The organism is Streptomyces sp. G5(2025), from assembly GCF_049542075.1.
In the GTDB taxonomy this organism is placed as follows: domain Bacteria; phylum Actinomycetota; class Actinomycetes; order Streptomycetales; family Streptomycetaceae; genus Streptomyces.
Genome location: NZ_JBMUZT010000006.1, coordinates 57,672 through 115,342, shown reverse-complemented (window position 1 = coordinate 115,342; position 57,671 = coordinate 57,672). Strand labels below are relative to the sequence as shown.

At 70.4% G+C, this 57,671-nt stretch carries 44 protein-coding genes (2 of these 44 cut by a window edge); 27 read left to right on the top strand and 17 right to left on the bottom strand.

The genetic code is table 11. From position 1 onward, the window contains the following. Positions 1-226, top strand: the 3' portion of a protein-coding gene (locus ACOBQB_RS11175; RefSeq protein ID WP_423591046.1) for an MFS transporter. 1,361 nt of this gene lie to the left of the window's left edge; 226 of the gene's 1,587 nt are visible here — the last part of the coding sequence; its start codon lies off the left edge, out of view; the stop codon is at positions 224-226. A 13-nt stretch (positions 227-239) separates the two neighbouring features. Here the strand turns inward: ACOBQB_RS11175 and ACOBQB_RS11170 are convergent, their stop codons facing one another. The 4 genes from ACOBQB_RS11170 to ACOBQB_RS11155 all read right to left on the bottom strand — a co-directional run bounded on the left by ACOBQB_RS11170 (position 240) and on the right by ACOBQB_RS11155 (position 4,794). Further along, positions 240-1,844: an RICIN domain-containing protein gene (locus ACOBQB_RS11170; protein ID WP_423591045.1), complete on the bottom strand. Its 1,605-nt coding sequence runs from the start codon at positions 1,842-1,844 to the stop codon at positions 240-242. 141 nt (positions 1,845-1,985) lie between these two features. Then, positions 1,986-2,759: a polysaccharide deacetylase family protein gene (locus ACOBQB_RS11165; protein ID WP_423591043.1), complete on the bottom strand. Its 774-nt coding sequence runs from the start codon at positions 2,757-2,759 to the stop codon at positions 1,986-1,988. Between the two features lie 391 nt (positions 2,760-3,150). Beyond that, entirely contained in the window at positions 3,151-3,753 is a 603-nt protein-coding gene (thpR, locus tag ACOBQB_RS11160; protein ID WP_423591041.1) for an RNA 2',3'-cyclic phosphodiesterase, read from the bottom strand. Positions 3,754-3,813: 60 nt separating this feature from the next. Further along, positions 3,814-4,794 (bottom strand): TIGR03557 family F420-dependent LLM class oxidoreductase, encoded by a 981-nt coding sequence (locus tag ACOBQB_RS11155; RefSeq protein WP_423591040.1) that lies wholly within the window; start codon positions 4,792-4,794, stop codon positions 3,814-3,816. Positions 4,795-4,938: 144 nt separating this feature from the next. Here ACOBQB_RS11155 and ACOBQB_RS11150 point away from each other — a divergent pair, with 144 nt between their 5' ends. Then, positions 4,939-6,054 (top strand): YncE family protein, encoded by a 1,116-nt coding sequence (locus ACOBQB_RS11150; protein ID WP_423591038.1) that lies wholly within the window; start codon positions 4,939-4,941, stop codon positions 6,052-6,054. Further along, complete coding sequence (locus tag ACOBQB_RS11145; RefSeq protein ID WP_423591036.1) at positions 6,023-6,235, top strand: hypothetical protein; 213 nt, start codon at positions 6,023-6,025, stop codon at positions 6,233-6,235. The genes ACOBQB_RS11150 and ACOBQB_RS11145 overlap by 32 nt, the downstream gene beginning before the upstream one ends. 48 nt (positions 6,236-6,283) lie before the next feature. Here ACOBQB_RS11145 and ACOBQB_RS11140 read toward each other — a convergent pair whose 3' ends face one another. Further along, on the bottom strand, positions 6,284-7,000 hold the full coding sequence (locus ACOBQB_RS11140; protein WP_423591035.1) for an NAD(P)H oxidoreductase: 717 nt from the start codon (positions 6,998-7,000) through the stop codon (positions 6,284-6,286). Positions 7,001-7,279: 279 nt separating this feature from the next. Between ACOBQB_RS11140 and ACOBQB_RS11135 the strand changes: the two genes are divergently transcribed. The 3 genes from ACOBQB_RS11135 (at position 7,280) to ACOBQB_RS11125 (ending at position 10,710) form a co-directional block, all read left to right on the top strand. Next, a complete protein-coding gene (locus tag ACOBQB_RS11135) occupies positions 7,280-7,483 on the top strand; it encodes a hypothetical protein (RefSeq protein ID WP_423591033.1) in 204 nt (67 codons plus the stop codon). A gap of 310 nt (positions 7,484-7,793) precedes the next feature. Next, on the top strand, positions 7,794-8,891 hold the full coding sequence (locus tag ACOBQB_RS11130; RefSeq protein ID WP_423591032.1) for a hypothetical protein: 1,098 nt from the start codon (positions 7,794-7,796) through the stop codon (positions 8,889-8,891). A gap of 334 nt (positions 8,892-9,225) precedes the next feature. Continuing rightward, entirely contained in the window at positions 9,226-10,710 is a 1,485-nt protein-coding gene (locus tag ACOBQB_RS11125; RefSeq protein WP_423591030.1) for a DUF4157 domain-containing protein, read from the top strand. 203 nt (positions 10,711-10,913) lie between these two features. Here the strand turns inward: ACOBQB_RS11125 and ACOBQB_RS11120 are convergent, their stop codons facing one another. The 3 genes from ACOBQB_RS11120 to ACOBQB_RS11110 form a co-directional block, all read right to left on the bottom strand. Then, positions 10,914-12,995, bottom strand: coding sequence for an ABC transporter ATP-binding protein (locus ACOBQB_RS11120; protein WP_423591028.1), 2,082 nt, complete (start codon positions 12,993-12,995; stop codon positions 10,914-10,916). A 499-nt stretch (positions 12,996-13,494) separates the two neighbouring features. After that, positions 13,495-13,746 carry a hypothetical protein gene (locus tag ACOBQB_RS11115; protein ID WP_423591027.1) on the bottom strand — a complete coding sequence of 84 codons (252 nt, stop codon included), beginning with the start codon at positions 13,744-13,746 and terminating at the stop codon, positions 13,495-13,497. 69 nt (positions 13,747-13,815) lie between these two features. Next, on the bottom strand, positions 13,816-14,604 hold the full coding sequence (locus ACOBQB_RS11110; protein ID WP_423591026.1) for a DeoR/GlpR family DNA-binding transcription regulator: 789 nt from the start codon (positions 14,602-14,604) through the stop codon (positions 13,816-13,818). A 345-nt stretch (positions 14,605-14,949) separates the two neighbouring features. Here ACOBQB_RS11110 and ACOBQB_RS11105 point away from each other — a divergent pair, with 345 nt between their 5' ends. The 6 genes from ACOBQB_RS11105 (at position 14,950) to ACOBQB_RS11080 (ending at position 22,143) form a co-directional block, all read left to right on the top strand. After that, entirely contained in the window at positions 14,950-16,302 is a 1,353-nt protein-coding gene (locus tag ACOBQB_RS11105; protein ID WP_423591024.1) for an MFS transporter, read from the top strand. A 4-nt stretch (positions 16,303-16,306) separates the two neighbouring features. Then, entirely contained in the window at positions 16,307-17,893 is a 1,587-nt protein-coding gene (locus tag ACOBQB_RS11100; protein ID WP_423591022.1) for an FGGY family carbohydrate kinase, read from the top strand. Beyond that, on the top strand, positions 17,886-19,418 hold the full coding sequence (locus tag ACOBQB_RS11095) for an FGGY-family carbohydrate kinase (protein WP_423591020.1): 1,533 nt from the start codon (positions 17,886-17,888) through the stop codon (positions 19,416-19,418). The genes ACOBQB_RS11100 and ACOBQB_RS11095 overlap by 8 nt, the downstream gene beginning before the upstream one ends. After that, entirely contained in the window at positions 19,418-20,047 is a 630-nt protein-coding gene (locus ACOBQB_RS11090; protein WP_423591018.1) for a histidine phosphatase family protein, read from the top strand. The genes ACOBQB_RS11095 and ACOBQB_RS11090 overlap by 1 nt, the downstream gene beginning before the upstream one ends. A gap of 134 nt (positions 20,048-20,181) precedes the next feature. After that, positions 20,182-21,231 carry a 2-hydroxyacid dehydrogenase gene (locus ACOBQB_RS11085; protein WP_423591017.1) on the top strand — a complete coding sequence of 350 codons (1,050 nt, stop codon included), beginning with the start codon at positions 20,182-20,184 and terminating at the stop codon, positions 21,229-21,231. Positions 21,232-21,534: 303 nt separating this feature from the next. Continuing rightward, positions 21,535-22,143: an RDD family protein gene (locus tag ACOBQB_RS11080; protein ID WP_423591015.1), complete on the top strand. Its 609-nt coding sequence runs from the start codon at positions 21,535-21,537 to the stop codon at positions 22,141-22,143. Positions 22,144-22,594: 451 nt separating this feature from the next. Here ACOBQB_RS11080 and ACOBQB_RS11075 read toward each other — a convergent pair whose 3' ends face one another. Next, positions 22,595-22,777: a hypothetical protein gene (locus ACOBQB_RS11075; RefSeq protein WP_423591014.1), complete on the bottom strand. Its 183-nt coding sequence runs from the start codon at positions 22,775-22,777 to the stop codon at positions 22,595-22,597. Between the two features lie 1,969 nt (positions 22,778-24,746). Next, positions 24,747-26,144 carry an MFS transporter gene (locus ACOBQB_RS11070; protein WP_423591013.1) on the bottom strand — a complete coding sequence of 466 codons (1,398 nt, stop codon included), beginning with the start codon at positions 26,142-26,144 and terminating at the stop codon, positions 24,747-24,749. 153 nt (positions 26,145-26,297) lie between these two features. Between ACOBQB_RS11070 and ACOBQB_RS11065 the strand changes: the two genes are divergently transcribed. From ACOBQB_RS11065 to ACOBQB_RS11005, 13 genes are all read left to right on the top strand, one after another. Then, positions 26,298-27,188, top strand: a complete 891-nt coding sequence (locus tag ACOBQB_RS11065) for a helix-turn-helix transcriptional regulator (RefSeq protein ID WP_423591011.1) — start codon at positions 26,298-26,300, stop codon at positions 27,186-27,188. Positions 27,189-27,588: 400 nt separating this feature from the next. Further along, positions 27,589-28,692 (top strand): 3-deoxy-7-phosphoheptulonate synthase, encoded by a 1,104-nt coding sequence (locus tag ACOBQB_RS11060; protein ID WP_423591010.1) that lies wholly within the window; start codon positions 27,589-27,591, stop codon positions 28,690-28,692. A 53-nt stretch (positions 28,693-28,745) separates the two neighbouring features. Then, positions 28,746-30,113, top strand: a complete 1,368-nt coding sequence (locus ACOBQB_RS11055) for an aldehyde dehydrogenase family protein (RefSeq protein WP_423591009.1) — start codon at positions 28,746-28,748, stop codon at positions 30,111-30,113. A gap of 47 nt (positions 30,114-30,160) precedes the next feature. Further along, positions 30,161-31,486 (top strand): phenylacetate--CoA ligase family protein, encoded by a 1,326-nt coding sequence (locus tag ACOBQB_RS11050; RefSeq protein ID WP_423591008.1) that lies wholly within the window; start codon positions 30,161-30,163, stop codon positions 31,484-31,486. Continuing rightward, the gene (locus tag ACOBQB_RS11045; protein WP_423591006.1) at positions 31,483-33,210 is read left to right on the top strand and encodes a prenyltransferase/squalene oxidase repeat-containing protein; all 1,728 of its coding nucleotides are present in this window, start codon (positions 31,483-31,485) and stop codon (positions 33,208-33,210) included. The genes ACOBQB_RS11050 and ACOBQB_RS11045 overlap by 4 nt, the downstream gene beginning before the upstream one ends. An 80-nt stretch (positions 33,211-33,290) precedes the next feature. Then, entirely contained in the window at positions 33,291-33,737 is a 447-nt protein-coding gene (locus ACOBQB_RS11040) for a hypothetical protein (RefSeq protein ID WP_055527510.1), read from the top strand. After that, on the top strand, positions 33,724-33,999 hold the full coding sequence (locus tag ACOBQB_RS11035; RefSeq protein ID WP_423591003.1) for an acyl carrier protein: 276 nt from the start codon (positions 33,724-33,726) through the stop codon (positions 33,997-33,999). The genes ACOBQB_RS11040 and ACOBQB_RS11035 overlap by 14 nt, the downstream gene beginning before the upstream one ends. Then, complete coding sequence (locus ACOBQB_RS11030) at positions 33,996-34,733, top strand: hypothetical protein (protein ID WP_423591002.1); 738 nt, start codon at positions 33,996-33,998, stop codon at positions 34,731-34,733. The genes ACOBQB_RS11035 and ACOBQB_RS11030 overlap by 4 nt, the downstream gene beginning before the upstream one ends. A 20-nt stretch (positions 34,734-34,753) precedes the next feature. After that, on the top strand, positions 34,754-35,014 hold the full coding sequence (locus ACOBQB_RS11025; RefSeq protein ID WP_423591000.1) for a hypothetical protein: 261 nt from the start codon (positions 34,754-34,756) through the stop codon (positions 35,012-35,014). A gap of 52 nt (positions 35,015-35,066) precedes the next feature. Beyond that, entirely contained in the window at positions 35,067-35,831 is a 765-nt protein-coding gene (locus tag ACOBQB_RS11020; protein ID WP_423590998.1) for an SDR family NAD(P)-dependent oxidoreductase, read from the top strand. Positions 35,832-35,900: 69 nt separating this feature from the next. Further along, positions 35,901-36,953 (top strand): phenazine antibiotic biosynthesis protein, encoded by a 1,053-nt coding sequence (locus ACOBQB_RS11015; protein WP_423590996.1) that lies wholly within the window; start codon positions 35,901-35,903, stop codon positions 36,951-36,953. A 3-nt stretch (positions 36,954-36,956) separates the two neighbouring features. Further along, positions 36,957-38,612, top strand: coding sequence for an aromatic amino acid lyase (locus ACOBQB_RS11010; protein WP_423590995.1), 1,656 nt, complete (start codon positions 36,957-36,959; stop codon positions 38,610-38,612). An 80-nt stretch (positions 38,613-38,692) separates the two neighbouring features. Continuing rightward, entirely contained in the window at positions 38,693-39,166 is a 474-nt protein-coding gene (locus ACOBQB_RS11005) for an allene oxide cyclase barrel-like domain-containing protein (RefSeq protein ID WP_423590993.1), read from the top strand. A 93-nt stretch (positions 39,167-39,259) separates the two neighbouring features. Here the strand turns inward: ACOBQB_RS11005 and ACOBQB_RS11000 are convergent, their stop codons facing one another. The 4 genes from ACOBQB_RS11000 to hppD all read right to left on the bottom strand — a co-directional run bounded on the left by ACOBQB_RS11000 (position 39,260) and on the right by hppD (position 48,469). Further along, a complete protein-coding gene (locus ACOBQB_RS11000) occupies positions 39,260-43,375 on the bottom strand; it encodes an amino acid adenylation domain-containing protein (RefSeq protein ID WP_423590991.1) in 4,116 nt (1,371 codons plus the stop codon). 65 nt (positions 43,376-43,440) lie between these two features. Further along, positions 43,441-44,913 carry an FAD/NAD(P)-binding protein gene (locus ACOBQB_RS10995; protein ID WP_423590989.1) on the bottom strand — a complete coding sequence of 491 codons (1,473 nt, stop codon included), beginning with the start codon at positions 44,911-44,913 and terminating at the stop codon, positions 43,441-43,443. Further along, positions 44,895-46,274, bottom strand: a complete 1,380-nt coding sequence (locus ACOBQB_RS10990; RefSeq protein WP_423590987.1) for a PLP-dependent aminotransferase family protein — start codon at positions 46,272-46,274, stop codon at positions 44,895-44,897. Before ACOBQB_RS10990 ends, ACOBQB_RS10995 begins: the two co-directional genes overlap by 19 nt. Beyond that, a complete protein-coding gene (gene hppD, locus ACOBQB_RS10985) occupies positions 46,271-48,469 on the bottom strand; it encodes a 4-hydroxyphenylpyruvate dioxygenase (protein ID WP_423590985.1) in 2,199 nt (732 codons plus the stop codon). Before hppD ends, ACOBQB_RS10990 begins: the two co-directional genes overlap by 4 nt. A 384-nt stretch (positions 48,470-48,853) precedes the next feature. On the opposite strand from hppD, the gene ACOBQB_RS10980 reads away from it, so the two are divergent. After that, positions 48,854-49,900, top strand: coding sequence for an NAD(P)-dependent alcohol dehydrogenase (locus ACOBQB_RS10980; RefSeq protein WP_423590983.1), 1,047 nt, complete (start codon positions 48,854-48,856; stop codon positions 49,898-49,900). Between the two features lie 81 nt (positions 49,901-49,981). Here the strand turns inward: ACOBQB_RS10980 and ACOBQB_RS10975 are convergent, their stop codons facing one another. Continuing rightward, positions 49,982-50,605, bottom strand: coding sequence for a TetR/AcrR family transcriptional regulator (locus tag ACOBQB_RS10975; protein WP_423590982.1), 624 nt, complete (start codon positions 50,603-50,605; stop codon positions 49,982-49,984). Between the two features lie 150 nt (positions 50,606-50,755). Then, complete coding sequence (locus ACOBQB_RS10970; RefSeq protein WP_423590980.1) at positions 50,756-54,808, bottom strand: type I polyketide synthase; 4,053 nt, start codon at positions 54,806-54,808, stop codon at positions 50,756-50,758. A 274-nt stretch (positions 54,809-55,082) separates the two neighbouring features. On the opposite strand from ACOBQB_RS10970, the gene ACOBQB_RS10965 reads away from it, so the two are divergent. Beyond that, positions 55,083-56,111, top strand: coding sequence for a hypothetical protein (locus ACOBQB_RS10965; RefSeq protein ID WP_423590978.1), 1,029 nt, complete (start codon positions 55,083-55,085; stop codon positions 56,109-56,111). Between the two features lie 108 nt (positions 56,112-56,219). Here the strand turns inward: ACOBQB_RS10965 and ACOBQB_RS10960 are convergent, their stop codons facing one another. Next, positions 56,220-57,671: the 3' portion of an FAD-dependent monooxygenase gene (locus ACOBQB_RS10960; RefSeq protein ID WP_423590976.1), read on the bottom strand. 147 nt of this gene lie beyond the right edge of the window; 1,452 of the gene's 1,599 nt are visible here — the last part of the coding sequence; the start codon falls outside the window, past its right edge; the stop codon is at positions 56,220-56,222.

The window sequence follows — 57,671 nt, the reverse complement described above, 5'->3', positions numbered from 1 at the left end:
CGTCGCCACCGAGGTACACCGGCCCGCTCTCGCGCGCGCTGCCGATGACGCGTTTGTCCAGGCCATGCACGTCGGCGCGGTGTGGGTCATGCTCATCGCGCTCCTGGGAGCAGCAGTGCTGGTGATCGCGGTGCGTCCTGGCGGCGAGCCCAAGGGGCCCGTACCGGAAGCGGACCACGAAGAAGGAGGCAGCCGCCCCATGGTCGAGCGGCCGCCGCGTCGATGATCCGGGCGTCGGTTCAGGCCAGCCGCACGCGGTCTCCCCACCAGTTGCCCGGCGGTCGCTGCCACGAGGTGAGCGGTCCGGCGAGTCTGCCGTCCGCGGTGCCGGACAGGGTGAGCAACGTGGCCGCCCCGTCCGGTCTGCCCTTGAACAGCGCGATGTCCCGGCGGCCGTCCGTGTCGTAGTCGCCGGAGACGATGTGGCTGTGGGAGAACGCCCAGGTGCCGGGCGGGGCGCTCCAGGGCACGGTGGGCACCTGGAAGCCGCCGTCGGTGGTGGTCGCGAAGCGGAACAGGGAGACCGCCCCGTCGTCGTAGCCGTACATCGCGATCAACTCGTCGCCGCCGTCGCCGTCGTAGTCCCCGGCGGTCAGCTTCACGTGGCTTCCCCACCAGTTTCCCGGCGGTCGCTGCCAGGACTTGAGCGGTGCGCCGAGCCCGCCGTCCGCCGCGCCGGTGAGGGTGAGCAGTTCGGCGGCGCCGTCCGCGGTGCCCTTGAACAGGACCACGTCCTGGCGTCCATCCGCGTCGAAGTCACCCGTGGTGAGCCGGCTCTGGGCGAAGTTCCAGGTACCGTCAGGTGCCTTCCACGGGGTGGTGGGAACCTGGAAGGCACCCTCGGCAGTAGTGGGGAAGCGGAACAGGGCGGCGCTGCCGTCGTGGTAGCCGTACAGGGCCATGACCTCGTCGCGGCCGTCACCGTCGTAGTCACCCGCGGTCAACTGCACGGCTGCGCCCCACCAGCTGCCGGGCGGTCGCTCCCACGACTTGAACGGGGCGGCGTACCCGCCGCCCGCGGTACCGAGCATCGTCAACAGCGCGATCGAGGAGTCACCTTGCCCGCGCAGCAGAGCCACGTCGCGGCGGCCGTCGCCGTTGAAGTCTCCCGCGGTGACATGGCTCAGGGGAAAGTCCCACGTACTGGCGGGGGAGTGCCACGCCACGTCGGGGATCTCGAACCCGCCCGCGTCGTTCGCGGGGAAGCGGAACAGCGAGGCCGCCGCGTCGTCGTATCCGTACAGGGCGAAGAGATCGTCGCGCCGGATGTCGTTGCCGGCGCGGTCCGGCCGTTGCTGGAACGCGATCCCCTTCTGGTTCGCGCACGTCGACAGCACGATGGGCGCGCCCCGGCGCTCGGAGGAGTTCTCCACTTCGAGGCAGCGCATCGGCGTGGTCGCTCTGGAGAGAATCCACGCGAACTCCGCACGGCTGTCGAGTACGAAGTCGATCCCCGGTGAGCCGGCACAGCCCCACTGCTCGACACGCGGCGCCGACGTGCCGCCCGCGGGTGTGTCCGTGCGCACCGCCAGGCACTTGCCGCTGTGCGCGTTCACGATGTTGACCGCGGCGGAGGAGGCGGCCGAGGGCCGGAGCAACCAGCGCGCGCCGGGCTGGCCGTCACAGTCCCACTGCCGGATCCTCGCCCCGTCGGCGCTGGAGGAGTTCTCCACCTCCATGCACCTGCCGCTGTGCACGTTGAGGAGATTGACCGGTGTGTCGGCCCCCGACACCGCGGCCGTCGCGCTCCCCGGCGGGGTCAGCAGAGCGGCCGTGACGGACAGCGCGGTGACAAGGAGCCACGCCAGCGGCCATCGACGTGTACGGACACTGCCACCGCGCATGCGGACCACCCCTGGGCGTCGGACGAACCGGGCCGGATCCTCGCAGCTCGCCCTGACGGCCCGCTGACACGTATGGGTTCGGCGGGGCGCGGTCCCGGACTGAACGCGGCAACTCGCCGGGACCGGCGCCGGGTTCGCGGCTCAGCGCACCGGGAAGCCGAAGGAATAGCCCTGCTCCTTGAGCCGGGGGAGGAGCCGGTGCAGGGCCTCGACGGTCTGCGTGCGGTCGCCGCCCGCGTCGTGGAAGAGGAGCGTCGGACCGTTGGGCAGCTCCCGCTCGACGGTGGCGACGATGGCGTCCGTACCCGGACGCTCGAAGTCCTTGGTGTCCACGTTCCAGCCCAGCGGCCGCATGCCACGGGAAGCGGCGAGCTCGCGGCTGTGAGGAGTGAAGGCCCCACCGGGCGCCCGGTAGTACATCGGCCGAACGCCGCCGGACGCCTTGGTGATCATGCGTTCGGCGTCGAGTATCTGCTGCGACTGATAGGCCTCGGTGTCCTTGTCCATGGCGGTGTTGTGCGACACCGAGTGGTCGCACAGCCGGTGCCCGGCCGCGACCACCTTCTTCACCAGATCCGGGTGGGCCTGCGCCTGCGTCCCCACCATGCAGAACGTCGCCTTCACTCCGTACTCCCGCAGCAGGTCGAGCACCCTCGGGGTCCATACGGGGTCGGGGCCGTCGTCGATAGTGATGTTGACGCCCCGCTTCCCCTCCTCCGAGGCGTGCGCGATGGCCGCCGAGACCGGCTTGACGGCACTGCCCGGCTCGGCCGGCGCGGTCGCCTTCGGCGCCGAGTCCCCCGCGGAACCGGCCTGCGCGGTCCACACCGAGGCACCGGTGGCGAGCACCGTCACCCCGAGCGCCGCCCCGACCACCTTGCCGTACCAGCTCCGCCCGCCACCGTGCCGTGCCATGTCCGCCCCTTTCGCGCATTCCCTCGCTGCTCCCCGGTCACCTCGCGACCACCTGGCAGGACGGGGCGAGAAGGCCGCGGGATCCGTCCGTTACCGATCACGGACAATTCCGGGAGAGTTCGCGGACAATCCGACCTTGTGGGAGCGCGTGGGGGCGGTCGGGAGCGGGTGAGGGCGGGGTGTTAGTGGGTTCGTAGGTGAGGGGCACCCGGTGGCCGGCCAGGTGGTCCGCGCAGGCCGGCATCATCGTCCACTACACGTGGGTGGTCTTCCCGCCCTCGTACGGGGCCGTCGACGGGAAGCTGACGGCGAGTGTCCGGGTGGCCTGCGTTCGGCAGCACCGCCCGCCTCATCGACCGCCGGTGAGGCCTCGGGCTCGGGCGACCGCGTGCTATCGGCCAGAACGCCGCCCGGAACCGTCGCCGAACCGCCAGGCGTCGACATCGCGGTAGTGGATGGGGCCAGGGCCGCGGCCGAAGTTGCTGGCGACCAGGTGCAGGCGTTCGGCCTGCCACGGGCGGCCGGTGAACCCGGCGAGCCCCTCGGCCGCCCGCACCGCACACGACGGCGTGTCCCTGCGGGCCCGCGCCAACGTCAGATGCGGACGCAACTCCCGCTCCACGAACCCGACCCCGCACTCTTTCACCACGGCACGCACGTCGGCGGCCAGCAGACGCAACCCGTCGAGGTCACCGTCGATCCCGCTCCACAGCACACGCTCGTCGAAGTGCCCACCACCGCTCAGCGACAGGGTGAGGGGACGGCGCGCCGCCGCGAGGTCCGCGAGCGGCGGGCACAGCAACGGCACGACCGCCCTGGGGACCTCGCCCAGGAACGCCAGGGTGATGTGCCAGTCCTCGACCCGGTTCCACCGCATCCGCGGATGGTCGTCCCAGGCGGGCCCGAGCTCCCGCGCCAGTTCCTGCTTCGCCTCGTCCGGTGGGGCCAGGGCGATGAACACACGAACGGTCGCGGGCTGAATCTGTTCGTTCACAAAAGACTTCGTACCGCATCCATGTGACGCGCCGACCGGCGCCCCCGCGACCCACGCGCCTCAGCCCTGCGCGCCGTTCGCCTTCAGCTGCCGCATGGGGCCATCGAGCGCACGCTGGTAGAAGTCGATGAAGCCCTCGGGATCAGGCCCCGCGTTCTGCATGACCAGCCTGTCGAAGCCCGCGTCGACGAACTTCTGCGCGACCTCCAGATACCGGGCGGGATCATCGCCGCAGGCGAACTTCTCCAGGATGTCCTCCTCCCGCACGGTCGTGGTCGCGGCGTCGAAGTTGACCGGGTTGGGCAGCTCGCTCATGACCTTCCAGCCGGTCACCGCCCAACGGGACGTGTCCAGCGCCGCCCTCGCCGCGGTGTGCTCATCGGGCGCCCAGGCCATCGGCACCTCCGCGTAGCGCGGGCCGCTGCCCCCGGCGTCCCGGTAGTGCCGGACGATCTCCGGCTTGTCCTCCGTGGCGAACAGGCCGTCGCCCAGCTCCGCGGCGATCCGTGCGGACACCTTGCCGCTGGCGGCCACCGCGATCAGCGGCAGCTCCTCCGGCAGGTCGAACACCCGAGCGTCCTCCAGCCGCAGGTGTGTGCCCTCGTAGGACCGGTACCCGCCGCTCCACAACAGCCGGATGATCTCCAGCGCCTCCCTGAACATCTCGTGCCGCACACGCACCGAGTCCGGGAACTCCTGGCCGACCACGTGTTCGTTCAGCCGCTCGCCCGAGCCGACACCGAGAACGAACCGGCCCTCCGACACCAGGGCGAGCGTCGCGGCCGCCTGAGCGATGACCGCCGGGTGGTAGCGCATGGTCGGGCACGTCACCCCGGTCGCCAAACCGATCCGGGAGGTCTTGGCCGCGATGGTGCCCAGCACCGTCCACGCGAAGGGCGAATGACCCTGGTTGTCGAGCCAGGGATGGTAATGGTCGCTGATCTCGACGAAGTCGAAGCCCGCCTCCTCGGCGAGAACCGCCTGCCTCACGAGCTCCGCCGGGCCGAACGCCTCGGCGGCCAGCTTGTAACCGATCTCCACGCTGCTCCTCACTCATCTCCCGATGGCACCGGCCCCGCCCTCCCTATTCTTTTCACTCGGCCTGCTCCACCGCACCCCGAGGCAAGAGACGTGGGGGCTGTGGCGGTGACGGCGAACTGTCGAGAGACCGGGGTGTGGGCTGTGGTGACGCGTCGAACGGTGATCAAAGCGGCAGGTGCGGGAACCCTGACCACTGGCGGCCTGCCCACGCCCGCGGCGCCCGCCGCGCCCGTCCCGGGTGCCGCGGGTGCCTCCCGGGCGACACAGACCGACGTCCTGGTCGTGGTGGAGAAAAGCGGCCACGCGGTCAGCTTCTACGACACGACGTCGGGGCAGCGCCTGCGGACCGTCCCCCTGCCCGACCACCCGCACGAGATGGTCGTCGACTCGCGCCGACGGTTCGCCTATGTGGGGCACTACGGCGTACGCATGTCCTCCACCGTCGGCGAGGGCGGCGCCGCGGTCTTCGTCATCGACCTGGCCGAGCGCTCCCTGGCCCGGACCATCGACACCCGGCCGTTCAACCGCATCCACGGCATGGGCATCGACCGACACGACCGCCTGTACGCCCTGAGCGAGGAGAAGGCGGTACTGCTCGGTTTCGACGACCCGGCCACCGACCGGGCACCGACCAGAGCGGTGCCCACGCACGGCGTGAAGACCCACCTGTGCACACTCAGCCGCGACGGCGAACGCGCCTACGTCACCGGACTCCTGTCACACACCGTCAGCCTCGTCCGCCCCCACGACGCCTCCGCCCCGCCGCTCCTGGCCACCCCCGGCCAACTGCCCGAGAGCAGCTGCCTGAGCCAGGACGAGAAGACACTGTTCGTCGGAGCCCGCAAGAGTTCCTCGCTGGTGGCCCTCGACGCCCGCACCCTGAAGATCCGGCGGTGCCGCGAGGTGGGCGGAGACCCCTTGCGCGTCTACACCCTCGACGACGAACGGCTGTTGGTGACGGACATCGCCACCGCCACTTGCACCGTATGGAGCACCGACCTGCGCCGCATCCGCTCCCTGAAACTCGACGGAACCCCGGCCGCCGTCTGCCTGCACCCCACCCGCCCCCTGGCCTACGTCTCCCTGCTGGGCGCCAACCGGATCGCCCTCGTCGACCTGGACCGGCTCAAGCTCCTCGGAGGCTTCGCCACGGGCCTGGAACCCGACTCCTCCATACTCCTGCCGGCCACCACCGCCTGGAACCATGTCCAGTCGCGCTCGACCGATCATGTCCGTAGCGCTGGTGGGTCCGGGAGGTGAGGTCCCGGGGTGCCAGCTCGCCCGCGAGCACGCGGCGTGCGAGCGCTCGGGCGGCGGCTTCTTGGCCGGCGGTACCGGCGAACGGGTGGAAGACGAGGCCGAGTTCACCGAGTGCTTCGGGGAGCAGGTCGTGCACGTCATAGTCCGCCTCGGCGCGTGTGCGGGCGGCCAGGACGCGTAGGGCGGGGCTGTCGAGTCCGGCGGCCACAGGCCGCGGTTCCCCTGGCGGTCAGGCTGCCACAAGTCCCTCGGCGACGAACCTCTCCACGAACTCGCCCGCACGCCGGTCGAGATCCGCGTAGTGCGCCTCTCGCTCAGCACCCGTGACCGCCGCGCCGACCAGGAGGTTGCCTTCCGCGTCGACGCGCTGCGGGCGCTCCTCCGCGTCGGTGAGCAGGCCGACGGTGGACCGGGAGAAGCCGCAGTAATAGGCGATGCCTTCGCTCAGATTGGTTTCGAGGACGGTGTGCATCCCCTCCACGATGGGATCGTCGGCAGTGGCGCCGGCGAGGCCCAGCCACAGCATGCGCTTGCCGGCGAGGCGGGGCTTGCTGCGGCCGTAGGCAAACCCGTAGTTCCATACGCGGTCGATCCAGCCCTTGAGGATGGCGGGCACGCTCTGCCAGTACACCGGGAAGACGGCGACGACGACATCCGCGTCGAGGACGCGCCGCATATGGGCCTGCGCTTCGTCCGAATACGCCTTCTCCCTGTTGCCCCAGTCCGGCTGGTCCGCCGTGTTCATCCGTGGGTCGAATCCCTCGGCGTGCAGGTCGAGCAGGTCGACGCGGTACCCAGCGGCTTCGAGCCGGGCAGCGGTACGGCGGGCCGTGTGCGCGGTGAGGGAATCGGTGCGGTGGTGTGCGACGACCACGAGGGCTGTCCTGGCAAGGCTGTCGTGCTGGGTCACGGTGTCTCCCGGCTGGTCTCGGTCGATTCGATGCATCCAGTACAGGCGCGGCGACGTGGACGATCCATGGGAGAAACGCTCCGGAGCATAGGAGATCGTCTACGAGGCACTTGTCCGGCCCGCTGCCCGCTCGCATACTGCGAGCCGCGCAGTTCCACGAATTCGTCGGTCAGCTCCTGGACTGGCAGCAAGGCGACATCTCCTACGTCCCCGCCCTTCCCACCCAGCTCGTGGCCTGCCTCACCGTGGACCGAAACGCTGGTCGACCTGGTCGCCGACCCCGACGCGCCCGCTCAGCCGGCTCCGGGAACACCGATGCCCGAGATCGCCGGACCCCGCCGGGAGACCATGGCCGAGGCGGCCGGACTCCTCGGCGCCCGTCGAGGCATCAAGGTCGTCGAGGTCGACGGCTCCGGCATGCCCGACGCCGAGACCGCGGCGGCCGACGGGCCCCTGCCCGGCCAGCGCGCCAAGCTCGCCGGCCCCACCTTCCAGGAATGGCTCGACAGCCAGTCCTGAGACGGTCGAGCGGGACACCTCCCTCCGGCGATGCCCAGGGCCTCGGCCCTCAGGCCGCGCTGGGGCCGGAGAGCTCGCTCGCCGCACACGTCGCTCTCGGCGCGGCTGTGTGCGCGATGGAGACGACACTCGTCCTGCGGGCCTTCGCGCTCCCCGTGGAAGCGCGACCACACCCGCCTGAACCTGCCGGCAGCCGTGACAGTTGCGTGGGCAGGTGGTGCGGCCGCGCTGTGTGATGATGCACCGATGACGGACCGGGCCCGTGGAGGGACCGGGTGAGCGGGTGCATGAGAAGGGGCGGGGACGCGGCGTGGGCAAGGGTGGGTCCATATCGGATGAGGAGTGGGCGCGCTTTCTTGAGGAGGCCGAGGCCGGAACTGAGGGCGCACCCAAGGAACCCTCTGCGCGAGCCCGGTCGGTGGCGCGGCGGCTGAGGGACACACCCGGTCGGCCGGAGGGGTGGCGGACGTACCGACCGGCCCAGCGGCGACGGGGCAAGGGCTGGTACGCGGCCGGTCTGCTGGTCGCGGTCGGACTCCTGGTGGTGGCGTTGGACCCGGGGATGGTGACGGGGTGGTTCGGTGGGGGCGGTGGTGGCGGGGGCGCACCGCTCGCCGCGGAGTCGGAGCGTCCGAAGCAGGCGCCGGCGACACCGGCGGCCCAACGGCCCACGGTGGAGGAGCCGTTCAGAGGATCACCTGCCGCGCGGTGGGGTGACGGGGCGGCCGGGATCCACCTGCCTGCCGCGCGAGCGACCGGCTGGATGAGCCGGACGCGGGTCGAGCACGCCCTTGACCGGTCCCGGGACTTTCTGGCCGCGTCCAGTCTGGATCCGGGGGTGTTGCGCGGGGAGCGGCCCGGCAAGGCGATCGCGTCGCTCAATCCGCACCAGGAGGATGTCCAGGGCTACGTGGCTTCCGCGTTCCGCGAACCCGGCCGGAAGAACGATCCTCTGCTGCTGTTCAGCCGTTTCCAGAAGTCGAAGGTGCGGCTGGCGGGAGATGTGGTCAAGACGCGCGGCCGGGTCACATTTCGGGAAGGCAAGCGCGGGGCGGTCGAGGTGACCGCCGACGTCACCTTCGTCTACCCCGTCGTACGCGCTGAAGCGGACAGCACGGAAGTCGCGCGTACCATCGTGCGCCGCGAGATAGTGATGAGCTGGGACGACCCGGCGAAGGTGACCATCGAGCCGGGGACGTTCTCCCTCGCCTCTTACAGAGTCGACTACACCAACGGCGGCTGCGGCACCGTCACCGGATACTTCGCCCCCGAGTTCGGCCCCGAGCGCGCTGCCCCCGGCCCGGGCAAGGGCCCTGAGGTCGATCCGTACGACCGGAGCACGCCGATGGACGCGCGCATGCGGGAGGCGGCCGCCGAAGCGGGGTGCGCAACCGCCACACGTTCGTAAGCGGCGCGCGGTTCGAATCCAAAGGCCGAGACGACGGCGTACCGGCGCGGCTGAAGTCCTGGCAGATCTTCCGCAGGGTGCCCGTGCCGGCAGGCTGTACTGCCGGACAGTGGTGCATGCCCGCATTGCTGCGCATCCGGCCCTTCCCTGGCGCCTTCGGGAGCGGTGTCGTGGGTGTCTCCTGGCACCTGTCGAGTGGAAGGCCGTACGCGCAATGCCCCATGAGCAAGGTCGAGCGCCCGAGAACGACAAGGCCCGTTGGCAGGCCGCTCGCCAAGCACCACGGTCCGCGACGGAGCCACCGCACCTCCAGCGCACCGCGGGGAACATGGCCATGGTGCAGATGCTCCGCCATGCGGGCCACCGATGGGCGCAGCCGGCCCCGCACCAGCACGGTCCGTCCTGCGGTCACCAGGCCGCCGCGGTGTCACCCGCGCCGGGCACACCGGCGGTGCAGCGGTCGGCTGTTCACGATGTGCTGCACGCGCCGGGCCGCCCCTTGGACGAGAACACCCGTACCGATATGGAGGAGCGGCTGGGGGCGGACTTCTCCGATGTCCGCATTCACGACGACACGTCGGCGAAGGCGTCGGCGGCCAGGCTCGGAGCCCGCGCCTACACCTCGGGCAGCCACGTCGTCATCGGCGAGGGCGGCGGAGACAGGCATACGCTCGCCCACGAACTCACCCACGTCATCCAGCAGCGCCAGGGCCCCGTCTCGGGCACCGACCATGGGGACGGGCTCAAGGTGTCCAACCCCTCCGATCGCTACGAACGCGAGGCCGAGGCCAACGCGACCCGGGTCTTGAGCGGTCCGCCGCGCCGGGCCGAAGCGGGCCCCGAGGAGACACCCGCACGTACCACTGGCGGAACTGAAATCCAGCGGCAGATTGTCCATCAGACTGAGTCGAATCCCCAAGACCCTGACTCAGCACATTTCTGGATCTTTGCCAAAGCTGTGGATGACGCAGTCCTGGAGGCGTACAACTATGTACTCGGAGCTCCTATGCTCGGAAACTACGCCACTAGCCCTAACGGTCATATCCAGAATTGGCTGAAGGTTTGGCCCCAGTTCCTGGCCGGGGGAATCCCGGGAGGGATCAGCAAGGAATTCGGTTACGTTGTCGAGACTCTGGCGGATCATTTTCTCAAGCAGAAGAGCAACAGTGGCGCCCCCGCCGGGTATTCGCCGCAAACCCAGGTGCCGGTCGGAGGCACCCGCCCTGACTACCTCCTGATACGAGCAAGCGACATGGGCTACGCCGGGGCTGTCGACATCACAGCGAGCAGCAGCGCCGGGCACATCCTCGCCAAGGATGGATGGGGTAACAAATTCGCCAGATTCTGTGAGTCTGTCTACCCCTCGCTGGATGCCCAGGCGGTGCAAACGATGAGGGTCAATAACGGCAACATCGGTGCGATAAGTCAGCAGCAGATGATTGCCGCGCAGGCGCAGGCAGCCGCGAATCAACAGCTGGCGAACCACATCCTCGCCAACATGAAGAATCACTTCGAGAGGTCGATGGACCAGGTGAACGTCATGACCGGCGGGAAGCTCACCCGCGGTAAAGATCCGCTTCTTGTGGGGCCGTACCGCCAAGAGGCAGTGATGCTGTGGATGCGGGATCAGTTCTCGGTGGCAGACCCCCGCATCGCCGCATCGCTGGTCCAGAAACTCGGGTACAGCCCCGCAACGTTCGGTCTTGAGGCCTACTCGGCGAGCGATTCCGTCGCCGATGCCTTCCTGAACCTCAAGGGTGTGCCATGGCAGGCCTCGCAGGATGCGGCCATGGCACAAGCAGCCACCGGAGGCGGATGAGCGGTTTTGGCGTTGCCTCCCCGGGGTGAGGACGGCTCGGACTCGGTCCGGCTCTCGCATGGTGAGAGCCGGAGCCAGCCCCATCGGGCATGCGGCGCCATCCGCCGAATAGGGTCGAAGAGGTCCATGTCCAGGTCCAGATCCATGACCGGGGGCGCGGTCATCCCGGCTGTACGAACGTTCCGAAGCAGCAGCAGGGACGGTCACGGTCGTGTTCCGTGCTGTTCGTCGTCCAGGTCGGAAGTGACCTGATAGGACAGCAACTCGCGGAACAGGCCCGGCTGTTCGGCCAGTTCCTCATACGTGCCCTCCTGGACGACCCTGCCGTCGTCGAGGACCACGATCCGGTCGGCCACACGCACATTGGTGATGCGGTGGGTCACCAGCAGCACCACGCGATCGCGTGCCAGGTCCCGCAGCCGTTGGAAGATCCGGAACTCGGCGCGGGGATCGAGGTTCGCGGTCGGCTCGTCGAGGACCAGGAGCCCGGCTTCGCGGAAGAACGCTCTCGCGAGGGCGATACGCTGCCATTGGCCTCCGCTCAGCTCCTCCCCGTTGAGCCACTCGCGGGCGAGGAGGGTGTCCAGGCCGGCGCGGAGCTTGTCGACGACCTCATCGGCGTCGGCGGCCTCACACGCCTCTCGCACCGCCGCGTCGCCGCGGGCCGTCGGCTGTCCCTGGGTCACGTTCTCGCGCACGCTCAGCGGCCAGTGCGCGTAATCCTGAGGCACCAGAGCCACTTGTTGCCACAGCCCCTGCGGGTCGGCCTCGCTGGTGGGAACGCGGTCCCACAGCACCTGCCCGCTCGTGGGCAGGTAGAGGCCGCTGACCAGCTTCGACAGTGTCGACTTTCCCGAGCCGTTGAAGCCGACGAGGGCCGTGACCTCCCCGCGGCGCAGGGTGAGGGAGACGTGGGACAGCGCGTCCTGGCCCTTCCCGGCATAGCGGTGGGTGACCGACCTGATCTCGATCTGATTCGGTGGCTTCGGCCGGTGCGTGCCCCGGCGCATGCGGAAACCGCCGGCCTTGTCCAAGAAGCCGCTCCAGTCGTCCATGTACAGGCCCGTACGCACAGCGCGGGCGCCGACGGCGACCAGCCCGCGCACCGCCTGGCCCACCGTCTGCAAAGCGAAGACAGCCGTCCCTGCGTGCCCCACGCTGATGCGACCGCCTGCCAGCAGCCACACCACCGCCGCCCACACGACGGCCGACCCCAGCCCGCCGCACAACGCGCCGACCAAGGACATGCGGGCGCCCTTGTCAGCGGCGGCCCGGTCCTCGTGGTTGATCCGTGCGACCGTTTGCCGGTACCGGCCGGACAGGAAACCCGCCATGGTTCCGGCTCGGATCTGGTCGGCGGCGTCCTTGGTGTAGATGTGCCAACGCAACACCGACAGCATCCGGTTGTCGCCGTTGCTGCGCAGGTTCGCCAGGTACCGCACCCGGGCGGCGCTGACCTGGGCAAGGGCCTGCGGCAGGCTGGCTGCCACCAGGAGGGGGAGGAGTACCCAACTCACTCCGGCGAGCACGACGGCTCCAGCGAGGAAGGACGCCGCCGAGGCGATCAGGTCCTGACCCTCGTCGATCAGATCCCCGGTGACTTGAGCGCCGCGGTCGGCGGCCTCACGGTCACGGTTGAAGTCAGGCTCGTCGTAGGCGGACAGCTCCACCTCCGCGCAGGCGGTGAGCAGCATCTGCTCGGCTTCACGGGACATGAGGGGCCCCAGCCGGGAGGAGAGCCAGCTGACGGTGATGCCCAAGAGTGCCCGCGCTCCGGCCGCGGTGGCCAGCAGGGCCACGGACGGCCATGCCTGTAGGAGCCGGTGGTAGACGTCACCGCTGGTCAACAGCGCGGTCAGGGTACCGGCGATGGCGACCAGGCCCAAGGCCTGCATCACGCCGGCTGCCGCCTGGCACAGCAGGAGGCCGACGGTCGCACGTCGGTCGACCCGCCAGGCGAGAGCCAGAGACCGGCGCACCAACTGCGGCAGGCGCCGGGCCATGTCACGCATCCTGATCGAACGGCCGGCCGCTTCGCGGCTCCCGGTCAGGTCGACGTACCGCAGCTGCGACTCAGGAGCGGCCGACTCCGAGAGCGAGTCCTTCTCCGATACGGAGTCCTTTTCCGATACGGAGTCCTTTTCCGATACGGCGCCCGACCCGGCTTCGTGGAGGCCGTCAGGTCCCTCTTGCAATACGACGGTCTTGGCCGAAGGCGGGGCAGGAGGAGGGGTGGTGCGCGGCCCCGGAACGCTGGCGGCTGACGCATCGGTGGGCTCGCTCATGCTGCCCACCTCGTATCCGGTCGTGCTGAGCGGCGGGCGCCGACGGCGTCAATCTGTCGCTCGCCGAGGGGGAGGGGGCCCGAGGTAGGCCGCCGCTGTTCGAATCCTGGAGGTTGCCGCACGGGGGTGAGTACGGAAATCATGTCGTCCTCCATCTGGGCGCATGAGGGGTACTGGTGCTCCAAGAACGCCCCCGTTCGGGGCTCCGTAACGGTCTTCTCGGGGGCAGATCGTGGACAGATGTTCTATTGGCGGACGAGGCCGCTCCGGCTACGCCCTGAAGGGAAAGAGGTGCACTCGAACGTTGCACATCACCCGTTCGTGGTCTTGCTCTCTACTCCAGGAGGCACGGCTGAGTCGGCAGCGGCGTCCGACGTCGGCTCGTCGGCCGTCTTGCTCCGCCCCCACTGCCGCTCCCGTTCAAGGCCGGATGGGGGCCGATGTCAGGCCCGCGCGCCGCGCCCAGGCGTGGGGGAACTCCGCGCCGCCGTTGCTGTGTTCACCCATGAGCCGGGCCGGGCCGGTCCATGGGTCGCCGTACACCGTCGGCCACAGCTCGCCATCGCCGGTGAGGTAGGTAGCCGGCTTCGGCGGCGATGGCCTCGTCGACCGGGTTCCCACAGCTGCCGTAGCCGTAGGACGCCAGAAACGACGCCAGCTCGACGTGGGCCGACGGCTCCCGTACGGAACAACCGCCACCGGCGGGCGCGCCGATCGCGTCGGTGGCGTCATCGGTAGGGACCGCACGCACGTGCCGCACATCGACGTCCTGCCGAACGCCTCCCCCTCAGGCGACGACGGTCGCACCGCCGACGCAGACTCAGGCGCGCGGCACCACCCGTACGTCCGTCCCTCCCCGGCGGATCGCCCCCACCTCCTCGGCCGCGAGTCCGTCGTCCACCACCAGCAGGTCGAAGTCCGACAGTGGAGCCAGCGCGTACAGGCCGTCCCGGGCGAACTTGGTGTGGTCGGCGAGCAGCACCCGGCGAGTGGCCGCGGCCATCATGGCGCGCTTGACCTGCACCGTCTCGGGAGACGTGTGGTAGCAACGGCCACGCGTCACGGCCGTCGTGGACATGAACAGCACGTCCGCGCGGAACGCCTCGACGCTGTCGGCGGTGTGCAGGCCCATGAAGGCGTCGTAGGCGGGGAAGTAGCTGCCGCCGAGGGCGATCAGAGAGATGCCGGGCTCCTTCGCGAGTGCTGTGATCGCGGGCAGCGAGTTGGTGATCACCGTCAGGGGGGTGCGCTCGGTGAGCAGCCGCGTCAGATGCAGGCAGGTCGTGCTGTCGTCGAGCAGCACCGTCTGCCCCGGCACCAGTTCGCGCGCGGCGGCGCGCGCGAGGTGTTGTTTCGTCTGCGCCATCGTCGCCATGCGTTCGGCGACGCTGCCGTGGAACTGGGCGGACGGCAGACCCGTCGCCCCGCCCCGTACTTTGCGCAGCCAGCCCTGTGACTGGAGGAAGTCGAGGTCGCGGTGGATCGTCATCAGGCTGACCTTGAACTCTCCGGCGAGGTCCGCGGCGCGCACGAAGCCGTTCGCGACCACTGATTCGCGGATACGTGTGCGCCGCGCCTCGCGCACGTCAGCCCGGTCCGTCGTCGCCATGCTGTTTCCCCCGCCTTCCGGGAACGTCCCGCTTTCCGGGCTTTCCCCGTACTCCGAACTCTTCCCGGCCTTCTTCGCGGCCTGCCATGCCATGTGAAATCCCCGAGTGATGATCCCATGGATTTCACACCGCGGCTGTACGGCGGCCGGGGCGTCGCGCAGCTGAGGGGCGGGGCGCCCCCGTCGTCCTCACACGGTGACAGGCCCTTCCCACGGGAGATGTCCGGACGCGATTGACGTCAGATTTCGGCCAACTGTTAGCTCGGACCTGCCCGCACTCACCACCGCCACCACCGCCATCACCGCCATCACCGCCATCGCCGCCGTCGCCGCAGGGGGAGCCTCATGACGAACACCCCGAGTTCCGTCTTCACACGACTGGGCATACCGCCCGCCCTCTCCTGGGGCTATCTGGGGCTCCTGATCTTCATGACCGGCGTCGGCGTCGAGGCCGGCTACCTCTCGCCCTACCTGGAGAGCCTCGGCGTCCCCGCCTCCGGCGTCGCGATGATCTTCACCGTGTACGGCATCACCGGCGCCGTCGCCGCCTGGTTCGCCGGAGCACTCTCCGACCTGTGGGGACCGCGCCGCGTCATGTGGCTCGGCCTGGCCGCCTTCGTCCTCACGCACGTCTTCTTCCTGACGGTGGCGATCCCCGGCAAGGCGTACCCGCTGCTGCTCCTGGGCTACGGACTGCGCGGCCTCGCCTTCCCGCTCTTCGCCTACGCCTTCCTGGTATGGATCGCGGCGGTCGCGCCCCCGCGGCAGATGGGCAGCGCCATGGGCTGGTTCTGGTCGGCCTTCTCGGCCGGACTGCCCACGCTGGGCTCGCTCACCGCCAGTGTGCTGCTCCCGCACATCGGTGAACTGGGCACCCTGTGGGCGGCGCTCGGCGTGGTCGTCGCGGGCGGGCTCGTGCCGCTGCTCCTGGTCCGCGAGCGCACCGGCTCCGCGCGTCTCGCACCGCCGGGGGAGAGCCCCCTGGCCGGGCTCGTCGGCAGCCTCACGATTCTCTGCCGTGAGCCGCGGGTGGGTGCGGGCGCGGCGGTGCGGATGCTCAACACCGCCTCGCAGTTCGGCTTCCTGGTGATGCTCCCGACCTGGTTCGTCAAGGAGGTCGGCCTGAGCGACGCGCAGTGGCTGCGGCTGCTCGCCCTCATGTTCGCCACCAACATCGTCACGAACCTTCTCTTCGGGATCGTCGGCGACAAGGCCGGCTGGCGCGCCACCGTCGCCTGGTTCGGCGGCGTCGGCTGCACCCTGTCCACCCTCGCCCTGTACTACGTTCCGTCCGCAGTCGGCGGGCAGTACGCCCTGTGTGTGCTGGTCGCCGTTCTGTACGGTGCGACCCTGTCCGGGTACGTGCCGCTCTCCGCACTGATGACCGCCATCGCCCCCACCCACAAGGGGCAGGCCATGGCCGCCCTGAACCTCGGCGCGGGGGCCTCCACCTTCGTGGGCCCGCTCGTCGTCAGCCTCTTCCTCGGGCCGCTCGGGGTCGGCGGCGTGGTGTGGATCTTCGCCGGGTTCCACGCGGTCAGCGCGCTGCTCACGCTCACCCTGCGAACCACCGCCCCGGACACGGCACCTACCCCTGGCGCAGACTCCGCGGTACCACACCCGCACTCGCACCCGCACCCAGAGCCACCCGCCGGCACCCGGAACCACATCGGCGCACCCGTCACGAAGGGACCGTGAATCCATGTCGGTACTCGCCATCGACGTCGGCACCACGATGATCAAGTCGGTCGTCTTCGACGACCAGGGCAACGAGCTGGCCGTCTCACGGCTGGCCACCGAGGTGCACCGCCGCCACCCCGGCTGGGCCGAGCAGGACATGGACACCGTGTGGAACACGGTCGTCTACACCGTTCGCAACGTCCTGTCCGACATCAGCGACCCCGTCTGGCTGGTGACGTTCACCGCGCAGGGCGACGGCGCCTGGCTCGTCGACGCTGCCGGGCGGCCCACCGGACCGGCGATCCTGTGGTCCGACGGGCGCGCGGGCGACATCCTCACCGGCTGGCAACGCGAGGGACTGCTCGAAGAGGCGTTCCGCCGCAACGGCTCCCTCACGTGCAGCGGCATGCCCAACGCCCTCTTCAGCTGGCTCGCCGCCCACGACCCCGGGCGCCTGGACCGCTCGGCGGCCTCGCTGACCGCCGCCGGCTGGCTGTTCCTGCGCCTGACCGGGGTGACCGCCACGGACGAGTCCGACGCGTCGGCGCCCTTCCTCGACCACGCCACCGGTGACTACGACCCCGAGATCGTCGCCCTGTTCGGCCTCACCCCCTACGCCCGCCTGCTGCCCAAGGTCCTCGGCGAGCGGGAGCGCATCCGTGAGATCACCTCTGAGGCGGCGGGCCAACTGGGCCTGCCCGTCGGGCTCCCCGTCGTCATGGCGCCGTACGACATCGCCTCCACCGCCCGCGGCGCCGGCGTCGTCAACCCGGGCCAGGCGTGCGGCATCCTCGGCACCACGCTCTGCACGGAGATCGTCCGCAAGGACATCGACACGAGCGGCGAGCCGTCCGGCATCAACATCGCCTACCGGGGCCGCGAACGCGTCCTGCGCGCCTTCCCCACCCTCAACGGAGCCGAGGTCCTCACCTGGGCCTCCGGCACTCTTGGTCTCCAAGGTCCGCCGGAGCTGGCCGAGTTGGCGTTCTCCGGTGAACCGGGGGCACGCGGCCTGATGTTCCTGCCGTATCTCTCCCCGGCGGGCGAGCGGGCCCCCTTCCTCGACCCGCACGCGCGCGGAGCCTTCTGGGGACTCGGCCTGGAGCACACCCGCGCCGACATCGCCCGCGCCGTCTTCGACGGCCTCTCGCTCGTCCTGCGCGACTCGCTCATCGCCTCGCGCACGACCGTCACGGAGCTGCGGCTGTGCGGTGGCGGCGCCAACAGCGCCGACTGGTGCGCGCTCATCGCCGATGCCACCGGCGTCCCGACGGCCCGCTCCCAGGACACCGAACTGGGCGCCAAGGGAGCCTTCCTCACCGGCCTCGTGCTCAGCGGCGCCGAATCCAGCATGCACAGCGCGGCGGCCAAGTACGTACGCATGCACAACAGTTGGCAACCGGACCCGGAGCGCTCCGCGCACTACGCACAGCTCTACGAATCGTTCCTCACATGGCGGACCCTCGCACGCGAGGCGGGCTGGCAGGCCGCCGCCCCTCCGTACGGCCCGCGTGCGGCACACCACCATCCCCGTGCGGCGCGCCAGGGCCCCCACGCAGCACAGCAAAGCCCCCGCACGGCACACCCCGAAGGAGCGCACCGTGCCTGATCACCTGCCCCCGGACGCCGTCTGGCTCGGCCTCGACCTCGGCACCCAGAGCGCCCGCTGCGTCGCCGTCGACTCCACCGGCGCGGTGCTCGCCGCAGCGTCCCGGCCGCTCACCGGCCGCCGCGAGGGCAGCCGCCACGAGCAGGACCCCGAGCAGTGGTGGAACGCGCTCGCCGACGCCTGCCGCGAGGCCCTGTCCGGCATCGACGCCGACCGGATCCGCGGGCTCGCGATCGACGGCACCTCCGGCACGATCCTCCTCGCCGACGCGTCGGGAGCGCCGCTCACCCCCGGCCTGATGTACGACGACGGACGCGCCGCCGAGCAGGCCGCGCGCGTCAACGAGGCGGGCGCGAACCTCTGGCGCACGCTCGGCTACCGCTCCATGCAGCCCTCCTGGGCCCTGCCCAAGCTGCTGTGGCTCCTGGACCACGAACCCGCAGCGGCCGGCCCGGGAGTCCGGCTGCTCCACCAGCCCGACCTGATCACCTGGCGGCTCGCCGGGCACCAGGTCCCGAGCGACACCAGCCACGCCCTCAAGACCGGCTATCACCTCACCGAGGAGTGCTGGCCGCAGCGAGAGCTCGCCGAACTCGCCATACCGTCAAGCCTGTTGCCGGACGTCGTACGCCCCGGAAGCGTGCTCGGCGCGGTCTGCGCGGCGGCCGCCGCCGCGACCGGCATCCCCGAGGGCACCGCCATCGTCGCGGGCATGACCGACGGCTGCGCGGCGCAGATCGGCGCGGGCGCCCTCACCCCGGGCGCCTGGAACTCCGTACTCGGCACCACCCTCGTCTTCAAGGGCATGAGCAGCCATCTCGTGCGCGACCCGGGCGGGGTCGTCTACTGCCACCGAGGCCCCGGCGACAGTTGGCTGCCGGGCGGCGCCTCCAGCAGCGGCGCGGGCGTCATCGCGCGCGAGTTCCCGGGCGCCGACCTCGACGAACTCACCGCCCAGGCAAGCGAGTCGACCTCGGACGCGGTGGCCTACCCGCTGGTGTCCACCGGTGGTGAACGCTTCCCCTTCCGCGCCCCGGACGCCCAGCCGTTCCTCCTCGGCGAGCCCGCCGACGAAGCCGAACGCTTCCACGCCCACCTCCTCGGCGTCGCCTGCCTGGAACGGCTCTGCTTCGACTACCTCGACCTGATCGGCGCCCCCGTCGACGGCCCGCTCACCTTCACCGGCGGCGGCGCCCGCAACCGCTACTGGAACAGGCTGCGCGCAGAAGTCCTCGGCCGCCCCGTCCACGTCCCCGAACAGGCCGAAGGCGCCCTCGGCATGGCGGTCCTCGCCGCCACATCCACCGGAATCGGCGTGCGGGACGCCGCGGCCGCCATGGTCCGCGTCGGCGAGGAGATCGTCCCCGACCCGGCGCGCACCGCCCGCTGGATGCCCGTCCACCTCGCCTTCGTCGACGCGCTCACCGAGCGGGGCTGGCTGGATGCAGCCGTCGCCGCGCACACCAGAAAGCGATCCCGCGCACACACGACCGGCACCCCCAGCCGCCGAGAAAGGGCAGATTAGTGACCGACTTCATCCTCGTACGCCACGGGGAAACCACCTGGCACGACGAGAACCGCTACGCCGGACGCACCGATGTGCCCCTCACCCCGCGCGGCGCCCAGCAGGCCGCCGCGCTCGGCGCGTGGGCCGCACGACAGCGCAGCCGGATCGACGCCGTGGCCAGCTCCCCGCTGAGCCGCGCCAGGCTCACCGCCGCGCCCGCCGCCGAGGCCCTCGGCCTGGTGCCGCGTATCGACGAACGGCTCCTGGAAGTCGACTTCGGACGCGGCGAAGGGCTGACGCGCGACGAGATGCGCGAGCGGTTCCCCGAGGAACTGGCCGCGTTCCTCCGCGACCCGGTCGCCCACCACCTGCCCGGCGGCGAGGACCCCCGCGCGGCCGTCGCGCGGGCCGGTGCGGCGCTCACCGACCTCGCCGAGGAGTTCCCCGACGGCCTCGTCCTGGTGGTCGCGCACTCCACCCTCGTACGCCTCCTGCTCTGCCACCAGTTGGGCATTCCGCTCGCCGACTACCGGCGCGTCTTCCCCGTGCTCCACAACGGCGCCCTGACGGAACTGCGGCTGCGCGACGGCCAGATGTCACTGCTGCGCCTCAACGCGCCGACGACCCACACCCACGTATCCGCATAAACCCGATCCACCGATCCACCGATCCACCGACCCACCGATCGACCAACCCGTCGGCTCACCGGCTCACCGACCGACCCACCAAACCCACCGACTGACCGATCCCGCCACGAAAGACCTCAGGAAAGAAGCCCCACATGAGCACCACCGTCCTCGCCGCGGGTGACCACTTCGTCCTCCCTCGCCTGCTCGCCGACGAAGTCCGCGCGGCCACCGCCGGCACCACCGACGTCATCGTGCGCGAACTGACACTGCCCTGGCCGCACACACCCTTCGGCCCCGTCGGCGAGGTCCACGAGGCGTCCGGCACCGAGGACGAACTGATCGAAGCCCTCCAGGGAGCCGAGGTCTGCGTCACACAAATGGCACCGCTCACCGAACGAGTCCTCGCCAACTGCCCCGATCTGAGACTGATGTGTGTCAGCCGGGGCGGCCCGGTCAACGCCAACCTCAAGGCGGCCACACGGCACGGCGTGGCCGTCTGCCACGCCCCCGGCCGTAACGCCGTCGCCACCGCCGAGCACACCCTCACCCTGCTCCTGGCCGCCGCGCGCGGCGTCGGCGACACCCACACCGACCTGCGACGGGGCGTATGGCGCGGCGACTACTACGACTACGACAACTGCGGCATCGAGATCGACGGCGCCACCGTCGGCCTCATCGGCTACGGCGCCATCGGCAGCCGCGTCGCCAAGGTCCTGGTGGCGATGGGAGCCCATGTCCTGGTCCACGACCCCTACGTGGCACCGGAGTCGCTCACCGGCGTCGCCGAACACGTGTCCCTCGGGGAACTGCTCACCCGCTCCCGCATCGTCTCCCTCCACGCGCGCGTGACCGAGGAGACCACGGGCCTGATCGGCGCGCCGCAGATCGCCCGGATGCCGCGCGGCTCCGTCCTCGTCAACTGCGCCCGCGGCGCCCTTCTCGACTACGACGCCGTGTGCGACGCCCTGGATTCCGGGCACCTCTCCGGCGCCGCCTTCGACGTCTACCCCCAAGAGCCCGTCCCCGCAGACTCGCGTCTCCTGAACTCACCCGGCATCGTCATGACGCCGCACATCGCGGGCGCCAGCCAGGAGGTCGCGCACAAGGCGGCCCGCATCGTGGCCGGCGAGGTCGCCCGCTTCCTGCGCGGCGAGCCGCTCGCCCACTGCGCGAACCCGGAGGTGTTCACGGCCCGGACGTGAACACCGGACGTCGATCACTCCGACGTACGGCACGAAGCTGAACCAACGAATTCACGAGGGCGAACGCGGCCCTGCGATGGTCGGCCGGCGCCCCGCCCGTTGCGGGTCCCGCGGGCCTGGACGACCTTCATCGTGATCGACACCGCCTTCCAGCTGCACGGAGGGCGGAGCACCGAAGGGCTGCCGCTTCAGAACGGTCCCGCCTCGCTCACCGACGGGGGTGGTCGGAATGCCAGAGGTGGGCCTTCGTAGTCTGTGTGATCATCAGACTACGTCCCGGCATGGGGCTGAGGAGTGCCCGAAGTGAGTTACCCCGACCCGCAGAGCCCTTACGCGGCGTCACACGTACCGCCCAGTTACCCGCCACCGCAGATGGCGGGGTCCCCGTACCCGCCGTTCCCGGCTCCGGTCTCGTCGTACGCTCCGCAGTACCCGCCGTACGCGGGGTGGTGGCAGCGGGCAGGAGCGTTCCTTTTGGACTGCCTGATCAACTTCGGCCCGCTGTGGCTGCTGATAGGTGTCGCCGACGCGGTCGACCGGCCACAGTCCGGCGACAGTGGTGAGACGGCCGCGTTCATCCTGGGCTGGGTGGCCTTCGCAGTCATGCTCGTCGTGTGTGTCGTGCAGTTGATACGCGAGGGCCGGACCGGGCAGACGGTGGGCAAGAAAGCCCTCGGCATCCAAGTACTCCGCGTCTACGACGGCCTGGCGCCCGGCATCGGCCTGGCCCTCGCCCGCCGCATCTGCCAGCTCCTCAACTACCCGGCGTTCGGGCTGGGCTGGCTGTGGGCGAGCTGGGACACCAAGCAGCAGACGTTCGCCGACAAGCTCACCAGCGTTGTCGTGGTCCGTGCGGACACTGGACCTCCAGCACAGCCTGCCACAGGTGACTACCGTCAGGCCGCCCGGTAGCGGTGCGCGCCCACCCCACCCCCCGTCCCTGCGCCCACGACCAACCCGGCCTGCGCGCACGGGCGCAGAAGCCCGTCGGCCCTGTCCCGCATATGGGTCACCGCGCGGCGGACCGGGGGTAGGCACGCGCGCTGCGGCTCGCCGAGGGCAGGACGGACGCGCAGTTGCTCCGCCCCACTGCCGGGCCCCGTACACGAAGCGCGCCTTCTTCCGCGCGGCACCCGGGCGAACTGCCGACGCCGAGCGCCTGGCCCGAGGCCGTGGACAGCGACCGGGCGGTGGCGAGCGTGATGTCCGCCCGCGGTGGTGCAGCCGGTCGTGAGCAGAATGCCCGCGCGCGGTCACCCGCCGACCGCCTGACGCGGACGGCGGATGCATGGCTAGCGGGGCCGACGTCACACCGCGTCAGTGCTTCCTTCTGCGGCGTACGCGATCTGCGGTCGGTCCGGGCTCACTTGTTCTTCGGCTCCTTAGGCTCCTTCGGCGAGAGGAGCAGCGCCAGCAGGAGCTGCCCCTGCGCCTCGGGCGTGTATATCGGAGCGTCGCTCAGACCTGCCTCGGGTTCCACCATGGCCGTCTCGAGCGCGGTGACCTCCGTCTGAGTGACGAGAAGCGATGTGTGCTGAGCAAGCATGATGCCTCCTCGTGGAAAGACTTCGTCACTACGTCCAGTGACGCCCACCCCTGAACTACTTTATGCCCATTCGTTATTTCTGTCTGTTTAACGCGCGCGTCCGGCGGGCTGGCTGCCCGGTGCCAGGATCCGCGTCCCTCAGGACGCCGGACGGCTGCGTCCTGCGGGAATCGAAGCGCCGTGCCGTCGGCCGTCAGAACGGCTCGACGGATGTGCATCGCTTGTGCTGCAAGAAGGGGAATGCTCATGCGTCTCTCATACGTCGGTCGGGCGGGAGCCGAACCATCAAGTCGAGGTCGACAACTTCTCACGTCAGGCGAGCGCCGGTTCACCACCGGCGACCTGGACCCAGGCGCGGACTGCGAAGACATCGTGGCCGCTGAGAGCCGAGTCGACGGCGGCGTGCAGAACACGCGGTGGACGTGATCAACGCCGCTCCGGCGGCCCTGCGAACGCAGAGCCTCCACGCCGCCGTCCCACCAGCGCCCTGCCAGGGCTTACGTCGACTTCCGCGAGACCCGCAGCCGCCCCAACCTGCGGCGGCTCCGGCAGTCCCTGGCCTGGACATCGACCGCAAGCGCCCGGTGACCGGGCGCTTGGGACTGCTCCCTTTCGTTTCACGATTGGCCTAACAGGGCATGCGCGCGGGTGCCGGCGGAGGTGTGCTGAACCTGTTCCTTCCATGACGCCGGAGGTATGCCATGCGCATGCGCGCTGCCCTCACAGTCATCATCCTGGCCAGTACGCTGACTCTCTTCGGCTCCATGGCCGCCCATGCTGAGCCGCTCCCCCCGAGCTCAATCCCTGGGATCAAGCTCCCCGAGATCAAGTTGCCCGAGATCCCGGGCATCGAGCTTCCCGGGCTCCCCGGGGTCGAGCCGCCGACACGGTCGTAGCGGGGGATTCGACCAGGAGCCATACGGGCGCCCGCAGTCGGCGCCCGGCATCGTTCGCCCTCAACAACACGATGTCGACGGGGCACAGGCATGCTCGGTGCTGGAACACACAGCGTTCCGCGGCTTCGCCGAGGTTGTGCCACACGTGCCACCGATCGGCACACTGCGTAGCGTTGGGGGCACCTCGTCGGGCACCTCGGCGGGCGTCTTCGGCGTAGACCGCGGCACGGTCGCGACAGATGACCTTGATGCCGTCGCAGTGGGGCGAGCCAGGCGGCCAGTGTGTCGGCGTTCCGGTCGGGCAGCAGGTCGACAGGACGGCGGGCGTCCCTCCGTGGCGAAATCCGCAGCGTGTGTGGTGTCGTAAGAGAATTACATGAGTGTTGCCTGAGACAGGGGGGTTGACTCGAATGCCCCGGCTCCAGCCGGAAGTAACCGGAAGGGGTCCGCCTCGTCGAATGCCCAGCAGGCAAAGACTCGACAGGTCCGGGGGCTCTCTGGCCCCGCGCCGCCACCGTCACCCAGGAGGACACCCACCCGGTGGAATGACGTCGGTTCACCGCGCCGAGTGACACGCGCGTGAGCACTGTGTCTTCGCAGTCGACCACCGCGAAGGCGAAGGCCGAACCGGCAGTCCCCCCCCCGGTCCCTCCGCTCTTTGATCGCCTCACCTGAGGCGTGGGATGAAGCCATCGGCTCTCGCTGCTCTGCCGGTGCATGCTCATACCTATGTGCATGGTCATGCTCATGCGCATACTCATGTTCAAGCGCATGCGCGAATCGGCGAACGCGGTCTTCAGCGAACTCGCGTCGCCCGACACCCACTTGCACGGCACCAGGCCGGACGAAGTCTCCACACGATCAAGCACCAGCCGACCCTGCCCCGTCGGCGGCCACCTGCCATCTCGTTTCCGGCCGCCCGGCGAGGGGCACGGGAGCCACCCGGGACGGCGGGCGGGGCGTTCGTTGAACGGCCCGTTGTGGTCCCCCGTGACAGTGACCCAGCGGCCGGCCGGGGGAGTCCGGCCGCTGGGAGACAACGGCGACGGCGGGCGCCGCCGCCCCGGAGGGCCTCAGCGCCGGGGCAGCAGCGCCCCCGCGCCAAGGGCCATGACCACCAGCAGACAGGCGGCGCTCAGCAGGCTCTCCCTCATGCCCGAGGAGAAGTCCCCGGCGAGGAGCGCGCCGAAGACGGCGATGCTCACGGCTCCGCCCGTCTGGCGACTGGTGTTGAGCAGCGCCGCCGCCGTGCCGGCCCGCTCCGCGGCGACGCTGTCCAGCATCAGGGAGGTCAGCGCCGGCATGGCAAGGGAGCCGCCGATGCCCAGCGGGATCATCAGCAGGGCGGTCGCCCACGGCGGCGTGCCGGGGTCGATGGGGAGCAGCACGCCGCAGCCCAGCGCAACGATCAGCAGTCCGGCGATGACCACGGGCCGCCGGCCGAAGCGGGTGACCGCCCGCGGCGAGAGATAGTTGACGTTGGCGGTGATCAGCGCCATCGGCACGAACATCAAGCCGGCCGAGAGCGCCGACTGTCCCCGCTGCTCCTGGAAGAAGAGGCTCAGCACGAACACCCCGCCGTAGAAGGCGGCGTTGAGGGCGAAGCCCGAGATCACCGGCACGGTCACGCCGCGCAGCCGGAACAGCTCCAGCGGCAGCATCGGATCGCGCCGCCGGGCCTCGATGGCCACGAAACCGGCCGCGGACAGCACCGCGATCACGGTCGCGGCAAGGACGGTGCCGGTGAACCCGTCGTGCCCGCCCTCGATCACGGCGAAGGTCAGCGCGGCCAGCGACAGTACGGCGGTCACCTGTCCCGGCAGGTCGAACGCGACGGGGTGGCGCGGGGAGCGCGTCGCCCGCATCAGAGCCAGGAACCCGATGATCCCGGTGGGCACGTTGAGGCAGAACACGGCGCGCCAGCTCCACTCCGTGGTGAGCAGGCCGCCCAGGACGGGCCCCGCGGCGATGGCCACCGCGCCGCCGACCGTCCACAGCGCGATGCCACGCGCCCGCTCGTCAGGATCGGAGAACGCCTGCCGGATCAGTGCCAGCGAGGAGGGCACCATGACCGCCGCCGCGCTGCCCTGCACCACGCGGGCCGCGATCAGCACTCCGAGCGTCGGCGCCGCCCCGCAGGCCAGCGAGGCGAGAGTGAAGACGCCGAGCCCCCAGCCGTACGCGCGCCGCGCGCCCACCGCGTCCGAGAGCGCGCCGGCGGAGAGCATCAGCGCCGCGAACATCAGCGTGTAACTGTCGACGACCCATTGGAGACCGGACATCGAGCCGCCGAGGTCGGCCCGCATGGCGGGCAGCGCGACGTTGACGCCGGAGACATCGATCGTGATCACGAAGAAGCCGAGGACGGCGGCGACCAGAGCCGCGCGAGGGGAACCCGGCCGTCCCGGGTCGTCCTCGGGGGATTCGCCCGCCTCAGCTGCCGTGTTCGCGTCGGACTGCGTCGTACGCATGGTGCACTGCTCCTCACCGCGGTGTCGCTGGGAATACGTCAAGCAGCGTGCCCTGCCCGAGCGCCCCCTGGCAGGCCGGGCTGTGCGGGGGAGCGCTGTGCCTGGCCCTGATACGGCCTCCCTGCGCGCGACACTCTTTGCGAGAATGAACGGATGAGCGAAGGTACGGAACTGGGCCGCTTTCTCCGCGCCCGCCGCGGGCAGGTGCGCCCCCAGGACGTGGGCCTGCGAGCCGGCACGGGCGTCCGCCGCACCCCGGGGCTGCGCCGCGAGGAACTGGCGACCCTCGCCGGGGTGAGCGTCGACTACTACACGCGTCTGGAGCGCGGCCGCGAGACGCGGCCCTCACCCGCCGTGGTCGCCGCGCTCGGCGAGGCACTCCAGCTCTCCGACGACGCGCTGCACCGGCTGCACGAGCTGGTGGCGCTCGCCGCGGGTCAGCCGCCGACGCCGTCCCCGGGACCGGCGCGGACGGTGCGGGAGTCGTTGCGCGTCCTGCTGGAGACGGTGCGCCCCGCCCCGGCGTACGTCGTCAGCCGTACCAACGACGTACTGGCCGCCAACCGGCCCGGTCTGCGTCTCTTCTCCGGCATCACGGACTGGCCGTGGGAGCGCCGCAACATCACGCGCTACATGTTCCTGCACCCCATGGGCCGCAAGCTGTACCGCGACTGGGAGGAGATGGCGGCGCACAGCGCGGGCCACCTGCGCGCGGTGGCCGGCGCCGACCCGGACATGCCGGAACTGGCCCAGCTCGTCGGCGAACTCGTGGTGAAGAGCCCGGAGTTCGCCCGGCTCTGGGAGCGGTACGACGTGAAGGAGCGCGGCGGCGGCGAGAAGCACTTCCGGCACCCGGAGGTCGGCTCGCTCTGCCTCTCCTTCGAGGTGATGACGATCTCCCGCACGGACGGTCAGCGCCTCGTCACCTACCAGGCCCCGCCCGGCACCCCGGACCACGACGCGATGCTGCTCCTCGACATGGCGAGCCCCGAGGAGGCGGCGCTGCCCGAGGGGGCCGAGCGGCAGGAAGGGGCCGAGCGGTAGCGGGCGCGCCGCCCGCCCGCACGCATCCGATCCGCCCGTCCGTCCAGGAGGTAATGCTCCTGGACGGACGGGCGGATTCGTTTCTCGCACCGGAATACGGATTTCGCACCGGAATACGGGAGAACCGGCACGTGTCGCCGCCGTGCAATTCAGCGAACGCCGCCGCGGTATCGGCGGGGCGCGGCGCGGCGTCCGTTGTGCAGCTAGGTGCACAACAGCTTGCTGCACGCGGTGCGGGTAGCGAGCCAACTCGCTGATGAGGCACCGTGATCCGCGTGCTTGCCGGACGGTTGTGCCGGGGCATCTCCAGCGCCATCGGAGGTCCGCCCGAAGGATTCGTTGCCGACGCATAAATGCTGCGCTGAGTAGAACGAATTGAGGAACGATGCAAAGTCTTGACATGCTGGCCGAGGTAACCACTGATTCCGTGGTCGAAATTTCACCGGGTGACATCGGCGGGCAATACCGTACGCACGCGGCGACCACCCCCCACGGGCTCATGAGCGAGCTGCCGCTGAGCCAGGCCGCGGCCCGTTCGGTGAGCGACGGCCGCCTGCTGACCCGCCGCGTGCTGAGCGGCGACGACGACCGGCTGCTCGCCGTGGTCGGGCCGTGCTCGATCCACGATGTGAACGCCGGTCTGGCGTACGCGAAGTCGCTCGGTGAACTGGCCGCCGACCTCGCCGCCGACCTGGCGGTCGTCATGCGGGTGTACGTCGAGAAGCCCCGGACCACGGTCGGCTGGACCGGGCTGCTCACCGACCCGGCTCTCGACGGCAGCCTGGACGTCAACCACGGGCTGCGTACGGCGCGGACGCTCATGCTGGAGATCGCCGAACAGGGGCTGCCCATCGCGACCGAGTGGCTGAGCCCGTCGGCTCCGGTGTACCTGGCCGACCTGATCTCCTGGGGCGCCATCGGTGCGCGGACGGTGGAGAGCCAGGTGCACCGGCAGCTTGCCAGCGGCCTCCCCATGCCCGTGGGCATGAAGAACGGCAGCACCGGCTCCGTGGATGTCGCCGTCGACGCCATCCGGTCCGCGGCCGCGCCGCACGCCTACCTCGGCGTCGACCGAGACGGCAGGGCGGTCACGCTGCGGACGACCGGGAACCCCGACTGCCACGTGGTGCTCCGGGGCGGTCCCGGCCGGCCCAACTACTACCCCGAGAACGTGCGCGAGACGGCACGGCTCCTGGCCGCGGCCGGGCTGCCGACCGGCCTGATCATCGACGCCAGCCACGGCAACAGCGGCAAGGACCACGAGCAACAGGCCGTGGTCGCACGGGAGATCGGGGCGCAGGTCGCGGCCGGCAACACGGACATCCGCGGCGTCATGCTGGAGGGCTTCCTGATCCCCGGGCGCCAAGAACTCGGCCTCCAGGAGCCCGTGTTCGGCCAGAGCGTCACCGATGCCTGCATGGGCTGGGACGCCACGGTGGCCGTGCTCCACGACCTCGCGGCCGCGACCCGTCAGCGCCGTGCCGTGACGGCCGCGGCGCGCTGACCCCCTCATCACCCTCCGCCCAGCGACTCGGCGGAAGGAACAGGAGAGCGAGCATGCTGCATATCCCCGCGCTGGGCCCGACCGGGCCCTACCGGACCCGCAACCGCACCACCGTGCCGGACGCTTCGGGCAGCCCGGCCCTCGAACTGGCGTCAGTCCCCGGCCTGGTCGTCTCCCACTGGATCGACCAGCTGCGCGCGAGCGCGCCCCTGCCCGTCGCGGACACGGCGGAGGTGCTCAGGAAGGCAGCCGACGTCTTCGAGGCCCAGGAGATCCTGGGAGACGACCTGGCAGCCCACGAGCGGCGGACGGCGGCGCTGACGGGCACACCCGTCACCGTCGTGCGCGAGTGCGACCGGCTCATCACCGAGACCCTGCGCGACGTGGGCCGGGCGCCGTCAGCGGCCCGGCCCACGGGCTGCGCCCCGGTCGGCACCCCCGTGCCCGCCGCGCCGTCGGCAGGCGCCGCGTGGTGCCGCACCGGGGACGTCTTCGCCGTGCACGCGGCCGGCAACAGCCCGGGGGTGCACGCCATGTGGCTGGAGGCCCTCGCGCTCGGCTACCGGGTCGTCGTCCGCCCCTCCACCCGGGACCCGCTCACCCCCTTCCGCCTCGTCACCGCGCTGCGGCAGGCGGGGGTGCCGCCGACGCAGCTGGTCGTGGCGCCCTGCGACCACGCGACGGCGGATCTGATCATCGAGCGCTCGGACAGAGCCCTGGTGTACGGCGGTCAGGACGTCGTGGACAAGTACCGCAACCGCGGCGATGTCCGGCTGCAGGGCCCGGGCCGTTCGAAACTGGTCGTGGCCGCCGACGCGGACCGGGGCGCCGGTCTCGGCCTCGCGCGGACGGGTGCGCTCTATCACGCGGGCACCGCGTGTACCGCGACCACGGGCGTCCTCGTCGAGCGGGATCCGACGGAATTCGCCGGTGAACTGGCCGCCGCGCTGCACCACGCGGCACCGGCCCACCCCCTGGACGACGCGGCCCTGCTGCCTTGCCTGCCGCAGGCCGACGCGGAACGCCTCGCGGCGGCGGTCCTGAACCGGACGAAGGACGCGGTCGTGCACCTGGCCCCGCGGGTCGAACGGCTCGGTGGCGAGGGGTCCCTGGCGACCGTGACGCCCGCGGTCGTGGAGCTGGAGTCCCCGAGGAACCCGCTTCTCTCGTACGAGGTGCCCTTCCCGTGTGTGTGGGTCGCCCCTTTCGAGCGGCGTGCCGTGGACGTCCTCGACGACTCGTTGGTCCTGTCTCTGCACACCGAGGACATGGCTCTTGTCGCCGAGGCGACGGAACTCACGGCGGTCTCCAACGTGTACCGGAGCAAGCCGACCTCCTGGGTCCATCCGGACGTGCCGCACGACGGGTTCCTCGGGGAGTTCCTCATGCGGGCCAAGGGGCTGGCCCACAGCGGCCGGTGAACAGCCGTGCACGGCCGGCCCGCACTCAACGCGAAAAGGAGTGGCAAGTGAAGATCAACTCCAGGGATGACCTCGACTTCATGGAGCGGATACAGCAGGAGGTGACCGCTCACCGCGGCGCGGCCCGCTCCGATGAGGCCTACTACACGACGAAGCTGGCCGAGGTCTGGCACCGTGCGGAACAGACGGCCGCCTACGCCTCGCTCGGCACGTTCTCGACGCGGGCGTTCCTGGACCTGCGCGCGACGTCCAAGGACGACCTCAAGGCCCGGCCCCTGGACTTCCTGCGGGTACCGGTCGACGCGGGTCTGAAGTACTACCAGACGACAGGGACGACGGGGACCCCCACCCCCACGCCCCGCACGGCCCAGGACATGATCGCCAATACCGTGTCCGTCGCCGAGGCCTGGCGCCCGATGCTCGCCGGCGGCGGACACCGCGCGCTGATCCTGCTGCCCTCGGACATCGTGCCGGTGGCCGACCTGATGGTCGGCGTCTGCGAGTTCCTCGCCATACCCCACGTCAAGGCCTACCCGTACACCACCGGGATCTCCGACTGGGACCGCATCGTCGGCCTGTGGGAGGTGTTCCGGCCGACCGTTCTCTTCGTCGCGCCCGGCGTACTCCTCGAATTCTCCCAGGTCGTCAAGAGGCGTGGCCTCCTCGACCGGCTGCGCCCGTCCGTCGAACTCCTCATGCTGCTCGGCGAGGTGAGCACCCCCGAGCTGCGCGCCATGACCGGGCAGTGGTGGAACGCGCGCGCCTACGACGCGAGTTACGGCAGCACGGAGAGCGGCACCCTGGCCGCGTGCTGCGCGCAGGACCGGCTGCACCTGCTGCGCGGGGCCAACCACTTCGAGATCGCGAACGACGACGGCATCGTGCCCGCCGATCCGGGGCGCGACGGCAGGCTCGTCGTCACCCCGCTCAACAACGACGCCCGCCCCCTCCTGCGGCTCGACATGGGCGACGAGGTGTCCCTGACCGACGGCTGTCCCTGTGGCGCGACCGCCCCGGTGGTGACGGTCCACGGCCGGGGGAGCGACGGAACCGAGATCAAGGGCAGCCGTGTGCGCACCCGCGACCTCGAAGGCATCGTCTACGCGAACAGCGACGTCATGGGCTACCTGATCGAGGTCGACCGGCAGGGCACCTGGGCCAGGCTGCTCCTCGAACGGGACCCGGGCACCGACCGGGAGGCCGAGCCCGCGAAGAACGACCTCGTCCAGCGGCGCACGGGCGAATCCCTCGGCTTCCGCTGGGACGAGGTCCGGTTCGTCAACCGGCTGCCGGTGACGACGAAGAGCGGCGGTTCCCAGAAGAGCTGGAAGCGCTCCAACTTCCGCGTCGTCGACGAGGTGGTGCCGGCATGACGTACGACATGCTGCGGAGCTCGTCCGGTGTCGTCTCCGGGGAGTCCGACCTGTGGTGCACCTACGCGGCCGTGCGGACCCTCACCTGGCTCGACCGCATCGGTGACCTGCCCACCCCCGAGACCGTCGGCGGTTTCCTCGCCTCCCGCCAGAACTCCGACGGCGGTTACGCCTGGTCGGCCGGTATGACCTCCGACGCCTGGGCCACGTACTACTGCACGCAGGCGATGGCAGACCTGCCGGAGGGCAGTCGCGGCACCGTCGGCAAGCCGAGTTCCGCATGGGTGTGGAGTGCCGCGCACGAGGACGGCGGGTTCGCGATGATGCCCGGTCAGGCGTCGGACGTGTGGGCCACGTACTACGCCGTGCGCACTCTGGTCGAGATCTGCGATGAGCGGCCGCCCGAGGCGCTGTTCGACTGGCTGGCGGCGCTGCAGGCCAAGGACGGCGGACTGGCCTGGAGCCCGGCCCACGCGAAGGACGGCGCGTCCGACGTACGGGCCTGCTACTACGCCATCACCGCCTGGAGCACGGCCACCGGCGGACAGGGCCCGCTGCCGTGGGACCGCGAGCGGCTCACGAACTGGCTCAAGGACCGGCAGGGCGCGGCCGGTGGATTCACCTTCCAGGAGGGCGACGGGACGGACTGCCTGTGGGCGACGTTCCGTGCCACGAGCGCGCTGCGGCGCCTCGACGAGGCGCCGCGGGACCCCGAGGGGTGCGTCGCCTGGATCCGGGGCAGGCTGCGGCCGGGCGGGTCGTTCACCCGGTGGCCCGGCTATCCCGTGCCGGACGTGTGGGCCGCGTTCTGCGGGGTGGGCGCGCTGCGGGAGCTGGGCGCGGGTCTGGAGGACCTCGCCGACCGGGTGGTCGAAGCGGTGTTGTCCTTCCGGACCGGCCAGGGCGGATTCACCTACCGCGCGCCCGGCCTCGCCTCGGACGTGCTCACCACCTCCGCCCACCTGCTGGCCGGCCGCTTCTCCGACACCGGGGAACGCGACGCCCTGCGGTGGATGGAGAGCTGTGTGCTGCCGAACGAGCAGGGCGTCATGTACATGCCCGGTCGGGGGAGTGAGGTGCGGTGCACGCTCTGGGCTCTGTCGGCCGGGGCGTTCCGGGACGACGATACGGCCCGTGCCGGGATCGCGGACTGGCTCGCCGGCTCCATCCAGAACCCCGACGGCGGGTTCGGCTACTGGGAGGGCCGCGCGTCGGACATGGTGTCGACGTCCGCGGCCGCGGAGATCCTCCACTGGACCGGCGGGAGCTCCGCCGCCTCCCTGCGGGGCATCGCCGAGTACGTGGCCAGCTGTGAGACGGCACCCGGCCAGTATGCCAACGTGCCCGGTGGCCGGCCCACGCTGCGCGCCGCCCTGCAAGCACTCAGGGCGCTGCACCGGACCGTCGGGACGGACGGCGCTCGCGTCGGGGACGTGCTCGCCCGGCACCGGGTCCGCGGCGGCGGATACGCGAACGAGGGCAACCGGGTCCCCGACCTGCTGAGCAGCTACGAGGCCGTGGTGGCGGCGGACACGTTCGGCCTCGAATGGGACGCCGGCCATCTGACGACGTTCCTGGACAGCGTGCGCACGGCGGACGGCGGATTCGCCTGGACCTCCCTGATGGCCACGAGCGGCGGCCCGCTCGCCGACTGCCTGGGACGGCGCCTGGAGCTGCGCCTCTCGCCCGGACAGCACGCGCTGCCGCCCCTGGCCCTCTCCTGAACGCCACGGCTTGAACGCCACGGCTTGAACGCCACGGATGAATGCCACGGATGAAAGGCGCGTATGAAAGGCACGGAGTCTTGCCGACCGTCGATGTGACCAGCACCCCGCTCACCCCCTCCGCGCGGCTCAAGGCCGCTCTCCGCCTCACCCGGTGGCTGGCCGCGCACGGTTCGGAGCCCGCGCACGTCGTGGTCACCTTCCGTACCGCGCAGGCCATGACGTACTTCGCCGGCGGGATGCCGCTGACGAAGTACGAGGACGGCACGGGTGAGGACCGGCACGCCCGATGGGCGTCGGTGATCTGCCACATCCACCCCGACCGCGACCCCACCTACCGGGCGGAGCTGGCCGAGGAGATCAGGGAGGCCCTCGGTCTCGCCGCGGACACCGCCCACCTGATGGTCCGGTTCGAAGCCACGCAACCCGACCGGGTGCTCTACCTGGAATCGGGGTCGATGACGAATGGCCGCCCGCTACCGGCCGGCCACAGCGAAGAGAAAGGTTCCCGCCATGCACACAGTTGACCGGACCGAGATCAGCACCCGCGTCCTGGCCCTCCTTGAGAAGCGCTTCGGCGACGCCGCCCGCTCGCTGGCCCCGGACGCCGACCTGTCCGACGCCCTGCCGGGCTTCGACAGCCTGGTGGCACTTGAGTACGTCACCGCTGTCGAGGGCGAGTTCGGCTTCGAGGTCGACTTCGTCGGCGACGACGTGCGCTATTGGTTCAGTACCCTCGCCCGGACCACCGAGTACGTGCGCGAGCGCGCCGAGGACCAGGCGGCATGACGGAGACGGTGGCTCGCACGGCGCAGGCCCCGGCCGACGGACGCGAGGAGATCCGCCTGGACACGTCCGGCAGCACGGGGGCCGCGCGTCCCTGGTTCCGGCTCCCGCACCAGATGGAGCGCGAGGTGGAGTTGATCGGCGCGCACCTCGTCGGCCCGGTCGACCGCGTCATCAACTACGCCCCACCGCACCACCTGTTCGGCGCGCTGTTCGGGCAGTGGCTGCCGCGCATGGCGAACGTGCCCGTCCACCAGGCGTGGACCGACCCGTTCGAGCCCCCGTCGGTCTCTCCCGGCGAACGCGTCCTGGTCGTCTGCATCCCGATGGCCTGGGAGCTGCTGCGCCGCGCCTGGCCCGCGCTGGAGGGCGCGCACTCGATCGTCGCCCTGCACAGCTCCGCGACCCCGCCGCACGCCGCCCACGAACTCGTCCGCCGAGCCGCTCCGCTGCTCCGGGCCCACGAGATCCTCGGGTCGACCGAGACCGGTGGCATCGGCCACCGGCCGCTGGCCCCCGCGGGCAGCGGCACCGACCCGTGGCGCGCCTTTCCCGACGTGACCTTCGTCCGCCCCGCCGACGCACCGGCGCAAGGAGCGGAGGAACTGGTGATCCGCGGCCCGCGCCTGGCCCGCCCGGAGCACGGAGCCGGCCGCCCGCCCAATGGGCCACCGGCGATCTGGTGGAATTCACCGCCCCGCGCACTTTCCGGCTCATCGGCCGCAGCGGATCCCTGATCAAGGTGAATGGAGTCAAAGTGCATCTCGCCAGAGTCGACGAACAGTTGAACTCCCGTCTGCCGCAGGTGGAATGCGTCGCCCTGCCCCTGCCCGACGACTCGCTCGCCGGAGAGGGGTACGCGGTCTTCTGGTCCTGCCCGGGAAAGAGAGTGGGCGTCGCGGACATCAGAGCGGCTCTCCGGGATTTCCCGAGCCCGTCGCGGATCGTCGAATTGGCGGACGTACCGAGGACGCCCACCGGAAAACCGGATCGAAAGGCGCTATTGGCCACGCTCTGACCACCCCCCCACACACACCCACCGCTCCCCGCAGTTCGTCAAAGGAAATTCGATGGTGCCCAGGTTGATCGTGGTGACCGGTGCGAGCGCCGGCATCGGCAAGGCCACGGCGAAGCGGTTCGCCGACAACAACGACAAGGTGCTGCTGATCGCCCGAGGACGGGACCGGCTCACGCGAGCGGTCGAGGAGATCGAGGCGAGCGTCCCCGGAGCGGACCTCGAACCGCTCGCCCTCGACCTCTCCGACGCCGAGTCGGCGCAGACCCTCCAGCACCACATCAGGGCGACCGGACTGCCCGTCAACAGCCTGCTCTGCTGCGCCGGTTCGGTGCCGCAGACCGCAGGCGGGCCCGAGGACGCGGACGCGGCGACGGCCCTGACGGAATGGCAGGAGGCATACGAGGCGAACGTCCTGACCTCGGTCATCGCCGTGGAAGGCCTGATCCCCCTCATGGCCGACGGCGGCAGTGTCGTGCTCTACAGCTCCGTCGCCGCCTATCGGGGCTCCGGCGGAACAGGTGGATACGGCGCCGCGAAGGCGGCCCTCCACTCGTACGTCCACACCCTCGCGACGCGGCTGGGTCCGCGCGGCATCAGCGCCAACGCCATCGCGCCGGGATACGTCGCCGGCACCGACCTCTTCGGCGACGGCCTTCCCGCCGCGCGGGAGACCACGCTCGTGCGGCAGACCGTCCTGCGACGCGCCGGAGAGCCGGCCGAGATCGCCGAGCTCGGTTTCTATCTGTGCTCACCGCCCGGCGGCTATGTCACCTCGCAGATTCTCCAGATCAACGGCGGCTCGCATCACGGCGCCTGAGGACGCCGTCGGCTCCGCGCACCCACTCCCCACCTCTCACCCTCGACGAAGAAAGCACGGTGACACGCGATGAACGCCCGCGAACAGGCCGACGCGCACGTCCGAGCCATGATGCGCTGGCACTTCGACCCGGCCACAGGCTCCCGGTACTGGCTGGACCGCCGCGACCAGCTGGGTTTCGACCCCGTCGAGGACGTGCGCCGCGTCGACGACCTGCTGTTGTTCCCCAACCTGGTGGACGAACTCCGGGACGTTCCGGTCGAGGACCTCATCCCCCGCGGCCTGGACGCCACGGAGAAGGTCTTCGCCGTGTACGAGAGCGGTGGCACCACCGGGGCTCCCAAGCGCTTCGTGATGTTCGAGAACTGGTTCGACCAATACATGGCGTGGGAGAACTCCCAGTACCCCGACGACGGGGAGGGGCACGCCCTGGCCGTCGCGCCCAGCGGCCCCCACATGCTAGGCGAGTACTCGAAAAGGATCGCCGAGGCCAGGGGAGGCATCAGGTTCTCCATCGACATGGACCCGCGCTGGGTGAAGCGACTGCTCGCCGCCGGTGACACCGCCGGCGCCCGCGCCTACGTCGACCACCTCGTCGACCAGACCGAACTGGTCCTGCGGTCACAGGAGATCGCCTTCCTGATCACGACGCCTCCACTCCTCGCCCGGCTCGCCGAACGGCCCTCGGCCCGCGCCCTGATCCAGGAGAAGGTGCGCCTGGTCATCTGGACGGGGGCACACATGGACCCCGACACCCTCGACTACCTGTCCACGGAGCTCTTCCCCAAGACGCGGTTCCGGGGGTCGTACGGCAGCACCTCCGTCCTCAGCGGCACGGTGCAGCGCCCCGACCCGGAGGGTACGGGGGACGCGGTCTTCGACTCGTACGCGCCCTTCGTCCTCTACCGCGTGGTCGACCCCACCACCGGCCATCCGGTCGAGTTCGGGTCGGAGGGAGCCGTCGTCATGAACTACCTCACCAAGTACGGCCTCGTGCCCAACAGCCTCGAACGCGACCTGGCCACGCGGGTCCCCAGCCCCACGGGCGCCGGTGACTCCCTGCGGAACATCCATCCGGTCGCCGAGGTGGACGGCCAGAAGATGATCGAAGGCGTCTACTGACCCATGTCCGCGGCCTCACATCTCGAACTCGACGGAACCGGCCTCACGCCTCGCGCGGTCGCCGCGGCCGCGCGCCGCGGCGGCCGCGACACCCGGGTGACCCTCACTCCCGCGGCGGTCAAACGGATGCACGCCTCCGTGGACCTCAAGGAGACGCTGCTGGCCCAAGAAGTCCCCATCTACGCCGTGACGACCGGCTTCGGAGACAGCTGTGTGCGGCAGATCGCGCCCGACAAGGCGCACGAACTCCAGCGCAACCTCGTGCTCTACCACCTCAACGGCGTGGGCCCGCCGGCCGTCCCTGCGGTCACCCGGGCCACGATGCTCATCAGGGCCAACGCGCTGGCCAAGGGCGTCTCGGCGATCCGGCCGCAGGCGGTGAACACCCTCCTCGCGTGCCTGAGCCGGGACATCCTGCCGCTGATCCCCGAACGCGGGTCGGTCGGCGCCAGCGGCGACCTGGTACCGCTGTGCTACCTCGCCGCGGCACTGATCGGCGAAGGGCAGGTCCTGCACGGCGGCGCCGTGCGCCCGGCGCTCGCCGCCCTGCGCGACGAGGGCATCGAGCCGCTGCGACTCGCGCCCAAGGAGGGAATCGCGCTGATCAACGGAACCTCCTTCGCCGCCGCGTACGCGGTCCTCGCCGCCGCGGACGCGAGGGAGCTCGCCTTCGTCGCCGAACTCGCGACGGCCATGACATTGGAGGCGCTGCACGGCAACGCCTCCGCACTGCACCCCTTCGTCCACGACAACAAGCCGCACCGGGGTCAGGTCCATTCCGCGAGGGCCATCAGGACCCTGCTCGCGGGATCACGCCTCGCCACGTCCTTCGACGACATCCTGGTGCGCCGGGAGAAGCTGGCCGGGCGCGGTTACCTTCAGCTGACCGAGAGGATCCAGGACAAGTACTCGGTGCGCTGCGCCCCGCAGATCATCGGCATCGTGCGTGACACGCTCGACTGGACGGAGAGCTGGCTCGGCACCGAGATCAACTCCGCCACCGACAATCCCCTCTTCGACGTCGACGAGGCCGGGCTCCATCTCGGCGGAAACTTCTACGCGGGCCATGTCGGGCAGTCCATGGACAGCCTGAAGACGGCGGTGGCGGGCCTGGCCAACCTGCTCGACCGCCAGCTCGCGCTCGTTGTGGACGAGAAGTTCAACGAGGGGCTGCCGCCCAACCTGGTCGCCCCACGCAGCCCGGACGACCCCGAGGCGGGTCTGCACCACGGTTTCAAGGGCATGCAGATAGCGGCTTCCGCCGTCACGGCCGAAGCACTCGAACAGACAGGCCCGGTTTCGGTGTTCTCCCGCTCCACGGAGGCGCACAACCAGGACATCGTCAGCATGGGCACCATCTCGGCCCGGGACGCGCGCACGGTCAACGGCCTGGTGCGGGAAGTGGCGGCCATCCATCTGCTCGCGCTCGCCCAGGCCCTCGACCTGCGCGGCGTCGAGAAGGCGTCGCCCGCCGTCCGGGCGGTGCACGAGCTCATCCGCGAGCACAGCGCCTTCGTCGCGCACGACCGGCGCCTCGACCACGACATCAAGGCCGTGATCGGCCTGATCGAGACGGGAGCGCTGCGGCGCGCCGCGGGGCTCGGGGACGAGGACTTCGCCGAGGGCCGAGAACTCGCCGACGTCGCGCCGCGCGGGTGACGTCCGGGACCGGGCGGCGAGTCGGCATCACGAGAGCAGCATCGCGGTGGGCGCGGTGCGTCACTGAGGAGGAAGAACGCGTGTTGAAGAAGAAGACGTGCGCTGTGTTCGGCGCGGCCGCGAGCGGGGTGCTGGCCCTCGGCATATCCACCGCTCTCACCGTTCCCGCGCAGGCCTCCTCGAAGGAGGTCATCCACCTGGCCGTGGGCAACAACGGAGTAGTGCACACCGATGTCGGCACTCCTGGTCTGAGCGTCGGCGACGAATTCGTCTACGCGGACAAGCTGTTCCAGGGCGGCCGGCAGATCGGCAAGGACGGCAGCTCCTGCCAGGTGACCGAGTTGCGGGGCTCGAAGATCACCACCAACTGCGTGCTCTCGGTGCAACTGCCGAAGGGCCAGATCACCGCGCAGTCCCTGTGGGTGAAGGGCAGCGACACGGTGCGGATGGCCATCACCGGCGGCACCGGCGCCTACCGGGGCGCCAGGGGTGAGTTGACATGCGACGACATCCAGACCCCGAAGGAGACGTACCGCATCACACTGGACAGGTGAGCTGACGCCGTGCGGCCCGGTGCACAGTGTGCACCGGGCCGCACGGCGTGCTGTCCGGCGCGCAAGCCCCGGTGGGCAAGGCCGTGGGGTGCCTCACTCCTCGGGGACGGCCCAGCGCGATCCGTCGGCTGTGGGCACCAGACCGCCGGGGAACATCGGGACGGTGTCGCCGAGCGCCTCACCGAACAGCGCCTGCGCCTGTGTCCGCGAGCCTTCGCGCATCACGTCCGAGACGATCGACGACTGGAACAGCGGTGTCGCCCCGTCCGCGGCCCCGTCCGCGCCGACCGCGGCCGCGGAGCGCGCGAGCTCCCCCGAGGCGGCGGCCACCTTCCCCCGCACCGACTCGGCGCCGAGGACGGCACCCTCGCCGGAGGCGACACCGCCGACGAGCCCGACGAACGACTCGAGTTCGGAGTCGGCGCACCGGGTCACCTTCTTGGCCTGCCAGTAGTACGAGGCGTCGTCCGCGTTCATGTCGTAGAACGACATGAGGAACTCGTAGAAGAGGCCGTACTCGCGCCGGTAGCGGGCCTCGTACTCCTGGAAGCTGCGCTCCTGGTCGACGAGGCCGTCCAGCACGGTGTTGACCGACCGGGCGGCCAGCATCGCGCTGTACGTGGCGAGGTGGACACCCGAGGAGAAGACCGGGTCGACGAAGCACGCGGCGTCGCCGACGAGCACCATGCCCTCGCGCCAGAAACGGGTGTTGATGTACGAGTAGTCCTTACGGACGCGCACCTGGCCGTACGGACCCTCGGTCACCGGAGTCGCGTTCTTCAGCATGTCGCGGATCGGTTCGCACTTGTCGACGAGCCGGGCCAGCGCCTGCCGGGGGTCCCCCTGGACCTCCGCGGCCGAGTCGCGGTTCACCACCGCGCCCACACTGGTGAGTTGATCGCTGAGCGGGATGTACCAGAACCAGCCCTCGTCGAACGCGGCACAGAAGATGTTGCCCGCGCTCGGTTCGGGCAGCCGGTCGCCGCCGGCGAAGTAGCCGAAGAGGGCGATGTTCTGGAAGAAGTCCGAGTAGGTGCGTGTGCCGCCGACCCCCTGGTGGATGCGGCTCTTGTTGCCGGACGCGTCGACCACGAAGGTGGAGCGCACCTCATGGCGGGTGCCGTCCCGGTCCGTGTACACGAGACCCTCGACGCGCTGCCCACCGTCGATCACCTCGACGGCCGAGCAGCCCTCCCGGACCTCGACCCCCTTCCTGCGGGCGTTGTTGAGGAGGATCTCATCGAACTTCATCCGCTCGACCTGGTACGCGTGGGACGTCGGCCCGGCGATGCGCGGAGAGACGGCGAACGAGAAGGACCAGGGCTCCGGGCTCGCACCCCAGCGGAACGTACCGCCGTGCTTGCGCATGAATCCGGCGTCGGCCACCTCCTCGGAGACACCGAGGAGCGCGCAGATCCCGTGAACGGTCGAGGGCAGCAGGGACTCGCCGATCTGATAGCGGGGGAAAGTCTCCTTGTCGATGAGCAGGACGCGGTGTCCCTGGTTCGCGACAAGGGTGGCGACCGTGGACCCCGCGGGGCCACCGCCCACCACCACGACGTCGACGTTCTCGTGCTCCGGTGTGGTCATCAGGATGCTCCAGACATGGATGATGAGGTGCGGGGCCGGCTGGGTGAGGGTGTGTTCCCGGATGACTGCCGAGATCCGCCGCAGTGGCAGCGGTCGCAGCATGTCCTGGTGGAGGCAGTCCACGCCGTGGTGGTCGACGCCGTGCCGCGCGTAGGGCAGCCAGGACCGGAACCGGTCCTTCTCGCCGGCGGCCGACCGGCTCCGTACGGCGCTGAAGAACAGGATCCGGCCGTCGAAGACGCGGGGTGTGTACGCGCGCACGAGCCGCTGGTTGTTACGGAAGACCCGCAGGAGCGCCCCGGGATCTCCCCCGCCCAGTACGCCGCCGCGGTCGGTGTCGCGCAGCAGCTCGGCGAAGGCGTCGGGGGAGATGTCCCCGCCCGGCAGGTCGTCGCCGTCGACGCCCAGATCCGTCAACAGGCCGCGGACCATCTCCTGCTCGTCCCCCGCGTACGGCCTATGGCCCTGCGCCGGGTAGCCGTCGAGCAGGGCCAGGAACTCGACCTCTGCCCCGAGCTCCTGCAACTGGACGGCCATCTCTTGCGCCACGACCGCGCCGAAGGACCAGCCGAGAAGACGGTAGGGGCCGGCGGGCCGGGCGGCGCGCAGCAGGCGCACGTAGTCGGCGGCCATGTCCCGGACACAAGACGGCAGCGTGACCGGGCCGGACGTCCCGCGCGCCTGGAATCCGTAGATCGGCTGGTCCGCGCCCAGGTGGCGGGAGAGGGCGAAGTAGCACCAGCTCAGTCCGAAGCCGGGATGCACACAGAACAGCGGGGCCCGCGTCCCGCCCGGCCGGATGGGCAGGAGGGTGCCCAAGCTCTCGCGGCCGCCGTGTTCGGCGTGCGAGTCCACGAGTCGGGCCAGCCCGTCAGCCGTGGGCCGGCTGAACATCACGGACAGTTCCAGCTCAGGGCCGAACACCGCACGGATCCGTGTCAGCAGCTGAATGGCGAGGAGGGAGGTGCCTCCGAGGTCGAAGAAGTCCTCGTGCACACCCACGTGCTCCAGGCCCAGCACCTGGGCGACGAGTTCACCGATCACACGGCCGGTGGGGGAGACGGGCCCGTCCGCGGCGGCGGACCGGACGCGGGCCTCGGGCAGCCGTCCACGGTCGATCTTGCCGTTGGGCGTCAGGGGCAGCCGGTCGAGGGCCACGACGTCCGCGGGAATCATGTAGTCGGGCAGCGAGGTCGTCAGCTGCGCGCGCACGAGGCCCGGCGACGGCGCGGCGCCACCCGAGGCGACCACGTAGGCGACCAGACGCTTGTCACCGGATCCGTCGAGGGCCACGACGACGCAGTCCGCGACATCGGGGTGGGACCTCAGGGCGGCTTCGACCTCCCCGAGTTCGACCCGGAAGCCGCGTACCTTCACCTGTTCGTCCGCGCGCCCCGCGAACACGATCCGGCCGCCCGCCTCCCGGCGCGCCAGGTCGCCCGTGCGGTACATACGGGCGCCGGGCGGACCGAACGGGTCCCGCACGAATGCCGCGGCCGTGTCGTCGGCGCGGCCGGCGTAGCCACGCGCCACACCCGCCCCGGCGACGCACAGCTCGCCCGTGCCGCCCTCCGGCACCGGCTCCAGATCGGCATCCAGGACGTATACGTCCGTCCCGTCCAAGGGCCGTCCCAGAGGCACGACGTCCCCGATGTCGGCGGGCGACCGGATCTCGTGCTGCATGGCGCACAGGGTCACCTCGGTGGGCCCGTACAGCACCCGCACGGTGATGCCCGGACACACGTCGAGTACGCGGCGGACGGCGTCGGCGGCGACGACATCCCCGCCGGTCAGCACCTCTTGGACACCCTCCAGGCAGGAAGGTGCCTCCTCCGCGACCACCCGGAAGAGGCCCGCGGTCAGATGCACCGCGGTGGCGCCGGACCCGGCGATCAGCTGAGGCAGCCGCGCGCCGTCCACCTGTCCGCCGGGAGGCAGCACGATCTCGCCGCCGGCCAGCAAGGGCACCCACACCTCGTAGGTGGATATGTCGAAGGCGTAGGGCGCGTGAAACAGCACCTTGCGATGGGCGTCACTGTGCCAGCACGTATCGAGCGCCAGGTCGAGGACGTTCCGGTGGGTCACCTCGATTCCCTTGGGCTCACCGGTCGAGCCGCTCGTGTACATCACATACGCCAACTGGCTCTCGGCGAACGGCAGATCGAGAGAGACCACAGGTGCGGAACGCCAGTCGTCCGCGTCCACATCGAGGACGTACAGATCGTCGGGGGCAAGGAGCCCTCGGTAGTGGGAGTCCACGAGCAGGCGGCGGGTCCCGCTCTCGGAGAGCACCTTGCGCATGCGGTCGACCGGATAACCGGGGTGCAACGGGACGTACGTACAACCGGCCTTGAGGATCGCGAGGAGGGACGCCACGAGGAGGGGTGTGTGCCCCTGGAGGACGGCCACCGGTGTCTCGGTGCCGACACCGGTGCGCAGCAGCGTGCGCGCGAGGTGATCCGACAGGTCGTCCAATTCCCGGTAGGTGAGCGCGAGTTCCGGGGAGCGGACAGCGACGGCGTGAGGCGTGCGCGCGGCCTGGGCGCGGAACGCCTGGGGCAGGGACGCGACGAGGTGTGAGGGGAGGGTGGGGGCGGGGTCTGGGGGAAGGGTGGGCATGGCGGCCCGACTCCGTTCTCTTCGTTCTGTTCGTTCTCTTCGTTTACCTCAGTGGCTCCGCTACGTCAGTGGCTCAGCTCGGCCAGTTCATGGAGGGCCGGCGTCGACCGGGCGCCGAGCTGGAGCGCGACGTCCTTGGCCTGGTGCGCGGCGATGTAGAGGAGCGTCGCGAAGAAGAGGACCCGGACATGGGTGGCGGCGCCGACGACCCAGATGTTCTCGGGAGACGCTTCCGGGGACACGCGGAGGCGCAGGTCGGCCGAGAGCTGGTCGACCGGGCGGGCATGACGCGGAGCCTGCTCCAGGTGGATGCTGTCGTCTCTGCGGTCATGCCAGAGCGTGGGCGGTTCGTAGCCGCACGCGCTGACGACGCGGTCGACCGTGCTCACGTCCCCGTCGGGCCACTCCACCGACCACACCGGGCCGCGGCGCCGCACGCGCACCGGGTACTCCCGCGCCAGGCGCAGCGCGCCTCGGTCGATGTGCCCGAGCAGCTTCCTGGCGTTGGGCAGGATCAGGGCCGTGGCGTATCTGCGGCCGACGGTGCGGAAGGCCCGCAGGACCGTCGACCGGGCCGGCGGCGGCAGTGTCGGCAGCCACGCGGCGAGCTCCGCGCTCACGCCCACGGCGACGTCCTGCCACGCACAGGCCCCGCTCTCGGCCAGTGCGATCTCCGCCCTGAGCCGGTGGACGGGGTCGCTCACGCCGGTGATCTGTTCGCGCAGCGGGCGGGCGTCGCACTGGCGGACGGACTCGACGATGATCCTCGTGAGTCTGGGCACCAGGTGGGGGTCCGACGGATCGAGAGACGCGATGCCCTTGGCCGCGGTGGCCGAAGGGGGCAGCAGCGGCGTCGCCGTGCGGACCGCGGGCAGCTGCCCGGAGGGCGAGGCCATGGTGACGTGGCCACCCTCCCCGCACAGCAGCAGGGCGGCGTCGACGGCGGACTGCCGGGATCCCAGTACGAGGACGCGGGACCCCGGCGGCACGCGGCGCGAGAGGCGCTCGGCGGGGAACGGGCTCGCCAGGAAGGCCGGGTCGTCCTGGTGGGCGCGCATGAGTTCCGGAACACGCGGCGTGTCGAGCCCCGCGGCGATCACCACGTCAGAGGCCCGCACCTCGGTGCCGTCGCTCAGTCCCACCCGGTATCCGTCCGCGTCCTTGCCGATGCTCCGTGCGCCGGCACGGGTCTGCTCGACCCGGACGCCGCGGGCGACGGCCAGGGCTGAGTACTCCGCGAAGCGCTGGGCGATGTACGCGCCGAGGAGGCCGCGCGGCACGACGTCACGTGGAGCGGGGGACAGACCGCGACCGCGCAGATAGTCCACGAAGTCGTACGGCTCGTCCGGCACCAGGGAGTTGGCCTCGCACGAACTGTTGGTCAACAGGTCGGGGTGGGACTCACCGAACGCGAGGCCCCGGCCGACGTCGCGGGGGTCGACGATCCGGATGGACCGGTGCCGGGCCGCGCGCACCGCGTTGACGAAGCAGCTGACGCCCGTGGCCCCAGCCCCGATGATCAGTAGGTCGCCGTGCACGGTGCTGCCTCCCGGCTTTCGGAGCGGGTCGTGACGCGGTCCGCGACGAGCGCGGCGAGCCGGTCGAGGCCTTCCTCGATCCATGGGGGTGTCAGGGCGCTACAGGACAGCCGGAGCCGGTGGCGGGCATCGGCACCGTCGTGGAAGTGGCGCAGGGGAGTCCACAGCACTCCGAACTCCTGGGCCGACCTCTCCAGAAGCCGGTCGTCCACGACGAAGGGCACGGTGAGGACGACGAAGAAGCCGCCCGCCGGGGCGTTCCAGTGGATGCCGGAAGCCGCCGTCCCGCCGAAGCGGCGCTCCAGACCGGCGAGGAGGACCCGGCGATTGCCGCGGTAGTGCGCGATCGCGCGCTCGTTCGCGGCCCGCAGGCTGCAACCGGACTCCAGGAGCTTTCCGCCGATCACCGCCTGGGCGATCGGTGACGTGTTCACCGTCACCATGCTCTTGATCTTCGCGAGGTGGTCGGCGAAGAGGAGCGGGCCGCCCCGGACGTCCCCGACTCGCTGGTCCGCGACGACGAACCCGACCCGCGCTCCCGGCAGGGCCGTCTTGGCGAACGACCCCAAATACACGACACGGCGTCCGGTGTCGAGCGCTTTGAGCGTGGGTGCGGGTGCTCCGCCGTCATCGAACAGACCGTAGGGATTGTCTTCGAGCAGGAGCAGATCCTCCTCCTCGGCGACGCGGAGGAGCCGCCTGCGGTCCTCGACGCTCAGGCTCAGCCCCGTGGGGTTGGCGAAGTCCGGGACGACGTAACACGCTCGGGGGCGCAGGCCGGTGCGGCGCGCCTCGTCCAGGACGGCGCGCAGGTGCGCGAAGTCGACCCCGCCCGACCCGCTCGCGACGGGCAGGACGGGCATACCCGCGAGACGGGCCGCCCCGGTGAGCCCCATGTACGTCGGGGAGACAGCCAGAACGGCGTCGTGTTCGGTCGCGCACAAGGCCCGCAGTACGAGGAAGAGCGCTTCCTGACACCCCACGGTGACGACGATGGAGTCGACGGGGACGTCGATGCCCTCGTCGACGGCCAGGTTCCGTGCGATCAGCTCGCCGATCACGCCCTTCGTGGGGCCGTACTGGAGCAGGGTTTCGCGGATCCGCTCCGCGGACCGGCCCTGCTCCACGGCGAGATACCGGATGTAGCGGTCCAGGCAGCGCTGGACCGACGCGGTCTCGAAGAGGTCGTCGCACGGGCGGCCCGCGGCGAACGACACGGCATGGGGATAGGCGCCCGAGATCTCGTTCAGGAAGTTCATCGATTCCAGTACGGGATCCGCCAACGAGGCGTGCAGATCGTCGAGGCGCAGCTCGCAGTCCTGCGAACGTCGGTTGCGAGGGGCGGCCGTGGTGCCCGTCATACTCGCTCGACCTCGTTCATGACGGATCCGTCCAGGACGGCCGTCAGGCCCCGTGCCGCCTCTGGGCCCGGACAGCCCGCGAGCACCAGCGCGTCCTCGATTTCCTGCTTGAGCAGGGAGAACACGTCTGCCAGTCCACGCTCACCGCCGACTGCGAGACCCCACAGGACCGGCCTGCCGAGCAGGACGCCCGTGGCGCCCAGAGCAAGCGCCCGCAGCACGTCGGTGCCGCTGCGGATGCCGCTGTCCAGCAGGACGTCACAGGCGTCTCCGACGGCCGCGCGCACGGCGGGGAGCGCACTGACGGCGGCGACGGCGCCGTCGAGCTGGCGGCCGCCGTGGTTGGACACCACGACCGCGTCGATGCCCGCCGACGCCGCCCGGGCGGCGTCAGCGGGGTCGAGGACGCCCTTCAGGATCAGCGGCAACGCGGTCTGTTCACGGAGCCACTCCAGGTCCGGCCAGCTGAGGGACGCGTCGAAAACAGCGTCGGTGTGCTCCGCGACGGTCGGGGCGCGGCCGGCGCCGGGGCGCGGAGTCCCGTCGAGTTCGACCGGCCTGACGTGCGACGGCAGCACGAACCGCCTGCGCAGATCCCGCAACCGCCGTGCCATGCGCGGCACGTCGACCGTCACCATCAGCCCCGGACAGCCGATCTCCTCGGCTCGCCGCACCAGACGCAGCAGTTGGGCGCGGTCACGGAGCCAGTACAGCTGGAGCAACGGCGGCCGGCCTGCCCGCGCGACCTGCTCCAGTGGCCGGCTGCTGAGCATGGCTGCCACCAGGGGCACCCCCGCCGCCGCGGCCGCCCGCGCCGTCGCGATCTCCCCCTCCGGGTGTACGAGGGCGTGATACGCCATGGGGGCCACCGCCACGGGCATGTCGGCCTCGACACCGAGCAGGCGCGTGGCGGTGCGGGGACGGGACACATCGGCCAGCACGCGCGGAACGAGGCGGACGCTGTCCAGAGCGGCGCGGTTGTGGGCGAGCGTCGTTTCCCGGCCGCTGCCACCGGCGATGAAGTCCCACACGTCCGCGGGCAGCCGCGCGGCCGCGGGCCGTGCCAGGTCGTCCAGACAGACCAGCGGATCGGCTGCCGGCACGGCTCCCGAGACTTCAGGGGCCTCAGGGGCGCGAGCGAGGCGCTCGGACTCGACAGCCGTATACAGCGCGTGGATGTTGTTGCTCCCGAACGTCTCGGCCCCGCACCGCTCAAGCACTTCGAAGAAGAAGGTCCGCCGAGGGTGGACGGACCGGGTGAAGACCTGGAACAACCGGCCGTTGTGGTCCTCGTCCACCAGAATCCGCGACTTCCGGAGGCTGTCGATGGAGTATTCGGTCACGGCGACACGCTCGGGCAGCGCGTCGTAGTAGATGTCCGGCACATTGAGGGTCTCCACACCCTGCGTGCTCAGCCGGTCCAGCGCCTCGACGATGTTGCGCGTGCTCAGCGCGAGATGCTGTATCCCGGGCCCTCCGTGCGCCCCCAGGAATTCGTTGATCTGCCCCGGAGCCGCCGTGGGGTCGGGTTCGATGATGGTGAACGTGATGTCGCCCTCGGCGTTCTGCACCACCTCGGAGTTCATGGCCTGGGAACCGACGGAAATATGCTCCTGGAACACGGACCGAAACCCGAACGCGCGCTGCCAGAACTCCACCAGACCGCCGAGCTCACCCGCCGCGACACAGACCGCGAAGTGATCCAGCTCCTCGAACCCGCCGGTACGCGCCGTGGTGCCGGCCGTGCTGTCGACCGAGCGGCCCGAGAACTCCGGAGGAAGGGGCGTCCTACGATCGACCAGCGTGTGGGTGATGTCACCGAACGCCGCGATCACGGCGCCGCCTCCGTCGGAACTCCCGGGCTCGCGGACGGCCCGGGCACCGGCCCCCACCGCTGCGGCGAAGGCCGAGGGGACATCGTCCACGTGCAGGGCGATGTCTGCGACACCGTCGCCGTGCCGTTCCACGTACGCGTTCGCCGCTTCTCCCTGGGTGACCACCAGGGTGATGTTTCCCTGCCGAAGGGCGAGTGAGCAGCGGTCACCACCGGAATGCGCGGCACCGGCCGTCGCGCATATCTCGAACCCGTACTTGTGCCGGAACTCAGCCGCGGTGGCGGCGGCGTCGCGTACATAGAACTCGACATAAGCGAGAGTCGGGCCACTGGCCGCGATATGAGGGTCGGAATGATGCATGGCTGGACCACCCTTCGGCAGAGCTGAACAACTGCGGCGGTAAAGGGGAGATCTTCGTGCGCCTCGGTTCCGGCGCCTTGAAAGACGCTGCCAGCTTCACCGACTCAGCGGCCCTACGCCACTGTTCGCCTGGTGCAGCAACGTGCGCCGCACGTTGCTGCACCCGGGAACGGAACTCCGGGGATGTGCAGCAAGCTGCACCACAGCTTGCTGCACGAGGCGGTGGTGGCGGACCGCCCGAGAGGACGGGCAAGCTGCATTCCGTGGCTGCCATGTGATTGCTCGACTGGGTCGTTCCGGTGGAGGACGACGCTGCGCCTTTCCATCCCAACGACGCAGCGGCGGTCCGCCCGTCCTTTCAAAGTCAAGGGAAACAGGATCACCATGCCCAGCACCCTCGCACTGTCGCTGCCCGCCAAGGGAGCGCCGTTCACACCGACCACCATCCAGCGGCGCCCGCTGCGCCGGAATGACGTCCGGATCGATATCAGGTTCTGCGGCGTCTGCCACACCGACCTGCACTTCGGCCACGACGACTGGGGTGGAACGCTCTTTCCTCTCGTGCCCGGACACGAGATCACCGGAGTGGTCTCGGAAGTCGGCGAAGCCGTCACCGAGTTCGAGGTGGGGGACCGGGTAGGTGTGGGCTGCATGGTCAACTCCTGCGGGGAGTGCGCCCCTTGCGCTTCGGGCGAGGAGCAGTACTGCACCGAGGGCTTCGTCAAGACGTACTCGGCCCGTGACCACGACGGAACGGTGACCCAGGGCGGTTACAGCCAGTCCATCGTCGTCGTGGACCGCTTCGTCCTGCGCATCCCCGATGAACTCGAACTCGCGGGAGCGGCACCGCTGTTGTGCGCGGGCGTCACCGTCTACTCACCCCTGCGCCATTGGCACGCGGGTCCGGGCATGAAGGTCGGCGTGCTCGGCATGGGCGGCCTCGGGCACCTCGGCGTGAAGATCGCCGCGGCGATGGGCGCCGAGGTCACCCTCCTCGGCCGGTCGGCGGAGAAGAAGAACGACGCGCTGAGCTTCGGCGCCGCGCGGTTCGTGAACACCCGCGAGAGCGCGGAACTCGCAGCATTCGCGGGCCACTTCGATCTGCTCGTCAATACCGTCCCCGCCCGCCTCGACCAGGACGCCTACCTGGCTCTGCTCGGCCTCGGCGGCTCTCTCGTCAACGTGGGCGCACCGGGTGACCCGGTGGCGTCGTACAACGTGTTCTCCCTCCTGGGTGCCCGCCGCGCCATCGCGGGATCGTCCATAGGCGGCATAGGGGAGACCCAGGACATGCTCGACTTCTGTGCGAAACACCAGATCACTTCGGAGATCGAGGTGATCTCCGCTGACCGGGTCCCCGAGGCCTGGGAGAACCTGTCCGGCGCCCGCTACCGGTATGTCATCGACATCGCCACGCTCGGCACACCCTGACCGTCCGTGGCCGACGGCGGCGCGAGGCGTGAGCCCGCAGCTCACGCCTCGTGCCGCCGTATGCCGTCGCATGCTGGGTGTCTAGGGCGTCGCCGTCACGGTCATGCCTTCGAGGAGGAGCCGCAGGATCTGCTGCAACTCATCGGCCAGTGGCTCGGTTTCGCCCGAGGGATGGTGGGCCCATCGGTACAGGGCTCCGAGGTAGACATCGCGCAGCACGTTACCGACGCCGATCGGCGACATCCCCGGGCTCAGTTCTCCCTGGCGCACCCCGTTCTCCACGATCCTGGCGAACACCTCCGCGACATACGGCTCTTCGAGAATCGGCCGTCCCGCCTTCACCCATGCGGTGAGCATGGCGGTGGTGAGCCGCGGTTCCTCTTGGTTGATGCGGACGAGGACCGCCATGCACTCCTGGAGTTGGGCGACCGAACTGGGGGTGAGCACATTGTTCGCATCGAGCCCCGTCACGAGAGCGGCACGCCTCCTGTCACCCCAGGCACCGATGATGTCTTCCTTGCGCTGGAAGTAGTTGAAGAAAGTTCCACGCGCCACATCTGCCCGCTCGGCGATCTCGTCGATGGAGGTGTGGTCATATCCCTTCTCCACGATGAGCTCCACGGCCGCGGCATACAGCCGTTCCCGGACTCGCAGCTTGTTGCGTTCCCGGCGGCCGACCGGCGGCGTCGTCGCACTCGAGTCCATTCCGTCCCTCCTGTGTGTGTTGAGCTCGCGAGGCCTGAGTGACGTGAGCCGACGGCAAGGGGGACACCTGAACTCAGTCGGCCTGTGGGGGCACTGGGGCGCACGGGCCACGATCTATCTATCGCATGTTTTTATACTGCAGTGCAAGTTTCACTCCGGCTCCTGCGGGGACATCTGGCCGAAATGTGTCGGCGCTTCGTGCCGGGCAAGGCTCTTGGCCAGGCTCGCGATGCTCTCCGGCCCCAGAAGGCGCTCGGCGGGCACCTCCTGGCCGAGACTGCGGCGCAGGCGCTGGCGGAGCTGGGAGGCCATGAGGGAGTCGAGCCCGAGATCCCGCAACGACCGCCGCTCGTCGATGTCCGACGCCGGCATGCCCAACAGCGCCGCGGAGTGCTTGAGAAGCGCCTCCGCTGCGCCTTCACGGTCAGGGGACAAGGGCGCGACCTCCTCCACGGGCGTCTCAGGAGCGGCGGGTTGCGCCGTCGCGGGCTCCCGGTCCTGCGCCCGTTCCCGGGCGGTCGGCGGTGATACGACGGAGTGCAGGAGGCCGGTGAGGAAGTCGCCGCCGAGGGGGCCCGCGACCTTCTTCGCCAGGCCGGCGAACGACGCGGCGCACTGGTCGGTGAGGGCCGAGACGAGGGCGGGCACATGTGCCAGGGGACTGCTTGCCCGGGACGGCCGTGCAAGCCGCCGCAGGTGGATTCCGGAGAAACGCGCCAGGACACGTCGGTCCGGTGCGATCAGGCGGACGTCGGCCCGCAGTGAGGCTCCACCGTCCTCGGACCGCAGGTCGGCGAGGCTCCAGAACTCCGGCTCCAGTTCCGCGAAGAACCGGACCGAGTCGAGGGACACGGGAACGTACGAGATGCCGTCGTCGCCCGACATGGCTCCCGGCCGGGCCGCGAGGAGAGGAGGTCGCAGGCCGGCCTCCCAGTCGAGGCGGGACAAGGGCTGCGTCAGCCGGACACGGGCCACGGCTTCACCGTCGCGCCGCCACAGGTGCTCCACAGCCCGAAACGGGTGGTCGGAGTCGGAGTTGGAGCCGTAGCCGTGGCGCTGCGCGAGTCGCCGCAGGTCCTGTGCCCCCAGATATTCCCGGCAGCGTGCGAGCACGGCGTCCAGGGCGTCCGGATCCAGGGAGGCGGCATCGTCGGCCTCGGCCCCGACGATCCGTCCCCTGGCGCAGAAGACGGGCTCGGGGACGCCGGGGAGCAAGGCCCGCACCGTGACGGTGCGGGCTTCCCCGGTTTGTCCCCGGTGCCCGTCCAGGGTCACCTGAAGGGTCGTGCCGTCAGCCGCTTCGAGAGGCACGTGCACGTCGCCCAGCTGCACGTCCCGCAGTGCGAGCGGCGTGGTGCGGTCGGCCTCTTGCGCGGTTTCCAGCATCGCCGCGAGATGGACGACGGGCGGCACGGGCGCGCCCTCGGGGAGCGCTGCGCCGCCGCTCCACTCGGCGGTCCCGCTCCATGACGCGAGGTCGATGTGCCGGACCCGGGAGGCGGCCGGCCGGTGCGCGGCCCGGGAGTCGGCCGACTCGCGCCGGAACTGCACCACGTCCCAGGAGTAGGTGGGAAGCGACGGCACATGCCGTGCGCCTCCGCCGAACCACCGCGGCCAGTCCACCCGCCCGCCCAAGGCGAAGATCCGTCCGGCGGCCCGGGCCAGTTCGGTGGGCTCGTCCTGACCCGCGTGCAGCGAGGCCACCGCGACCTCACCGTGGTCGCCGCCCAGCGTGTCGTTCATGGGGGCCACGAGGACCGGATGCGGGCTGACTTCGAGGAAGACGCTCTCCGCGGCGAGGGCCACCCCTCGTACGGTGTCGGCGAACCGCACGGGACGGCGCAGATTGTCCATCCAGTAGACGGCCGTCAGCTCCGGGCCCTTGACCTCGCAGCCGTGCACGGTGGAGACCATGCCGGTCGTGCCGGGGACCGGGGAGAGGCCTGCCAGTTCCCGCAGCAGGTCGTCGCGCAGGGGCTCCATCTGCGACGAGTGCGAGGCCACGTTCACCTTCACCGAGCGGCACAGGACGCCTCGTTCCTCCCATGCCGCCCGCAGACGCGCGAGGGCCACGGGATCGCCCGCGAGCACGGTCGTGGTGCGTGAGTTCTCGGCCGCCACGCACACCGCCCCCTCGTGCGCCTCGACGTCCTCCCGGGCCCGGGAGGCCGACAGTTCGACGACGAGCATGGCACCCTGGCCCGCCACGCGCTGCATCAACCGGCTGCGTCGGCAGATCACCGCGGCCGCGTCGCCCAGTGACAGGGCGCCGAACACGTGAGCCGCCGCTACCTCTCCCATGCTGTGCCCGATGCACAGATCCGGTGTCACGCCGCGTTCGCGCCAAGCGGCGGCGAGCGCCACCTGCACCGCCCACAGGACGGGCTGAACAATGCTCACGTCTTCGGGGAAGTCGGTGTCGTCGGACGTCAGTCGTTCCAGAACCGACCAGCCGAGTTCCTTGGAAACGGCCCGGTCGCATGCGTCGAGTGCCGTCCGGAAGGCGGGCGAGGAGCGGTACAGGGACCGGGTCATGCCCGCCCACTGCGACCCCTGCCCGGAGAAGGCGAACACGAGGCGCTTGTCGCCGGACAGGCCCGCCTCGGCCGTTCCGCCGTCCGCAATCGTCTCGCCCGCGGCGAGGGCGTGCAGGCGCCGGGCCAGGGAGTCGTGGTCCTGGCCCACGACCCAGAGCCGGTGGGGGTGGGCGTCGCGCCGGGTGGCGGCGGCGGCACAGATGTCGGCGAGCCGGACACGACGCCCGGGCCCGGAGGGACCCAGGTAGGCCGCGTACTTCTCCGCCAGGCGGCGGAGGGAGCCGGACGTGCGCGCGCTGAGCACCAGCAGACAGGGCTCGGCCTCGATGGCGGGGCAGGGCATTTCGGGCACGGGCTCGGGGACATGGGCGCCGAGGACCAGATGGGCGTTCGTACCGGACAGGCCGAAGGAGCTGACACCGATCAGGGCGCGGGAACCGGCCGGTTCCAGGGGCCGGTTGCGCGTCACCACGCGCACCGGGAAGTCGTCCTGTGCCAGCAGGGGGTGCGACTCGTCGAGGTGCAGCGACGCCGGTATGACACCGTGGCGCAGCATCAGCGCCGACTTGATCAGCCCGGCCATGCCCGCGGCGGCCTCGGCGTGCCCGAGGTTGGTCTTGACCGATCCGGTGAGGAGCGGCCGGTCCGCGCGCCGTCCTGGGCCTGCGGCCTCGGCGAGCGCCTGGAGTTCCACGCCGTCGCCGACGCGTGTTCCGGTGCCGTGCGCCTCGACGTAGTCGAGCTCCGAGGGCTCGACACCGGCACTGCGACAGGCCTCGCGCACCATGGCGGCCTGACCCTCCACGGAAGGGTGGAGCAGAAGCCCGCTGGCCGCGCCGTCGTTGGTGGTCGCACTGCCGAGCAGGACCGCGTGGACGGCGTCGCCGTCCCGGAGCGCGTCGTCCAGTCGCTTGAGCACCACCACCCCCACGCCTTCGCTGCGTACGAATCCGTCCGCGCGGGCGTCGCCGAATCGGCAGCGGCCCCCCGGGGAGAGCATGTCCCCCTGGGAGTACGCGACGAAGTCGTGCGGAGACAGGATGACGTTGACACCCGCGGCGATGCACAGGTCGCTCTCGCCGGTGAGCAGACTCTGGCGCGCGGCGTGCACGGCGACCAGCGACGAGGAGCACGCGGTGTCCAGGACGACGCTCGGCCCGCGCAGGTCGAGGGCGTAGGAGACGCGTCCGGCCGTGACAGCGCGCAGTCGGCTGCCCACCATGCTGCGGACATCGGGGTCATGGCTCCGGGGGTCGGTCTCCGCGTACTCCGATGTCGCCTGGCCGACGAACACGCCACCGCGAGTGCCCGCCAGCTGGGAGGGGCGTATCCCGGCCGACTCCAGGGCTTCCCACACGACGTGCAGCAGCAGGCGTTGCTGCGGATCCATGGTGCGTGCTTCCACCGGTGAGATGCCAAAGAAGGCCGCGTCGAAGCCGAAGGGATCGACGAGGAAGCCGCCGTGCCGGGAGACGGTTCGGCCGCGGGTCATGGGGGTCGAGTCGTACCACTCGCTCATGTCGAAGCGGTCGGAAGGGATCGGGATCACGTTGTCCGCGTTGGCCGTGAGTACGCCCCACAGCTCATCGACGCTTTCGATCCCCGGCAACCGGCACCCCATGCCGACTATCGCGACGGGGGGCATGTCCGACGGTTCTGTACGCACGTACGACTCCAAGTTTCACGGCACGGGCAGCGACAGAGATGATCGTCATAAACGGGGTCCAAAAATAGACTCACGACTACTTTTCACCCCCACATCGTCGACTCTTGACGAAGCCTTGGGTCCAGGCAGAGGCAGACGAACTCTTTATACGCCTTCGCCCGTTATGCACAGTGACAAGAACTTGAACCTGCGTCAAGATTCTTGAACTTGCGTCCATCTATGGGCCCGTGTTTATTCTTGAGGCATAGTCATGCCGAGAGGTAGGGGGAAGACTGTGGATATCGCCCAGATCGTTCCGCTGTTGGGTGATGAGGATCTGGCGGCCTATCAGTTTCTCGTCACAACCGGCGGATCCACCCTCGAGAAACTGGCGAGGAGTCTGGGCTGGGGTCCGGAACAGACGGAGCGAGTGCTGTCCAGACTCAGAAGGATGAAGCTGGCGCGGTCCCGGGCGGAGGGCCGCGACGACTGGATCGCCGTGCACCCGGAAACGGTCAGGCTCCAGTACGCGAAGCCTCTTTCGGGCGTCATCGACGCGTGGCAGGCACAGTTGGACGGACTCCGCGAGCAGCTCGACACGCTCTCCGGCCTATGCGCCGACGGCGTGGAAAGCGGCGGCCCCAGTCCCGTCGTCACGATCGAGGGCGCGTCCGCCATCCGTGCCGCGCTTGAGGACCGCGCGGCACGGTGCACCGAGGAGGTGTTCGCCGTGCAACCTCTGGGGCGGGGAGCCCCGACTGCCGCCCACAGCGTGCTCGGCCCGGCCTCCGGGCTGGTTCCGTCGACGGTCAGCCTGCGCGTGCTGCTTCCGCACCTGTCCCGGTACGACGCGGAGGTGCGCGACTGCGTCGAGGAGATCTCGGCGGCGGGGGGCGAGGTCCGGACCACCGCCGCGTCCCTGCCCGCGCTCATCGCCTTCGACCGTTCGGTCGTGTTCCTGCTGGACGGCGAGGAAACGCGCAGGGCGCACATGGTGAAGCACGAGGCCTTAGTGGAGTTCATCCTGCACACGGTGGTGAGCGCCTGGGCGACCAGCGTCGTCTTCCAGAGGACGGGCGGCAACAACAGAATCCCGGAGTGGCTCACCCAGGAGACGAAGACCGCGATCGTTCAGCTGCTCGCCGCCGGGTACAAGGACGAAGTGGTGGCCAGGCGCCTGGGCATCGGGGTGCGGACCTGCCGGAAGTACATCGCCGAGATGTTCGGGGATCTGGGAGCGCAGAGCCGGTTCCAGGCCGGCTGGATCATTCGCGATCACATGCTCGTGTCCGGTCCCGAAAGGCCCGTGGCGAACACGGCGTGACCTGACGGGGCACACCTCGAAGGTCTCGGCTCAGGGCGGAACGGAAGAACGTTGCCGCATCCATAAGTGACACACGGGTGCGGCAACGTTCGGATCAGCGTGCGCGGATCAACGTGTGAGTATCGCGGTGAGGGCCGTGGTGAGCTCGTGCTCCGGATCGTCCGCCGCCTGCTTGCCGCGCCAGGCCACGACGGCGTCGGGGCGGATCAGCGTGGCACCGGTCGGTTCGACCCCGTAACGGCCGCACCAGACGTCGTCGCCGTCGACGAAGCGATCACCGAGGCGGTACGCGGCCAGGGTGACGCCGAGTCGGCGGGCGACCTTTTCGGCGGCCGTGACCCACTCCGGGGCTTCGTACCCGGCAAGGAGCACGAAACCGCGGCCGAACAGATCGTGGGTGGAGAGCGTCCGCGGACCGTCGGTGAGCACGACGTGCGGAGCCCGGCCGCCGGGGCGCCCGGTGGGGTGCCACGGATCTTCCTGCAGGCTGCCGTCGTCGTCGGCCTCGGTGCGGACCGCGGCGGAGTGGCACCGGAAGCCCAGGAACTCCTTGGCCATGGGGATGGGGGCGCCGGGGTCGGCCGGGTTGTAGCTGGCGGGCACGCGGCCTTCGGAGATCTTCGCCAGTTCGACCTCACGCTCAAGAGTGATGTCGATGAGCGGGCGCCGCTCGATCTCGTACGTGTTCAGCAGGCCGGGCCCGGCCTGCCCGGTGAGCACCAGCGCGAGCCGCCAGGACAGGTCGTAGGCGTCCTGAATGGCGAGGTTGCCGCCCTGGCCGCCGTTGGGCGGGCAGGCGTGCGCGGAGTCACCGGCCAGGAAGACACGGCCCTCGCGGAACCGTTCGGCCATTTTGTGGTTGATGGCGAAGAAGCGGGCGTTGATGAAGGTGACGTCGATCTCGGGGTCGCCGATGGCGTGACGGATCCGCTCCAGGCAGCGGGTCTCGGTGAAGTCATCCGGCGTCTGGCCCCGTTCGGGGAAGTAATCGACCCACAGGGTGTGCCGCTCGGAGCCGTCCAGGATGAAGCTGGAACCGCTGCCGGGCATCCCGATGACCTCGACCGCGCCCTTTTCCACGTAGCGCGTCAGATCGGCCTCGAAAGTGAGGATGTACATGTGGCCGATGACTCCACTGCCTTCGACGGGAATGCCGAGCGCCTCCCGGATCGGGCTCATGTTCCCGTCGGCCGCCACCATGTAGTCCGCCTCGACCACATGCTCACGCCCGGTGGACACGTCACGCAGTGTCGCGGTGACCTTCTCGTCGTCCTGGACGAAGGAGACCATCTCGGTGCCGAGGCACACCTCCGCGCCGGCCTCCTCGGCGCTCTGGCGGAGGATCTCCTCGACCTGGGCCTGCGACACCCACGCCAGCGGCGGCACCGAGGAGAGCTCCTGCGGGTCGGGCTGCCCGGCCAGCGGGTCGAGGTAGCGTCGCTCGGGATCGGCTATGGACGTGCCGTGGCTGATGCGGGGCCACTGGGCGTCCCCGAGGGCGCTGCGGATCCGCTGTGCCACGCCGGGCAGTGTGTTGAGCAACTCCTGAGAACGCGTGTT

Coding starts and splice junctions, on each gene's coding strand:
- ACOBQB_RS11060 (WP_423591010.1), top strand. CDS start 27,589: ATGCTGGCCGAGGTAACCACTGATTCCGTGGTCGAAATTTCACCGGGT.
- ACOBQB_RS11010 (WP_423590995.1), top strand. CDS start 36,957: ATGTCCGCGGCCTCACATCTCGAACTCGACGGAACCGGCCTCACGCCT.
- ACOBQB_RS11140 (WP_423591035.1), bottom strand. CDS start 7,000: ATGCATCGAATCGACCGAGACCAGCCGGGAGACACCGTGACCCAGCAC.
- ACOBQB_RS11125 (WP_423591030.1), top strand. CDS start 9,226: ATGGTGCAGATGCTCCGCCATGCGGGCCACCGATGGGCGCAGCCGGCC.
- ACOBQB_RS11110 (WP_423591026.1), bottom strand. CDS start 14,604: ATGGCGACGACGGACCGGGCTGACGTGCGCGAGGCGCGGCGCACACGT.
- ACOBQB_RS11100 (WP_423591022.1), top strand. CDS start 16,307: ATGTCGGTACTCGCCATCGACGTCGGCACCACGATGATCAAGTCGGTC.
- ACOBQB_RS11105 (WP_423591024.1), top strand. CDS start 14,950: ATGACGAACACCCCGAGTTCCGTCTTCACACGACTGGGCATACCGCCC.
- ACOBQB_RS11020 (WP_423590998.1), top strand. CDS start 35,067: ATGGTGCCCAGGTTGATCGTGGTGACCGGTGCGAGCGCCGGCATCGGC.
- ACOBQB_RS11085 (WP_423591017.1), top strand. CDS start 20,182: ATGAGCACCACCGTCCTCGCCGCGGGTGACCACTTCGTCCTCCCTCGC.
- ACOBQB_RS11000 (WP_423590991.1), bottom strand. CDS start 43,375: ATGCCCACCCTTCCCCCAGACCCCGCCCCCACCCTCCCCTCACACCTC.
- ACOBQB_RS11015 (WP_423590996.1), top strand. CDS start 35,901: ATGAACGCCCGCGAACAGGCCGACGCGCACGTCCGAGCCATGATGCGC.
- ACOBQB_RS10980 (WP_423590983.1), top strand. CDS start 48,854: ATGCCCAGCACCCTCGCACTGTCGCTGCCCGCCAAGGGAGCGCCGTTC.
- ACOBQB_RS11165 (WP_423591043.1), bottom strand. CDS start 2,759: ATGGCACGGCACGGTGGCGGGCGGAGCTGGTACGGCAAGGTGGTCGGG.
- ACOBQB_RS11070 (WP_423591013.1), bottom strand. CDS start 26,144: ATGCGTACGACGCAGTCCGACGCGAACACGGCAGCTGAGGCGGGCGAA.
- ACOBQB_RS11065 (WP_423591011.1), top strand. CDS start 26,298: ATGAGCGAAGGTACGGAACTGGGCCGCTTTCTCCGCGCCCGCCGCGGG.
- ACOBQB_RS11145 (WP_423591036.1), top strand. CDS start 6,023: ATGTCCGTAGCGCTGGTGGGTCCGGGAGGTGAGGTCCCGGGGTGCCAG.
- ACOBQB_RS10990 (WP_423590987.1), bottom strand. CDS start 46,274: ATGACGGGCACCACGGCCGCCCCTCGCAACCGACGTTCGCAGGACTGC.
- ACOBQB_RS10975 (WP_423590982.1), bottom strand. CDS start 50,605: ATGGACTCGAGTGCGACGACGCCGCCGGTCGGCCGCCGGGAACGCAAC.
- ACOBQB_RS11075 (WP_423591014.1), bottom strand. CDS start 22,777: ATGCTTGCTCAGCACACATCGCTTCTCGTCACTCAGACGGAGGTCACC.
- ACOBQB_RS11170 (WP_423591045.1), bottom strand. CDS start 1,844: ATGCGCGGTGGCAGTGTCCGTACACGTCGATGGCCGCTGGCGTGGCTC.
- ACOBQB_RS11035 (WP_423591003.1), top strand. CDS start 33,724: ATGCACACAGTTGACCGGACCGAGATCAGCACCCGCGTCCTGGCCCTC.
- hppD (WP_423590985.1), bottom strand. CDS start 48,469: ATGCATCATTCCGACCCTCATATCGCGGCCAGTGGCCCGACTCTCGCT.
- ACOBQB_RS11135 (WP_423591033.1), top strand. CDS start 7,280: ATGCCCGAGATCGCCGGACCCCGCCGGGAGACCATGGCCGAGGCGGCC.
- ACOBQB_RS11045 (WP_423591006.1), top strand. CDS start 31,483: ATGACGTACGACATGCTGCGGAGCTCGTCCGGTGTCGTCTCCGGGGAG.
- ACOBQB_RS11120 (WP_423591028.1), bottom strand. CDS start 12,995: ATGAGCGAGCCCACCGATGCGTCAGCCGCCAGCGTTCCGGGGCCGCGC.
- ACOBQB_RS11055 (WP_423591009.1), top strand. CDS start 28,746: ATGCTGCATATCCCCGCGCTGGGCCCGACCGGGCCCTACCGGACCCGC.
- ACOBQB_RS11030 (WP_423591002.1), top strand. CDS start 33,996: ATGACGGAGACGGTGGCTCGCACGGCGCAGGCCCCGGCCGACGGACGC.